Source organism: Ectothiorhodospira shaposhnikovii (genome assembly GCF_016584105.1).
GTDB classification, from domain to species: domain Bacteria; phylum Pseudomonadota; class Gammaproteobacteria; order Ectothiorhodospirales; family Ectothiorhodospiraceae; genus Ectothiorhodospira; species Ectothiorhodospira shaposhnikovii.
Genome location: NZ_NRSM01000005.1, coordinates 1 through 56992, shown reverse-complemented (window position 1 = coordinate 56992; position 56992 = coordinate 1). Strand labels below are relative to the sequence as shown.

Sequence of the window (56992 nt, the reverse complement as noted above, 5' to 3'; positions counted from 1 at the left end):
GCATCACCCAGGGGGCCACGGAGATCACCGGCAATACCGTGACGGTCCACACCCCCGGCAGGATACTTGAGCGCATGACCGCCGAAGGCAGACCATCCACCCTGCTCACCCAGGACCCCCAGGGCCGTGAAGTCCGGGCCGAAGCCGCAGTGATGGAATTCCAGCCCTCGGAGCAAAGGATGGAACTGCGGGGTAACGCCCGGATATGGCAAGGCAGCGATGAGTTCCGGGGCAGCCACATCGTCTACGACATGGCCACCGCCACCCTGGAGGCCCGCACCGGCGATACCGGTCGGGTCGAGGCCATCTTCACCCCCCGGGACCATGCCCCGCCATCCGGCACGGAGGCGGAATGAGCCGTCTCCAGACCCACGACCTGGTGAAACAGTACCGCACCCGCAAACCGGTGGACGGCGTCTCCCTGCACGTGGACAGCGGAGAAGTGGTGGGTCTGCTGGGGCCCAACGGTGCCGGAAAGACCACCTGTTTCTACATGATCGTCGGCCTCATCCCCTGCGATGGCGGCCGCATCGAGCTGGATGGCCGTGATGTCACGCCGCTTCCCATGCACGCCCGGGCCCAGCTCGGCATCGGCTATCTACCCCAGGAGGCCTCGGTCTTCCGGAAACTGTCGGTGGAAGATAACCTCCTGGCCGTGCTGGAAACACGCCGCGACCTCGGCCGCGACCAGCGCCGGGAACACATGGAATCCCTGCTGGAGGAATTTCAGATCACCCATATCCGCGAGAGCCTGGGGATCAGCCTGTCGGGTGGAGAGCGGCGCCGGGTGGAGATTGCCCGCGCCCTGGCCACCGAACCAGCCTTCATCCTGCTGGATGAACCCTTTGCCGGGGTGGACCCCATCTCCGTGATCGAGATCCAGCGGATCATCACCCACCTGGTTTCCCGGAATATCGGGGTGCTGATCACCGATCACAACGTTCGCGAAACCCTGGGCATCTGCAACCGCGCCTACATACTGAGCGATGGGCACCTGATCAGTGAAGGCCCGCCGGAAGTGGTACTGGCCGACCCCCAGGTCAGACGGGTCTACCTGGGCGACCATTTCCGGCTGTAGATCTAAAGTTTTGAGCCATCTCATGATTTCCCGACACTGGGTCACATTTTTCGTGCCAGGCCGTATAATCCGGATGACATACTTGGTTCATGGCCGGGACAACCGCCCGGCATGGCCAGCAACTTTCAATACCTGCCAGATGACCCCGGTGGCTAACCGCATCCTATGTTGAAACCTTCTGTCCAGCTCCGCCTCGGCCAGAGCCTGACAATGACGCCCCAGCTGCAGCAGGCCATCCGGCTGCTGCAGCTGTCCACATTGGAACTGCAGGCCCAGATCCAGGAGACGCTGGAAACCAACCCGATGCTGGAAGCCCTGGAAGGGGCCGACGCCGACCTGGACACGGGAATGGACGATGCCGCCCCGCGGGAAGAAGGCCGGGAAGAAGGCATGGACAGTGGCCCGAACAGCGTTGACAAGGAATCCGCCACTACCCGGGACAACGAGAACACGGTGGACACGGCAGACATGGACGGTCCGGCCGAACCCTCGGAGAACATTCCCGAGGAACTGCCCGTGGACAGCAACTGGGAAGACCTCTACGACATGCCGACTGCCGGCGGCGGCCAGCCGGACAACGACGGTCGCGACCTGTTCGAGAACCAGAGCGCCCCCGGTGAGGACCTGCGTGATCACCTGCTCTGGCAGATCAACCTGTCTCCCCTGAGCGAAAGGGACCAGGTGATCGCCATGACCATCATCGATGCCATCAACGATGATGGCTATCTGGGGGAACCCATCGAGCAGATCCACGCGGGACTGGCCCAGGACCAGGAACTGGAGCTGGAACTGGACGAGGTGGAAGCCGTGCTGCGCATGGTCCAGCACCTGGATCCCGTGGGCGTGGGTGCCCGCGACCTCTCGGAATGCCTGCTGCTGCAACTGGAACAGTTCTCGCCGGACACCCCCTGGCTGGCCGAAGCCAGGACCCTGGTGCGCGATCATCTGGAAGCCCTGGGCACCCGCGACTTCAAGGGTGTGCAGCGCCGACTGGGTCTGGCCGACGGGGAACTTCAGGCGGTGATCACCCTGATACAGACCCTGAATCCCCGCCCAGGCACCCTGATCAGTTCCAGTTCACCGGAATACATCATTCCCGATGTCTTCGTGCGCAAGCGCGAGGGATGCTGGCAGGTCGAGCTGAACCCGGAGGTGGCTCCCCGGCTCAGGGTGAATCCTCTTTATGCCAGTTTCGTGCGACGGGCCGACACCAGCCAGGACAACGTTTACCTGCGCAACAGCCTGCAGGAGGCCCGCTGGTTCATCAAGAGCCTGCAAAGCCGCAACGAGACCCTGCTCAGGGTGGGCACCGCCATCGTGGAACACCAGCGCGCCTTTCTGGAACTCGGTGACGAGGGCATGAAACCCCTGGTGCTGCGAGACATCGCCGAACAACTGGAGATGCATGAATCCACCATCTCCCGCGTCACCACCCAGAAATACATGCACACCCCCCGGGGGATTTTCGAATTCAAATATTTCTTCTCCAGCCATGTGGGAACGGCCGACGGCGGCGAATGCTCCGCCACGGCAATACGCGCCATGATTCGCAAGCTCATCGCCGAAGAACCCCAGGGCAAACCACTGAGTGACAGCAAGATTGCCCAGATCCTGGTGGATCGGGGCATCCAGGTAGCGAGGCGCACCGTTGCCAAGTATCGCGAGGCCATGGCAATCCCGCCATCCAACGAACGCAAGCGCCTCGTCTGACTTCCCAAGGCCTCACATTCACATCCTAACCAAGGAGTTACCTCATGCAGATCAACCTCACCGGTCATCACGTGGACCTGACCGACGCCCTGCGCGACTATGTCAATGACAAGTTCCAGCGCCTGGAGCGCCACTTCGACAACGTCATCGACGTGCATGTGGTCCTGACCGTGGAGAAACTGCAGCAGAAGGCGGAAGCCAACATGCTGGTCAGCGGCAACACCATCTTCGCCGACGCCACCCATGCCGACATGTACGCAGCCATTGACGCCCTGGTGGACAAACTGGACCGTCAGGTGGTCAAGCACAAGGAAAAGCTCAAGGACCATCACCGAGCGGAAGGCTCCCACCGTAACCACATCGAGTGAGACAACCATGAACATCGGTGATCTTCTCGCCCCGGAGCGCGTCAACTGCCTGCCGGACGTCAGCAGCAAGAAACGTGCTCTGGAAATGCTGGGCGAGATGCTCTCGGGCCATCTGCCCAGGCTGACCCAGGGAGAGATCTTCGACAGCCTGCTGGCCCGGGAACGCCTGGGCAGCACCGGTCTGGGGCATGGCGTCGCCATTCCCCATGGCCGGCTGGCTGGGGCGGACCAGGCCTGCGCCGCCCTGCTCAAGCTGGACAGGGGCGTGGACTACGACGCCCCCGACAGCGAACCCGTGGACATTCTCTTCGCCCTCGTGGTCCCGGCAGAATGTACCGACGAACATCTGCAGATCCTGGCACTGCTGGCCCGCATGTTCTCCGACCCGGAGACGCTGGCCCGCCTGCGCGGCGCCCGGGAACCGGAAGACCTGCTGGCGCTGGTACACCACTGGGATACCGAAACCCCCGAACAGCCGTGACCACGGAATCCCTCAGCGTCCGTCATGTCGTCGAGGCCATGGAAGAACGCCTGGCACTGAGCTGGGTGGCCGGTCATCGCGGAGGGGCGCGCCACATCGCGCACCTAGCCACCCCCCATGGCAGTCCATCACTGGTGGGCCACCTGAACATCATCCACCCCAACCAGATCCAGGTATTGGGGCCGGACGAGATGCGCTACCTGTGGAACCTGCGCAAGAACTCACAGCGGGACATCCTGGAACAACTTGTCAGCGGTGACTCCGCCATGCTCGTCGTAACCGATGGCCTGGCGGCACAGCCCGAACTCTGCACCCTCGCGGATGCCCAGGACGTACCCCTGCTGACCACGACGCTCCACAGTCACGAAGTCATCAATATCCTGCGCTACTTCTTCAGCGACAAACTGGCAGAAACCGTGACCCTGCACGGCGTTTTCATGGAGGTGCTGGGAATCGGAGTACTGCTGACGGGAGAGAGCGCGGTGGGCAAGAGCGAGCTGGCGCTGGAACTCATCACCCGGGGACACCGTCTGATTGCAGACGATGCTCCGGAATTTGCACGCATCGCTCCGGACATCCTGCGGGGAACCTGTCCGCAGGTACTGGAAAACTTCCTGGAGGTCAGGGGACTGGGTGTCCTGAACATTCGGGCCATGTACGGTGACAGTGCCATCAAGACCAGCAAATACCTGCGCCTGATCATCGATCTCAAGGATCAGGTGGACGTGACGGCAGCCGACATCGACCGTCTCCACGGCGGACGGTGCACGCGGGTCGTGCTGGGCCTGCAGGTTCCGGTCATCACCCTGCCGGTGGCCTCCGGCCGCAACCTCGCGGTCATGGTGGAGGCAGCGGTACGCAACCACCTGCTGCGCCTGCGCGGCTACTTTGCCGCCGACGACCTTTCCGCCCGCCAGCGGCGTCAGATGCAGATCGACCCATGAAACTCATCATCGTCAGCGGACTCTCCGGCTCGGGCAAGACCGTTGCCCTGCATGCCCTGGAAGACGCGGGATACTACTGCATCGACAACATCCATCTGGAACTGTTGCCGGCGGTGGTCAGCCAGCTGCGCCAGTCCACCCAGACCGGCTACAGCGAGGCCGCGGTGGGCATCGATGCCCGAAGCGGTATCGAAACCCTGGACCAGTTCGGCCGCATCGTCAACGAAATCCGTGCCATGGGCGTGGAACTTCAGATCATCTTCCTGTACGCGGAGCTGGAAACCCTGCTGCGCCGCTTCAGCGAGACTCGTCGCCGCCACCCCCTTGCACGCAAGGGCATCCCGCTGATGGAGGCCATCAACCTGGAGCGTGACCTGCTGGCGGCCATCGCTGACCGGGCCGATCTGTCCATCGACACCACGCGCACCAATGTACATCAGCTCAGCCAGTCGATCCGGGAACGGGTCCAGCAAGCCAGCCTGAAGGGACTTTCACTACTGATACAGTCGTTCGGCTTCAAGTTCGGCTCGCCGGTAGACTCGGATTTCGTATTCGATGTACGCTGTCTGCCAAATCCACACTGGCAACCGGGATTATCGGTCTTCACGGGGAAAGACCCCGCCGTGATCCGATTTCTTGACAATGAACCGATGGTGGCGGAGATGTTCAACTCGCTGCGTGACTTCCTCACCACCTGGATACCCCGGTTTGAAGACGACAATCGCAGCTATCTGACCGTATCCATCGGCTGTACCGGCGGGCGTCACAGATCCGTTTACCTGACGGAAAGACTGGCCCGTCACTTCCGTGAACTCAGAGGCGACGGCGTGACCACCCGTCACCGAGAACTCACCTGAACCAGAACGGTATGCATCCATGTCCGTCGGACTCCTCCTGATCACTCACAATCAAATTGGCGAGGACCTGCTGAGCACGGCAAGATCCATGATGGGCACCATTCCTCTGGAAACCCGCTGTCTGGCGGTGTCCCAGGCGGGAGATCCGGACCTCCTGCTGGACCGGGCGCTGGACCTCTACCAGCGCCTGAACCAGGGGGACGGCGTGCTGGTCCTGACGGACATGTACGGCTCCACCCCCAGCAACATCGCCAACCGCCTGCTCCAGCAGCCCAAGGTCCAGGTCATTGCCGGGGTGAATCTGCCCATGCTGGTCCGTGTCCTCAACTACCCCTCCCTGCGCCTGCACGAACTCGTCAACAAGGCCATCAGCGGTGGCCATGACGGCATCCTCCTTTGCGAGACCCACAGTTAAAATGCCCACCCGCGAACTCACCATCACCAACCGTCTGGGCATGCACGCACGGGCCGCCGCCAAGTTCGTCAATCTGGCCAGCGGCTTCGATGCCAGCCTGGAAGTGGAAAAAGGCAACCGGAAGGTCAACGGCAAGAGCATCATGGGCATCATGATGCTGGCAGCCAGCAAGGGCAGCACGGTACGCCTGATCGCCGAGGGCGACGATGCCGAAGCTGCCCTCAAGGCCCTGGAAGGCCTGATCAATGACAAGTTCGGGGAGGCGGAATAGGGTCTTCACAGGCCCAGCGGCAACAACTCCAGGGACATGCCGTCCGGGGGCGGCAGTCCCGCCATCACCACCCGGTTACGACCACCCTCCTTGGCCAGCAACAGGGCATCGTCAGCCTCCCGAAGCAGATCCCGGGCCGCCGCATCCATCGGCTGCATCGCCAGTCTCTGGGCCGGCCAGTGGGCGGCACCGATGGAAACGGTCACCGGCAGGGCGTATCCGTCCACCTCCACCGCCCCACCGCATACCACCTGCCGGACCCGCTCGGCAACGACACGCACCTCCCTGCGATCCAGGCCCGGCAAAAGCATGACGAATTCCTCGCCGCCATACCGGGCCAACAGATCGGAACCGCGCAGATGCCGTCCCAGACGATCCGCCACCGTCGCGATGACCTGGTCCCCGACCCCGTGACCGTAACGATCGTTCACGGCCTTGAAATGGTCGATATCCACGAACAGACAGGCCAGGCTCTGCCGCTCACGCACCACCCTGATCATCTCCTCGCGAAGACGCAGGTCAAAAAACCGGCGATTGCGAACCCCGGTGAGGGCATCGGTCACACCCAGCTCGCGCAGGCGCCAGGCGGCAAGGGCGTTCTCTATGCAGATGGCCACCATTGCCGCCAGTCGCCGGAGCAGATAGGTATCCATGCCTTCCCGGTAACGCACGGCGCAACGACTGCCCAGAGCCAGCACCCCGAGATACCGTCCCGTCCGCTGAACCGGCAGCACCGCAACACTGCCAAGCGCTTCGCCGCCCTCGAAACACCAGGGTTCGGGGCAGGAGGCGTACTCTCCCAGGTAGAGTTCTTCCAGCCTGTCCAGACCCTCGGCGGCGGATAACAGCTTCAGCGACCAGGTCTCACGGGGGCAGGAAGCGATATCGAGGATGCCGGAGATGAGTCCATCGGGATCGTGGAGCGCCAGGCCCACATGATCCAGCCCATATTCGCGGGGGAAATCTTCCAGTAAAAGGGTCAGGATACCCACCAGGCCATCGGCGGTCAGCAGGCGCATTTCCAGGGCGGTCAGCCGGTCAAGCTTGCGTTCATTATCGCGGGCCGCCTCCAGAAGCGTTTCCAGACGCTCCCTGAGCCAGAGATTTTCCTGCTTCAGCCGCGCCTTTTCCGCCATGACTTGCTGTTCCCCCCGGGCCTTTGACCAGGATTTTCAAGAATAAGTCTGCAGAAAACTCAGATTATGAGATCGGAATCATCAAGCCTGCATCATCTTCAATACCGGGCCATGACTACGGGATTGTATCGTGGAAAACACGATTCCAATCAAGCGGCAAGGCCTCATGAGCCTCCCCTTCCGCCTCGGAACTGGCAAGATGGCGGTCATTCGACTAAACAAAAGACATGAACATCCCAACAAAAGGCATGAGAAATCCTTGCCGGACGGCAGGGCAGATGCAGCAGGCGGCTCATCCAGGACGGCTTGGGAACCATCATACCCACCACCGGGAGCGCACCACAGATGCAGATTGATCCGGCTGACCATGATGACCTGACACTGCAGACCCGGCCTTCGCTGGCCGCGGATCTGCTGGACGGGCTCATCGCCTATCGCCAGGAGCTGGGCAGGCTGGGAGCAGACCTTGAACAGATGCTGAGGGCGGCCGGCATCAGGCCGTCATCGCCCTGGCGCAGGGCCAGGGCCTATCGATACCGACCACCTCCGCGCTAGAAGACGGACACCGGAAACTCAGACCTCCCGATAGACCCGAACGCCACCCTTGACGAACTCCTGGGCCTTCTCCCGCATCCCCTGGTCCAGCCCCTCTTCCGCCGACACGCCCTGCCGGGCGGCGTATTCACGCACATCCTGGGTGATCTTCATGGAACAGAAGTGGGGGCCACACATGGAACAGAAATGGGCCACCTTGTGGGCCTCCTTGGGCAGGGTCTCGTCGTGGAAATCCCGCGCCCGTTCCGGATCCAGGGACAGGTTGAACTGATCCTCCCAGCGGAACTCGAACCGGGCCTTGGACAGGGCATTGTCACGCACCTGGGCACCGGGGAACCCCTTGGCCAGGTCCGCCGCGTGGGCGGCGATACGATAGGTGATGATGCCGTCGCGCACATCCGCCTTGTTGGGCAGCCCCAGATGCTCCTTGGGGGTCACATAACAGAGCATGGCGGTGCCATACCAGCCGATGTTGGCCGCCCCGATGCCGGAGGTGATGTGGTCGTAGGCGGGGGCAATGTCCGTCACCAGTGGCCCCAGGGTATAGAAGGGGGCCTCGAAGCAGTCCACCAGCTCCTTGTCCACGTTCTCCTTCACCTTGTGCAGGGGCACATGGCCGGGGCCTTCGATCATCACCTGCACGTCGTGCTCCCAGGCCACCTTGGTCAGCTCGCCCAGGGTCTCCAGTTCGGCGAACTGGGCGGCGTCGTTGGCATCCGCCAGACTGCCGGGACGCAGACCGTCACCCAGGGAGAAGGCCACGTCATAGGCCTGCATGATCTCGCAGATCTCGCGGAAATGGGTGTAGAGGAAGTTTTCCTGGTGATGGGCCAGACACCACTTGGCCATGATGGAACCGCCCCGGGAGACGATGCCGGTGAGCCGGTCGGCGGTCAGGGGAACGTAGCGCAGCAGCACCCCGGCGTGGATGGTGAAGTAGTCCACCCCCTGCTCCGCCTGCTCGATCAGGGTATCCCGGAACAGTTCCCAGGTCAGTGCCTCCGCCTTGCCATCCACCTTCTCCAGGGCCTGGTAGATGGGTACGGTGCCAATGGGCACCGGGCTGTTGCGCAGCACCCATTCCCGGGTCTCGTGAATGTGCTTGCCGGTGGACAGGTCCATCAGGGTATCGCCGCCCCAGCGGCAGGACCACACCAGCTTCTCCACCTCTTCCTCGATACTGGAGGTGAGGGAGGAATTGCCGATGTTGGTGTTGATCTTCACCCGGAAATTGCGCCCAATGATCATGGGCTCCAGCTCCGGATGGTTGATGTTGGCGGGAATCACCGCCCGGCCGGCGGCCACTTCGTCACGGACGAATTCCGGTGTGATGAGATCCGGGATGTTCGCCCCCATGGGCTGACCGGGATGCTGGCGCAGCAGGGCGGCGTAACGGGGATCCTCGCGCATCTCCTGCAGGCGGCAGTTTTCCCGAATGGCCACGAACTCCATCTCCGGGGTGACGATACCCCGGCGGGCATAGTGCATCTGGGTGATGGTATGGCCGGGCCGGGCACGTCGGGGGGCGCGGATATGCGCAAAGCGCAAATGGGCCAACCCGGGATCCTCGGCGCGGGCCTGGCCATAACGGGAACTGGGGCCGGACAATACCTCGGTATCCCCACGCTCCTCGATCCAGGCCCCGCGCACACTGGGCAGGCCCTGCATCAGGTCGATCTTCACCGCGGGGTCACTGTAGGGGCCGGAGGTATCGTAAACCGTGATGGAGGGATTGTTCTCGACCCCCTCCCCCATCCGGGTGGGAGCCAGGGCGATCTCCCGCATGGGCACCCGGATATCGGGGCGGGAACCGGTGACATGGATCTTGCTGGAGCCGGGGAAGGGACGGGTAATCGCTTCGGAGACCTGGGCGGTCTTGCGGACAAAGTCCTGGGGGATGGCACTCATGCTGTCTACCTCGCGTAAAGGCGGGGGAGACGGAAGGCGAGGACGCCCATCCGAAGCTTCCCTCCGCCGGTATGATCCGGTTCAGGTTCCAAGGGTGTTTCTCAGCCCGACCCCTGTCGGCGGGCACCCCTAGCCTCGTGATCGTCCAAGCTATAGCAGGCGACGGCGGTTTGCAACCAAGGCCGAGTCTTTTGCGTTCCCGGAAGCGACTACACGGGTCCCTGCCGACGCAACGCCTCTTCCAGCCGCCGACACACGGTCTCCAGCACGGCCACCCGTCCGTAGCGCTTGTCATTGGCGGGCACCAGCGTCCAGGGCGCAAACTCCGTGCTGGTACGAATCACCATTTCATTCACCGCCGCCTTGTAGGCCTCCCACTGCTGGCGATTGCGCCAGTCCTCATCGGTGATCTTGTGCTGCTTGTAGGCCACGTCTTCCCGCTCCTTGAAGCGGGCCAGCTGTTCCTTTTCGCTGATGTGCAGCCAGAACTTCAACAGCACGATGCCATGCCCGGCCAGCTGCTCCTCGAAATCATTGATTTCATGATAGGCACGGCGCCAGCAATCCTCGGGGGCAAATCCCTCCACCCGTTCCACCAGCACCCGGCCATACCAGGAACGGTCGAACACCGTCATGCGCCCACGGGGCGGCACATGACGCCAGAAGCGCCACAGATAGTGATGAGCCCGCTCCTCGTCCGTGGGGGCCGCCACCGCCACCACCTGGTAGAGCCGGGCGTCGATGCCGGCGGTCAGCCGCCGGATCGCCCCGCCCTTGCCGGCGGCATCCCAGCCCTCGAACACCAGCACCGTGGCCACCCCCCGGTCCTTGGCACGCCAGGCCAGGTCCCGCAACCGGGCCTGGGCCAGGGACAGCCGCTCCTTGTAAACCGATTTATCCAGCGCCTGGGTCAGGTCGAGATGGTCCAGCACCGTGATGCGGGCACTGTCTTCCGGCGGCAGGCTGGGGGCATGGGAAACGGTGACAGGCAGGCTCGGTGAAGCCGCCAGTTCCAGTCGCTCGCGGATGGCATCCAGCAGGGTGCGCCCCACCGTCAGATCCCGATAGCGCCGATCCGTGGCCTCAATGAGATACCAGGGGGCCAGACCGCTGTCCGTTTCGCGGATCACCCGTTCGCCGGTCTCCACCAGCCGACGATAATGGGTCGCCTGCTCCTTGCCCCTGGGCAGGCGATACCAGCGGCTGGCGGGGTCCTTGAGGCGCTGTTTCAGGCGGGTCTTCTGTTCGTCACGGGTCAGATGGAACCAGAATTTGACGATCAACGCCCCGTCGACCGCCAGCATGTTCTCGAAATCACGGATGCGGCTCAAGGATTCATGCAACCGCGCCTCATCCCATTCATCCCGAATATGCCGGCGGATGGGTTCCGAATACCAGGCACCGAAGAAGATGCCGATGCTCCCCCGCGCCGGCATGGCCTGCCAATAGCGCCACAATCGGGGCCGCGCCTGCTGATCACTGGTGGCTTCCCAGAAGGCGTGGGTTTCCACCCCGCGGGTGTCCAGCCAGACGTTGAGGCGATTGACCACCTCTCCCCGGCCCACCCCGTCCACCCCTTCCACGATCACGATCACGGCGGTGTCGGTATCCCTGAGCCGACGCTGGGCCTCCAGCAACTCCGCGCGCAGCTCAGGCACCGCAGCACGGTAGGCCTCCCTGGACAGACTCCGGCCAAGTTCAGCGGCTTCAAACATGATGTCCTCCTGGGGTGTCGCCACGGATCATTACACTGCAGAATGCCACAAACCCGATGCTGCATTGGACCGGCCAGGACCGGTATCATTGTGCGTTGCTCAAGATCATCAAGGACTTGCCGGAGCATTAGCGAAGACTTAATCTTTTCATCCCGCCGATCCAACGGCAGCCCGCCGCCAGCTTTGCGGCTACTCTACAGAGTCGGATAAAGCACGAGACCGGGCAAACCCGGGACTCCCATAACAATCACAAGACGGCAGATAACCACCATGAACCTGGATCAAGCTCGCTTCAATATGGTTGAACAGCAGGTCCGTCCCTGGGACGTGCTGGACCCCAAGGTACTGGATGTGATGGAGAACGTCCCCCGGGAACTGTTCGTGCCCCGGGCTCACGCCAAACTGGCCTACGCGGACCTGGAAATTCCCCTGGGACAGGGGGAGTCCATGATGCGCCCCACCGTGGAAGGGCGTCTCCTCCAGGCCCTGGACATCCAGCCCCAGGATGTCATCCTGGAGATCGGCACCGGCTCCGGCTACCTGACCGCCTGCCTGGCCCGCCTGGGCGGCCAGGTGGACAGCATCGACATCCACAAGACCTTCACCCGTGCCGCGAAAAAACATCTGGACAAGGCCGGCATCACCAATGCCCACCTGGAAACCGGCAATGCCGCCGAAGGCTGGACCGGGCAACGGGATCGCTACAATGTCATCGCCGTCACCGCTTCCATGGCCCGGTACCGGGACTGCTTCGAACGCCAGCTCAGTCCCGGCGGCCGGCTTTTCGTCGTGGTGGGGGAGGCGCCGGTGATGGAGGCCATGCTGGTCATGCGCCAGGGGGAGAACGAGTTCATCCGCCACACCCTGTTCGAGACCAGCCTCAAGCCCCTGACGGGCTTCGAGCCCAGGCCGCACTTCGTCTTCTGACCAGGACCGGGGCGACCGGGCGGACGCGATCTCGCCCGGTCGTCCCATGGACATCCCCTTTTCCGACGGGCCAGGCATGCAACATCTTTCCGCCCCGCAACTCAAGGCGTACCTGGATCAGGCCGGGGACAATGCCCCGCAACTGATCGATGTGCGCGAATCCTGGGAATACGACATCGCCCACATCCCGGGCTCGCGACGGGTCCCCCTGGGCCGGCTCGGGACCCTGGTCGAAGACATCCCGCCGGACACGGAACTGGTGATGATCTGTCATCACGGCATCCGCAGCCGGCAGGCGGGCATGATTCTGGAGCGACAGGGCTTCACCCGCATCATCAACCTCGATGGCGGAATCGACGCCTGGTCACGCCAGGTGGACCCGACCCTGCCCTGCTACTGATGTCCCGGCGGATCACCCGGGGATGTCCTGAACACGTCATTCCCGCGAAAGCGGGAATCCAGTGTCGCCGCTGAGCCTGGGCTCCCGCTTTCGCGGGAGTGACGGGGGCGATGGGAGTGGCGGAAATGAAACGGGGATTATTCAGCGTTTCCCCTATGCATTTTTTTCCGGTTCCCGGTAGGATAATCAGGATTCACTGATGGAATATTTCCTTCTTGCCCGCGCGGGCCGGAGACACCCAATGAGCCGTTTTCCCAAGACCCTGCTGGCCGCCGCCCTCGTCGGACTCACAGTAGCAACCGCCCCTCTCCAGGCCACCGACCTCGTACAGGTATACCGTACAGCCCTGGAGCGTGACGCGGAACTCCGCGCCGCCGAGGCCAGATACCGGGCGGCCCTGGAACAGCGTCCCCAGGCCAGGTCGGTACTGCTGCCGCAGATCGAAGGTACCGCCGCCTACGCCTATACGGATACCGACCGGGGCGGCAATTCCTTCGATTACCAGACCAGCAGCTTCGAGCTGTCCCTGGACCAGACCCTCTATGACCATCGCAACTACGTGGCCCTGCGGCAGGCCGACCTGGGCATCGCCCAGGCCACCGCGGTACGCGACGCCACCCGGCAGGGCCTGATCCTGCGGGTGGCGGAGGCCTACTTCGACGTGCTGGCAGCCCAGGACAACCTCTCCTTCGCCCGGGCGGAAAAGGAAGCCATCGGCCGCCAGCTTGAGCAGGTGGAACGCCGTTTCGAGGTGGGCCTGATCGCCATCACCGACGTCAAGGAAGCACAGGCCCAGTTCGACCTGGCCGTGGCCGAGGAAATCGCCGCCCTCAACCGCCTGGACCTGGCCGGCGAGGAACTGATGGTGATCACCGGACAGTTCCATGATCAGCTGGCCCTGCTGTCGGAACGCATGCCCCTGGTCTCGCCGGAGCCGGGCAACATGGATCAGTGGGTACAGACGGCCCTGGAGGCCAACCTGGCCCTGATCGCCCGCCGCTTCGGCACCGAAGTGGCCGCCGAGGAAATCAAGCGCCAGCGGGCCGGTCATTACCCCACCGTGGGTCTTTCGGCCAGCTACACCGACCGGGATTTTCACAATGCCCCCGGCGGACAGCTGGCCAGCAACTTCCTCGACACCCGCGACGCCCAGGTGGGCATCCAGCTGAGGGTGCCCATCTACACCGGCGGCCGCACCACCTCCCTCACCCGCGAGGCCCGGGAAAGCTTTGATGCCGCCAGGGAGGAACTGGAGCTGACCGAACGCCAGACCGTACGCCAGGCCCGCAGCGCCTTCCTGTCGGTGAACGCCGGCATCTCAAGGGTCAACGCCCTGGAACAGGCCCTGGAATCCACCCGCGCCTCCTTCGAGGCCGCCGAAGCCGGGTTCGAGGTGGGCACCCGTACCGCCGTAGACGTGCTGCTGGAACTGCGTCAGGTGTTCCGGGCCGAGCGGGATTATGCCGAATCCCGCTATGCCTATCTGCTGGACACCCTGCGCCTGAAGCAGGCCGCGGGCACCCTGAGCGAGGATGACCTGCTCGCCATCAACACCTGGCTGGACCGGTGATGAAACCTGCCCATCCCTCCCCCCTTTGCAGCGCGGGCCACAGCCAGCTCCTGGTGGTGGACATCCAGGCGAGGCTGGCCGTGGCCATGGACGCCGACACCCGCCTTGAGGTCTATCGGCGGGCCGGCAGCCTGGCCCAGGGGGCCGGCGTGCTGGGTATCCCGGTCACGGTGACCGAACAGTACCCACAGGGTATCGGGCATACCGCCGGTGAGATTCAGGGCATGCTGCCGGAAGTGGTCCAGGTGCTGGAGAAGACCACCTTCTCCTGTTGCCGCGACGAGGGCATCATGGGCGCCTTGCAACGTGCCGGGCGACCCCAGGTGGTGATATGCGGCATGGAGTCCCATGTCTGCGTGCTGCAGACCGCCCTGCTGCTGGTGGAGACCGGATTCCAGGTCTTCGTGGTGGAAGATGCCGTCTGCTCCCGGGACCCACGCAACAAGGCCAATGCCCTGGCCCGCATGGCCCGGTCCGGAGTGATCATCACCAATTTCGAGTCGGTGCTGTTCGAATGGCTGGGGGACTCACGCCATCCGAAGTTCAAGGAAATCCTGAACCTGATCCGTTAAGCCGAGCCGGCCTTCAAGAGGCCTGTTCCACCCAGTCCAGCACCCGCTCCACCGCACCCCGGTTTTCATCCAGCACCCGTCGGGCCGCCGTTGTCATGGCACGGCGGGCCGACGGGTCCGCCCACAGGGCCGATACCGCCTCCGCCAGCCCATCGGCATCCACCACCCGGCACATGCCCCCGGCCCGCTCCAGAGCCTGGTAGACCTCGGTGAAATTGAATACCTGCGGACCGGTCACCACCACCACCCCATGGGCGGCCGGCTCCAGTGGATTGTGCCCGCCGGTGGGCACCAGGCTGCCCCCCACGAAGGCCACCGAGGCCACTCCGTAGAGCTGCATCAGCTCTCCCATGGTATCCCCCAGCCACACGGCATCCCCGACCTTGGGCGGCAGGCCGGCACTGCGATGCATCACGGTGAAGCCCTGCGCCCGGCACAGGGCCGTCACGGCATCGAAACGCTCCGGATGGCGGGGCACCAGGATCAGCAGGGCCCCGGGCCACCGGGACAGCAGGTGCCGGTGCGCCGCCAGCACCTGTTCGTCCTCCCCCGCATGGGTACTGGCGGCAATCCACACCGGCCGCTCGCCCACCTGCGCGCGCAACGTCGCCGCGGCCTGGATCAGGTCATCGGACAGGGTCAGGTCATACTTGATGTTGCCGCTCACCCGCACCTGATCGGGCCGGGCACCCAGGGCCAGAAAACGGCGGGCATCCTCCTCCCCCCGGGCCGCGATCCCGGACACCTGAGCCAGGGTCTGCCGGACCAGGGGCCGGATGCGGGCATAGCCACGGGCAGAACGGGCCGACAGGCGGGCATTGACCACCATCACCGGGATGCCCCGGCGGGCACAGGCCCGATACAGGTTGGGCCACAGCTCGGTCTCCATCACCAGCAGCCGCTCGGGACGCGCCCGCGCCAGAAAGCGGGCCACCCCATCGGGCAGGTCATAGGGCAGATAACAGTGTTCCACCGAGTTCCCGAAACGACGGATCACCTCGGCGGAACCGGTGGGGGTGGTGGTGGTGATCAGGATGGCATGCCCGGGGAACCGCCGCCTCAGCCCCGCCACCAGCACTGCGGCGGCCGCCACCTCCCCCACCGAGACCGCGTGCACCCAGAGCCGGGGCCGATCCGGCAGGCGGGGCGCCCAGCCCAGGCGCTCCCCCCAGCGGTGACGATAATCCGGATTGGCGCGGCTGCGCAGGAGCAACCGCGCCAGCACCAGCGGCGTGATGAGATAGAGGATCAGGGAATAGAGTACGCGCATGCCGGTCAGAGGGTCGTCAGGTGCCCCGGATCCGGTCGATGACCCGGGTGGTGGACACCCCATCCAGGAACGGCAGCACTTCCACCCGGCCGCCCAGGGCACGGACATGGTCACCGCCCACGATCTCCTCGGGCCGGTAGTCCCCGCCCTTCACCAGCACGTCCGGCGACACGGCCCGGATCAGTCGCTCCGGCGTATCCTCCCGGAACGGCACCACCCAGTCCACCGAGGCCAGCCCCGCCAGCACCGCCATGCGTCGCTCCAGACCGTTCACCGGCCGCCCATGGCCCTTGAGACGGCGCACAGAGGCGTCATCATTCACCGCCACGATGAGACGATCCCCCAGACGCCGGGCCTGTTCCAGATAGGCCACATGTCCCGCATGGAGGATGTCGAAGCACCCGTTGGTCATCACCACCCGCTCCCCCTGGGCCCGGGCCTCCTGCACCGCCAGCAGCAGGTCCGCCTCCGACAGCAGGCTGCTCCAGCCTCCCTGATGCCCCCTGACCGCCGCCCGCAGCTCCGCCGGGGTCACGCAGCCGGTGCCCAGCTTGCCCACCACGATGCCCGCCGCCAGATTGGCCAGGGCCGCCGCCTGGGCCAGATCCTGTCCGGCCCCCAGGGCCGCCGCGATCACCGCGATCACCGTATCCCCCGCCCCGGTCACGTCATAGACCTCCCGGGCGCGGGTGGGCAGGTGCAAAGGGTCCCGTCCCGCCCGCAGCAGCAGCATGCCCCGCTCGCTCAGGGTGATGAGCAGGGCCTCCAGATCCAGATCCATCCGCAACCGTTCACCCCGACTGACCAGCAGATCGTCACGGGGACAAGATCCCACCACGGCCTCAAACTCGGCCAGGTTGGGGGTGAGCAGGGTGGCGCCCCGGTAGCGCTCGAAATCACGCCCCTTGGGATCCACCAGCACCGGCACCCGGGCCTCACGGGCCGTGCGGATCATGCGCGCCACCTCGGTCAGGGTCCCCTTGCCGTAATCCGACAGCACCACCACCGCCTGCCCGTCCAGATGCCCCGCCAGGCGATCCGGCAGGGACGCGGTATCCGCGGCCTCCAGGGACTGTTCGAAATCCAGGCGCAACAACTGCTGATGGCGGCTCAGGACCCGCAGCTTGGTGATGGTGGTCGCCCGGGACGAGCGGGCGAAATCACAGCTCACCCGGGCCTGGGCCAGGAGCCCTTCCAGGGCATGGCCGGCCTCGTCCTCGCCCACAATGCCCAGCAGCCGGGTCTGCACCCCCAGCCGGGCCAGGTTGACGGCCACGTTGGCCGCCCCGCCGGGACGTTCCTCGACCTCGTTCACGTGAACCACGGGCACCGGGGCCTCGGGGGAGATGCGGGCGGTGGCCCCGGACCAGTAGCGATCCAGCATGAGATCACCCACCACCATGATCCGGGCCTGTTCAAAGGCGGGCATGTGCAGATTCACGGCTTGACTACCTTGCAGAGGAAACCGGGGAGGGATCTTACCATGGGTCGGTCCATCGCCCTGCGGACACGAACCCATTTGCTACAATCCGCAACCCGCCCTCCGCAAACATCCCCATGGCCCGAAAACAGCCCCCCACCCACCCGTACCATCCCGTCCACTGGCCCATGTGGCTGGGCGTGGCCCTGTTCCGCACCCTGGTCCGGGTGCTGCCCTGGCACTGGCAGATCCGGACCGGCGAGACCCTGGGCGCCCTGCTCTACCCGCTGGCCCGGCGTCGGCGGCGGATCGCCGAGGTCAATATCGGGCTATGTTTTCCCGAGCTGGAGCCGGCTGCGCAAAAGGCCCTGGTCAAGGCCCATTTTCGCGCCATGGGCGCGGGCATCTTCGAGACCCCCCTGAGCTGGTGGGGCAGCGACCGGGCGCTTGAGGGACTGGCCCGGATCGAGGGACTGGAACACCTGCAACGGACACTGGAAAAAGGCAAGGGGGCACTGCTGCTGTCGGCCCACTTCACCACCCTGGAGCTGGCGGGACGCCTGCTCTGCGCCCATCAGGACTTTGCCGTGATGTACCGCCCCCACGAAAATCCGGTGATGGAACACTGCTTCCGGCAGAACCGGCAGACCCATTATCTGCGGGCCATCCGCCGCGACCAGGCCCGGGACGCCATCCGCGTCCTGAAGCAGGGCCAGGCCCTGTGGTACGCCCCGGACCAGGCCTTCAAGAACGGCAACGCGGTGATCGTCCCCTTCTTCGGTGTCCCCGCCGCCACCAATCCGGCCACCGCCCGCCTGGCGAAGATCAGCGGCGCCCCGGTCATCCCCTTCTTCGGCTACCGCCTGCCCGGCCGACAGGGCTACCGGCTGGTGATCGGCGAGCCCCTTGAAGACTTCCCCGGAGAGGATCCGGCCCAGGACGCCCGACGCATCAACGCCGTCATCGAGGCGGCCATCCGGGTGGCGCCGGAACAGTATTTCTGGACCCACCGGCGCTTCAAGTACAAGCGCAGCTGGGGATTACCGAAATACTATTGATTCACCCGGCAGTCCCCCTCCAGCGCCCCCGGCAGCACCACCACGCCCATCACCGGGCCTGCCCCCCCACCGGATTCCAGCCACCGGGGCATCAGGTTCCCGGTGGACAGGCCCAGTTCCGCCGTGAGCCAGTCCCCAAGCCGACCGGGGATCTGCCGCTGTCGGTCCGCGTCCCAGGCCACCAGCAGATCATCACCGGGTCTGCACCGCAGTCCGCCGGGATTCACCTCCGGGATCACGGCCTGACTCCGGGGCAGGCGAAAACGCAGATTGCCCGCCACAAAGGCCCGATCCCCCACGATCAGACCCTGGCTGAAGCCCAGATCCCGGATCTCGCTCACCCGCTCGTCAAAGGGGTAGACATGCCGATGCTGGGACTCCAGCACCGGCCAGGTCTGCACCCGCCAGGCCATCACCACCAGCACCAGCACGGGCACCAGCAGACAGACCGACAGATACGCCCGCACCCGGGCACGGCTCAGGGCCGCCGTGCCCATCATGGCGAACACGAACAGGGGAAAGACCAGCAGCAGGGGCAGCATCCAGCGGTCCTTGAAGTGGGACACCCCCAGCAGGGCCATCAGCACCAGCAGAGCCAACAGGATCCAGAGGTAGCGGTGGATGGGAAAGGCCGCCGGACCGCCCCGGCGCTTGAGCAGGGCACGGAAAAAATCCCGCCGGAACACCCCCCCCATGACCAGCAACAGCAATGCCAGGAAGCCCAGTACCGCCAGCACCAGGGAGCCCAGCCCGGACCAGGGCCAGAATCCACCCCCGAAATCCAGCTTGTCCAGGGACTGAGTGCCCAGATCCCGGCTGTGCCAGACCCACAGGGCGTGGGGCAGGATCACCAGCAACGCCACCAGGGCGCTCCACAGGATGCGCGGATGCAGCAGCAGGGACCGTCCCCGGGCACAGCTCAGCAGGGCCAGCCCGGCGGCGGCGGCGAACACCAGAAAGTTGTACTTGGACAACACCCCCAGCCCGAACAGCAGGCCGATCAGCAGGTAATGCCCCACATGGGGCCGGTCCAGCCAACGCAGCATCGCGTAAAAGGATGCGGCCGCCACCGTGGTCACCATCACCGAATGGGTCAGATCCCGCTGGGACTCCCAGGCCACCTGGGGGATCAGGAACAGGGACAGGGTGGCCAGCACCGCCAGCCGGACATCCCCCAACAGACGCCGGGCGGAGAGGAACACGAACAGCCAGGTGAGAAACAGCAGGGTGTTCTTGACCAGGCTCAGGGCCCACAGGTCCATGCCCAGCACCCGGAACGCCGCGGCCTGCAGCCAGGCATAGAGGGGGGGCTGCCCGGAATACCCGGCCAGCCACCACTGGGTCACGATGACCTGCTCGGCCTCGTCCAGCTCCAGCACCGCGGACCCGGTGGCGCGGATGATCACATGGAGGGTGAAATAGACCGCCAACCCCAGCAGCAGCCAGAAGCCCCAGTGTCGGCGTGGTTCTCCCATTGCGCCTTTATCCATGCACCAGTCCCTGATAGACCGCCAGATTTCCGGCCACCATGGCCTCCACGGAGAACCGCGCCGCCACCCGACGGCGACCGGCCTCCCCCAGGCGCCGCAGGGCCGACCGATCCCCCAGCAGATCAATCACCGCCCGTGCCAGGGCCGGGGCATCCCCCGGCGGCACCAGCACACCGGCCTCGTCATCGCCGATGATCTCGGGCACGCCGCCCGCCCGGGTCCCCACCAGGGGCACCCCCGCGGCGGCGGCCTGCAGCAGGGAGACCCCCAGCCCCTCCATGTCCGCCGGATGCACCACCAGATCCAGACAGGGCAGGATGCGTTCCAGGTCATCCCGGAACCCCATCAGACGCACCTGCCCCGTCAGCCCCATGTCCTCGATCCGCGCCCTGAGCTGGGCTTCCAGCGGCCCCTGACCGAATAGCAGCAGCCGCACCTCGGGATGGGCCGCCAGGATCGCCGGCGCCGCCGTCAACAGATGACGATGCCCCTTGCGGGTAATCAACTGGGCAATCACCCCCACCGCCCGCTCACCGGGCGCAAGGCCGCAGGCGGCCTGGAACCCTTCCCGGTCACACGCCCCCTGCCAGGCATTCATATCCACCGCGCTGGGCACGCAGACCACCCGTTCAGGGGACACGCCTTCCGCCAGCAGCACTTGCCGGATCGCTTCCGAGATGGTGATGACCCGGTCGAACAGACGGTACTTCAACCGCGCCCACGGGGCCGGCTCCGGATTATCCACCCGCCGGGACAGCACCACCGGCACCCCGACCCGCCGGGCCGCGATCCCCCCCAGCACATCAGCTCCGCGACGACTGTGCAGATGCACCAGATCCGGCCGGGTCTCCCGGATCACGCGCTTCAAGCGACCCACGAAGCCCAGATCCAGATCCCCTCCCATGGGCACCTCATGGACCGCCTCGCAAAAAGCCGCCGAGGCCCCGGCAATGGCCGCCCCCGAAGGGCACACCAGCACATTGGCGACCCCCCGGGCCGACAGCCCTTCCAGCAGGTAACGGACCTGCAGCGCGCCGCCATAAAGATGGCGGCCGGTCTCCACATGCAGGATACGCATCAGGACGACTCCTTGATCGGCGTTGTCGGCAACAACCGCTCCACCTCTGTCATGACTTCATCCACCGAGATGCCCGTCAGGCAATCAAAACGCCCGTCGCAAGTGGGATTGCGTCGGCAGGGGGCACAGGGCAGGTCGTGGTAGATCACCACTGTGTTGTCCCGCCCGGTGTCCAGGTAGGGACAGGTGGACCCGAACAGGGCCACCGTGGGGACGTCGAAGGCCGGTCCCATGTGGGTCAGCCCCGTGTCCACCCCCACCAGCAGCCCGGCCCGGCGGATCACGGCCGCCGCCTGGGTCAGGGAGGTCTGCCCCACCCGGTTGTCCACCGCCGCACCGGCCAGGGCCTGAATCCGGTCGGCGGCCTCCCTGTCATCGCCCCCCCCCAACAACACCATGGGCTGTCCCAGTGCCTGATGAATGCGCCGGGCCAGTTCCGCCCAGGCGGCCTCCACCCAGTGTTTCTGTGGCCGGGTGGTGAACGGACAGCCCACCACATAGCCCCGAACACCCTGGGCCTCGGCCACCTGGCACCCCACGGCCTCATCCTCCGGGCGCAGCCCCACCTGCATGAAGAAGGCACCCGGCTCAAGCCCCAGCGCCTGGGCCAGATACCGGTATTCCGAACCGATGCGACGGGGGTCGCCACCCCGGGGCACCACCCGGGTCATGAACACCCCGCTGCCCTCCCGGGACCCCAGTCCCACCCGCTCCCGCGCCCCCGACAGGCGGGTGAGCAGACCGCTTTTCAAAAGCCCCTGCAGATCCACCGCCATATCGTAAGGCTCGGCCCGCAGTTCCCGGACAAACCGGACCACCTCCCGCCCCAGACGGATCCACCGCAAGCGGCGGAACAGGGATCGCCACTGAGCCTTGGGCCAGACCACCACCCGGTCCACCTGGGGATGCCGGGACACCAGCCCCGCCACCTGGGGCTCCACCAGCCAGGTGATGCGCACATCGGGCCAGGCGGCGCGGAACACGGCCGGCAGCGGCGAGGCCATCACCACGTCGCCGATGGCGGAGAGACGAATGATCAGCAGGGACTGCATCGAAGATTCCAAAATGGGAGCGACAGCATTTTACCCCAGCCGCGGGGGTGGTGTTTTCCCGGAGCGGCGTGCCGGACAAGGAAGGCCGGAGAGCGGGGCTTCGTCATTCCCGTGCATGCGGGAATCCAGTCACGGAACCTCCCCATGGACTCCCGCTTTCGCGGGAGTGACGGGCTGGGGGGCACTCGCGGGAGTGACGGGGTGGGAGGCGCTTCCGGGCAGCACATCTGCCATACCTCACAAGTGAAAAGACACCGCTTTGCTATAATGCCCCTTTTCCGAAAGGAATCTCTCCCATGCACAGAAAGGGCATCATCCTGGCGGGTGGCTCCGGCACCCGCCTGCATCCCGCCACCCTGGCCGTTTCCAAGCAGCTCCTGCCGGTCTACGACAAACCGATGATCTACTACCCCCTGAGCGTGCTGCTGCTGGCGGGCATCCGGGACATCCTGATCATCTCCACCCCCCAGGACACCCCCCGTTTCACCCAGCTCCTGGGGGACGGCAGTCAATGGGGCATTCACCTGGAATATGCCGTACAGCTCAGCCCCGACGGACTGGCCCAGGCCTTCACCATCGGCGAGGATTTCATCGGCAACAACCACTGCGCACTGGTCCTGGGGGACAACATCTTTCACGGCCACAACCTGCCGCCCATGCTGAAAAGCGCCATGGACAGACAGTCCGGCGCCACCGTCTTTGCGTACCATGTGCAGGACCCCGAACGCTACGGGGTGGTGGCCTTCGACCAGGATCGCAAGGTACTGTCACTGGAAGAAAAACCCGCCCGCCCCAGATCCAGCTACGCCGTCACCGGACTGTACTTCTACGACACCCGGGTGGTGGACATGGCGCGGGAACTTCGCCCCTCTCCCCGGGGAGAACTGGAAATCACCGATCTGAACCGGCTGTACCTGGAACAGAACGACCTGCACGTGGAAATCATGGGACGGGGCTATGCCTGGCTGGATACCGGCACCCATGACAGCCTGCTGGAGGCCGGTCAGTTCATCGCCGCCATCGAACACCGGCAGGGGCTCAAGGTCTGCTGCCCGGAGGAGATCTGCTACCGGGCCGGCTGGATCGATGCCGGGCAACTGGAACAACTGGCGACCCCCCTGGCCAAGACCGGCTACGGCCGCTACCTGCTGAATCTGCTCAAGGAACAGGTGTACTGAATGCACGCACAACCCCTGGCCATACCCGACGTGGTGCTGTTCACCCCCCGTGTCTTCGGAGACGAGCGGGGCTTCTTCTTCGAGAGCTTCAACGCCCGTGCCTTCGAGCAGGCCACGGGAATCCGCCCCGACTTCGTGCAGGACAATCATTCCCGTTCGGCCCGGGGGGTGTTGCGGGGACTGCACTACCAGCTTCCCCCCCATGCCCAGGGCAAGCTGGTGCGGGTGGTGCAGGGAGAAGTCTTCGACGTAGCCGTGGACATCCGCCGCAACTCCCCCACCTTCGGCCAGTGGGTGGGCGCCACCCTGTCGGCGGAAAACAGACAGCAGCTATGGATTCCGGAAGGCTTTGCCCACGGCTTCATCACGCTGAGCGAATCCGCCGAATTCCTGTACAAGACCACGAACTTCTACGCCCCCGGCAGTGAGCGTTGCATTGCCTGGGACGACCCCGTCCTGGGCATCCAGTGGCCCTTCGAAGCCAGCCCCAGCCTCTCCGACAAGGACCGCCAGGGCCTGTCCCTGGACCAGGCGGACCTGTTCGACTAAGCCCGATCCCGGCGGCGGACTTCAGGCCCCCAGATACTCCCGCAGGGTCAGCCGCAGTTGCGGCTCCCAATGGGGCAACGTGATGCCAAGATCCTGTTCCAGCCGTTCCACCGCGAGCCGGGAGTTGCCGGGCCGGCGGGCGGGGGTGGGATACTCACTGCCGGGAATGGCCTGGACCTGCTGGTCCGTCAGCCGCAGCGGCACCTGGGCCCGGGCCGCCTGACGGAATATCTCGCAGGCAAACCCGTGCCAGCTGGTCTCCCCCCGGCAGGCCAGATGGTAAAGACCCTCGATCCCCTGCCCCAGACGCAGCCGGTAGACCGCCAGGGCCGTCACCTGGGCAATCAGACGGGCCGGCGTCGGCGCTCCCACCTGATCGCCGACCACCTTGAGGGCATCCCGCTCCTGACCCAGTTGCAGCATGGTCTTCATGAAATTCCGGCCACGGGCACCATAGACCCAGCAGGTGCGGAAGATCAGGTGCCGGGCACCGCTGCCCATCACCGCCTCGTCCCCGGCCAGCTTGCTTTCCCCATAGACCGACAACGGCCCGGTGGGGCTGTCCTCCCGCCAGGGCGAATCACCATCGCCGGGATAGACATAATCGGTGGAATAATGGATCAGCGGGATCCCGGCCACCGCCGCAAAACGGGCAAGCTGGGCCGGCAGTTCGGCGTTCAGGCGAAAGGCCGATTCCCGATGCGTCTCGGCCGCATCCACCGCCGTCCACGCCGCCCCATTGACGATCAGTTCCGGCCTGACCGCGCGAAACACCCCCGCCAGGGCATCCGGGTCCGCCAGGTCCACCTGCTCCCGGGTGGGGGCGATCAGTTCCCCCAGCGGTGACAATGCCCGCAGCAGCTCAAACCCCACCTGACCGCCGGCGCCCAATACCAGAATATTCATACCCGCGTCCCCAGTCGTTCGCCCTGATAGCTGCCATCCAGCACATGCCGCCACCAGTCCCGGTTATCCAGATACCACCGCACCGTCTTGCGCAGCCCCGTGTCGAAGGTCTCCCGGGGAGTCCAGCCCAGTTCCCGCTGGATCTTGCCCGCATCGATGGCATAGCGCAGATCGTGACCGGGACGGTCCCGCACGAAGGTGATCAGGTCCCGATAGTGGGCAAAATCCCGGCCGGAGGGCGGCACCATTTCCTGCAGCAGGTCACACAGGGCCCTCACCACTTCCAGATTGGTCTTCTCGTTATGGCCGCCGATGTTGTAGGTCTCCCCCACCCGCCCCTGCGTCGCCACCAGGATCAGGGCGCGGGCATGATCCTCCACATAGAGCCAGTCGCGGATCTGGCCGCCATCGCCGTAAACGGGCAGCGGCTTGCCCGCCAGTCCGTTCAGGATCATCAGCGGGATCAGCTTCTCGGGGAAATGACAGGGGCCGTAATTGTTGCTGCAGTTGGTGACCACCACCGGCAGACCGTAGGTCCGGCACCAGGCCCGCACCAGATGGTCGGAAGCGGCCTTGCTGGCCGAATACGGGGAGCTGGGCGCATAGGGCGTGGTCTCGGTGAACAGCCCTTCCGGCCCCTCCAGATCACCGTAAACCTCGTCGGTGGACACATGATGGAACCGGAAACCCTCCGCCCTGGCCGGCTGACGGTCCCGCAGGCCTCTCCAGTAGGCCCTGGCGGCCTCCAGCAGCGCATAGGTGCCCACCACATTGGTCCGGATGAAGTCGTCGGGTCCGTCGATGGACCGGTCCACGTGACTTTCCGCCGCCAGATGCATGACCACATCCGGCTGGAAGGTCTCGAAGACCCTGTCCATGGCCTCCCGGTCACAGATATCCGCCCGGACAAAGTGATAACGGTCACTGCCGGTAACACAGGCCAGCGATTCAAGATTGCCCGCATAGGTCAGCTTGTCCACATTCACCAGACGATGTTCCGTCTGCTGAATCAGTTCACGGACCACGGCGGAGCCGATGAAACCGGCACCGCCGGTGATGAGGAATGTCTTGCTCATGGAAGCCGTCACGAATCGGGTAAAGGTTACGGGTCCGGGTCCGGACATGAATGCACAGGTTACAGACATGGAAAGGATAACGCATCAGGGTTTCCTGCCTTGCCACCTGCCGGCGGACACGGACTATAATGGTCGATTGCTTCGCGCCACCACCCTCCTTGCATGCATCCCCCCGCCCCCACCGTCATCCTGTTCTCCACCGACCTGAACGGCGGCATCGGGCGCAACCTGCTGAATCTGGCCGGCGCCTTCGATGCCATGGGCATCCGCTGCCGGGTCCTGCTGGAAAGGGAGGAAGGCCCCTACCTGGAGCAGATCGGGCAATACGCCGGGATCGACACCCTGCCCACCACCCATGCCCTGCTGGGGGTTCCCGCGCTGGCCCGATACCTCCGACGGCACCGTCCCGACGCCATGCTCACCCCCAATGTCCGGCTCACGGTGCTGAGCCTGCGGGCCAGACGTCTCTCCGGCCACGCCTGCCGGATTGCCGTCAACGTCCACAACACCTATTCCCGCACCTTCAGCCGCCTGCCCGTTCACAAGCGGGAGCGGCGCATCCGGCGCATCGCCACCCACTACGCCCGGACCGATGCCGTCATCGCCGTCTCGCGCGGGGTCGCCGATGACCTTGCCGAACTCACCGGTCTGGCACGATCCGCCATCCAGGTCATCTACAACCCGGTCGTCACCCCGTCCCTGGCAAGCATGGCACGGGCCGCAGCCACGGACGTCTGGCTCGACGACGACGGGCCGCCGGTGATACTCGCGGTGGGGCGACTGGAACCCCAGAAAGGGTTGATGAACCTGATCGAGGCCTTCGAGCAACTCTGCCGGCAACGCCCCTGTCGCCTGCTGATACTGGGCGAGGGCAGCGAACGCGACGCCCTGACCCGACGCATCCAGGCATCCCCCGCGCGGGCCGGCATCAGGCTCCCGGGCAACACTGATAACCCCTATGCCTGCATGGCCAGGGCAAGCCTGCTGGTGCTCAGTTCCACCTGGGAAGGCTTCGGCAACGTGCTGGTGGAAGCCATGGCCTGCGGCACCCCGGTGGTGGCCACCGACTGCCCCCACGGCCCACGGGAAATCCTTGAGGAAGGCCGCCTCGGCTCCCTGGTCCCCATGAACGACCCCGCCGCCCTGGCAACGGCCATGGGCCATGCCCTGGACACCCCCATCGCCCCCGGCGTCCTGCAAGCGGCGGCCCAGGCCTACCGTAGCGACAGGATCGCCCGGGCCTATCTGGAACAATTGCTGCCCCATGAATACCGGGGCACCACCCCATCGACCGGCAAGGAACCGGAATGACGCAGTGGCTCTCCCGACTTCCCGCGGGCCTGCAGGCACGACGCGGCTTCAGGCTGTGGCTTCCACCCCGACGCATCCTCTACCCGAAGACCCGATCGGAGTGGCCGGGATATGTGAAACACTGGCCCCTGCTCGGCTGCCCGGGCCGCTGGGACCGGTTCGATCACCTGCATCCTCCGTTCCGGGAACAGGAACTGCGGGAGATCCTGCTCGAACAGGTGGATTTCAGGGCGACCAGAAGCTACGCAAGACTCAGGCATGAACTGGAGACGATGGGCCGGACACGCTTTCCCCGCTGTGAGTCGCCCCAGGAGATCGAGGCCTATTTCAAGGGCCTCAGACGACTCTACGAAAGCATGCGCGACCATGGCTACCAGCCATCGGAAGTGATGGGGGCCAAGGGAGATATTGATGTCAGGATCAGCCGCAAGGGAGAACTGCTCAAATGCGGCCAGGGAACCCATCGGCTCGCCGTCGCCAGAATCCTGGGCCTTCCCCGCATACTGGTGCGCGTGGACCTGATACACACCGGTTTTCTGAGACGGCTCGGCAACCCGGCGGCAGCCGACCTAAAACCACGCATGATCGACTATTTCAGCGATAGCGGCGCATCTTCACCCGATCTCCCAGAAAATTGACGCCACCCCGCAACAGGGCCCGCAGCCATAGCGTGCGCTCGGGCACTTCCCGCCATTGCGCCGCAAGGCCCTGCCCCGCATGCAGGCCATAGCGTACATACTCGGAATAGTGCCGCACACGCTCCCCGCGGCAGAGATACGCCTGATGGTTCAGGACATCATCCCGCCAATAGGCAAACAGGCCCCGGGTATTCTTCAGACGCCGCCGTGACGCCGATGCGGTCAATCCATCCCTGGCAAAATCCACCACCTGCACGACCTGATTGATGAAACGCATCTTGTGACGATGGGCGATCCGCTTCCAGATAAAGCTGGGGCGCACGTGGGTCTCACCCGCAAAAACGGGATAGGGAAACGCCCTGAGCACATCCACCCGCAGGGCGCTGCGCTTTTCGCCACCCACACCATGGCGCCCCCGCAGTTCCAGGTAATCCCCGTCAAACACATCCCGCGGATAAGGCTGGCCATGCAACACGCCCGCACTGGTGATGCACAGCCCCTCCACGCCCGCGAAGACCGCACGCCGGGACTCCGGCAGATCACGCCAGGCACCGGCCAGTTTTTCCAGGGCATCGGGCAACAGCACGTCATCGGAATCCAGCACCATCAGCAATTCGCCCCGGGCCAGGGATACCGCGTGATTATGGGCCACATGTTTGCCGCCATTGTCCTGGCGCACATACCTCAGGGGCACCGAATGCCGCGACGACCAGTCGGACACCACCTGCGAGGTATCATCGTCCGAACCATCGTCCACCACGATGATTTCCCAGGAGCCGAAGGTCTGAACTGATATACTGTCCAGCGCATTCCCGATCACATGGCCCCGGTTGTGCGCCGGTATGAAAATGGTGAACAGCGGCTCTGCCATGGCGGCAACCTCGATGGGCTCGGCAATCACGCCTGCAACATGAATCAAGACTTGAACCGCCAGACGCGTCCCACACCCCTCCCACTGACCACCCGGTTGCCCGGTGCGTGCTGGGTACGCATGAGAATCGGCTCGGGGAGGCGGCTGGAGTCCCTGCTGGAATATCCAGCCATGACCTGCTACTTCCCGGAAACCACGCTGATCGAGGTAAACCCCGGCATGATCCGTCGGCGCCTGGTCAAGGCTGGCGACCTGCCCAGAAACAGAAGGAAAAAATTCTTTCTGAGGGATGAAGACCACTGGGACGTGGCGGAATTTTCCGAATCATACCAATACCGGCTGATCAAGGAAATCTGGCACCATCGGGACGACCTGGGTGCCGCCCCCCTTTACCAGTCCTTGCTGGAAGACATCCAACGGGGTGACGGCTTCCAGCGCGGGGGCCGCCAGCGCTTTGCCCTGACGGACGAAGCCGCCCTGATCCACTACATGACCACTTACCTGGACATCATGCGCGATATCGCTGAAAACGGCTATCGGGCGGATGCCGGGCCGGACGAGCTTGGCGTTGCCATCGCCGGCGATGGCGAACTGATGAAATACTCCAGCGGCAAACACCGACTGGCCATGGCCCAGGTCCTTGGCATCCCGCGAATCCCGGTACGGATCTGCCGTATCCATCAGGGCTGGTGGCGCACGCACACCCCCGACCCCTCGGAACCGGTGCCGCAGGCCCTGGCGCGCGTCCTGGCCGGACATTCAGGAGACACCACGGATGCTTGACCTGCCCAAGGCCCTGCTTCTCGGGCAGCGCCCCTTCTACCGACGCTTTCCCGCCAACGGCCTGCGTACCCTGCAACAGATCGACCAGCGGATTGCCGTGGACCGCGAGCGGTCCTTCATCTACTTCCGCATCCCCAAGGCCGCAAACTCCAGCATGGTACGCCTGCTCACCGACGATGGCCGGGGCGACTACTGCTCACGCACGGGCAAGCGCTCCTTCCTCCGGGCCAGCGCGCTGACCCGTGAGGAAGTGATGAACCTCAATGATCGCTTCTTCCTGTTCACCGTCACCCGGGAACCCTATTCCCGGCTGCTCTCCGCCTACCTGGACAAGATCGTCAACGGCAAAAGAAGATCCCGGGCCGAGAAGGCCCTGGGCAAGGCCGCGGGGGAAGCCATCGGTTTTACTGAATTCTGTGAATACCTCGCGGCCGGCGGCATCGGTGAAGACCCCCACTGGTATCCCCAGGACTGGTTCATACCCTGCGACCTTTCACTCCTCCATCACGTGGGACGGATGGACACCCTCGCCCAAGACATCGACACCATCATGCGGCACATCGACCCCAGCCGTGACCCGGAGCGCATCGGCGCCCAACGGGATCACCGCACCAATGCCCATGAACACCTCGGGACCCATTACACCCGGGACAGCGCACGGATCGTGGCCCGCCTTTATTCACGGGACTTCCAGCGCTTTGGTTACGACCCGGAGCCCGGCTGGCTCAAGGATATCGACTGAGCCCCGCCAGCTGTTCCCGCCTGGCAGAGGCCAGCACGCCAAGAGAATACGCAGCCCCCAACACCAGCAAGGTGAAATTCCGGTAATCCCAGCGGATGATCCGGATATCGGCCATGCCCCATACCAGGGAAAACAGGAAAACCCCCAGGAAAAAATAATACCAGTCCACCGCAATGGTCCCCTGAACATAGCCACGCCACAGGGCGTGCATCACCAGGGACAGGATGGCCATGATCAGCCCCAGCCCCAGCAGGCCGAAACGCAGCAGGATCTCCAGCACGATATTGTGGTAATGGGGAGCCACATACGCCCCGGTGAACAGCCCCGTCTGCTGAATCAGATAGGCCTGCGATCCCGCGCCCCAGCCAAACCAGGGACTCTCCAGCCACTGATTCACACCATGATGGTAGAGATGAATCCTTGCGCCGACGGAGGTGATGGGCACCTGGGAGATGTCCCCCGTCAGCAGGGCGGCGTAGACCTCCCATTCAGCGGAGAGCCGGGCAAGCAAGGCATCGTGGGCCGGCAGCACGGCAATGGCGGACAAGAGAGATGCCAACACCACGGCCACCAGCAGATACCCCCGGCCCATGGCCCAGCGGGATTGCTGAAGTCGCCGGAAGTACATGAACAGAACAGGGGGAAAGACGACCAGCATGGCCAGCCAGGTACCCCGCGACTGCCCCACCAGAATCCCCACCAGGCATATCAGGGCCACCACCACCAGACCCGCCGCCGTCAATCCGCCCAGGGGATATGAACCGGCGCCACGCACCAGCCGCGGAGAGAACAGGATCACCCCCAACAGGATCACCGCCAGATAGGCACTGAAGGAAATATGCCAAAGGCCGAACCCCCAGGGCGGCATCCCCACGCCAAGCCAGTCACCCAGATCCTGCCAGGGGGTATTGTTCAGCATCCGCCAGATCCCCCCCAGGCAAAAAAGCCCGAAGGCCACCAGAATCCGTCGGCCCGAACCGCCGAGCCACCACGCCACGACCGGCAGCAGCACCAGATATCCCCACTGTTTTGCCTGCCACCACTGATGATCGGCGGTATCAGGGAATATCCTGGCGGCCACCGTCGCGCTGACCAGAAGATAGACGCCGCACAGCAGCACGATCCAGAAAACCGGGTCACGGCGGATGCAGGGCCAGACCGTCCGCAACGATGCCATCCAGGCACACAGCATCAGGAAAAGCCCGAAGGCAGCTCCGCTGACACCGGTGATCGCCATCAGGGAAAAGCAGTAAAGGCCGGAAACCCCTACACGTTCCACGGTACCGGAGAGGGACAGACGCATTCGATCATCCAGAGAATTGATCAGGGCGGTCAGGCGAGCATCAACGGCGCACCCGGAGGGGGCCGCCGCGTCCCATGGCGCCATGCCACAGGCCCAGGCTCATCATGCGGAAATGCGCCAGACGATCACGGGTCAGCAGGCTGTAGAAGACGTATTTGACCAGCAGACGCCAGGCATCCAGCAACTTCCAGTTGAGCGGAATACCGGCCTGCCTGTAGAGCAGCAGCGCATTGCGGCAGAAATAGTAGTGCCGCCGGGGGCTGCGGGCGGCCACGGAACGCCCCATGAAATGGATGGGATCATCCCCCAGCCGGTGGGTCATGCGTGCATCACAGACACCGAAGGACAGCAGACCCGACCCGGCGGCCCGCAATCCCCATTCCACATCGACATAATCGATGAACAGCTCATCACGCATGAGACCGACGGTCTCGATCGCTTCCCGGGGCAGGAGACAGCCCGACGAGATCACGTAGTCCACGGCCACGACCTTCTCCGGACCATCGCAGGCGACCCTCACCAGACGCCGGCCCTCGGAACGAATGAACGGCGTGTTCCGACTCAGCCGCTCGTCCACGTAGCGAGGCCCCAGGGCGGCAACGCCAACACCCCGCTGCAGACAGTCCTGCCAGGCGGCCAGCAGGCGGGACACCATGTCCGGGGCCGGCACACTGTCCTGATCCATCAGCAGCACGGCGTCGGATCCCTGCTGCAGGGCCCAGGTCAGGCCGTGATTCTGCGCCGCCGCCACCCCCTGATTCCAGCCCAGCTCCAGCAGGGTGACATCATCATGGCCCATTTCTGCGAGCATCCCGCCCACATCCGCAGTGGAACCGTTATCCACCACCACGACCCCGGCCACCTGGGGACACAGGCTGTCGAGCAACCGCCCAAGCATCGCCGCGTCCGGCTCATAGGTCACGATGACCGAGACCACCTTCTTCATTCATATCCCCATCTCATGCCATCATGGTCAGGGCCGCCCCCGGACAAGGGGGGCTCTGCCCTGAAAGCATCGGGGCAGTATACGTGAAACCATCCGGACGCGGGCAGCCCCAACGGAAAATGCCATCTCAATCACCTGGGCCGAATGTTCATGGAATGAACCAGCGCGATAGTTCAAACCCAGCCCGCCAAAGGATCCGGCGCCTCATCCATCCCGGAAGCCCGGGTAACCCTGCAAACCCGCGGCAGGTGTATCATGCCCCGCGTGCCGGAACAGACACCGGCCGGTGAACAGGCGAACCCTCTACCGAAGCGCTTAAAAAATCAATGAATCTCTATTGTGAAACAGCGGCATTTGCCCGCTGGCTGTACCGTGCAATGAAGACCTTCCTGCGCATCAGGCCGGCGGTCACCCTGGGCGTGGTGATCTCCGTCACCCTGGGACGCATCACCTCACTGTTCTCCTTTTTCCTGCCACTCAAGGTCATCCTGCTGGCCAGTGTCGAGGGCGTGCCCGGCTACTACCAGAATTTCATGCAGCCCGACACCAAGCTGTACTGGATCATCGGCCTGGCCATTGCTTCCATACTGCTGTACGTGATCACCCTTCTGCTGGATGTCGCCGCCAAGCGTCTCTGCCTGATCGGTAGCCGCGATGTCATGCGCGGCGCCAACAAGATCGCCGTGATCACCAATCAGGACATTGAGGGACAAACCCACTATGAAAGGGCCTGCAAGACTGCGGCAAACGGCCTTTTCATCCTGGGTGGCTTCGGCCTGGGGCTACTCATCAAGGCGGACCTGTTTCTCACCCTGCTGCTGCTGGTCATCGCTCAGTTTGCTTTCACCGCGGTGGCCCTCTCCGGTAACGACACCCCGCCGATACACCGCCTTGGCCGATTCGTCAGGGAAAGCCTGGGCTCCCATCTCAAGCTGATGTCCTCCATCATCTTCATGGTGGCGTTCATATTTCTGCTGCTGCCCTTCATCAGCCCATCCCCCGTGCAGGGGGGACACATCCTCGGTGCCATTCTTTCCATCATCCTCATTCGGCAATGCCTTGGCATCGCCGACATGACCCTGAACGACGCCGTCCGTCTCGCCAACAATCGAGACAAGATCAACGCACTGATCTTCCATGACGCACCCTATGATGCCCCGGAGCACAAGAACCTCAAGACACTCAGGTCCCTGTTCCAGCAACAGGAGCGGGCACGCATGGTACACAGGGAACTGACCCGAAAGGGCATGACCGTGGCCGATCTGAACGTGCACTGGCATGATCAAAGTCCGGGCGGCCTCTCCTGCTTCCATGTCCGGTACCAGGAAACCGCCGACGGCCCCGTCCATCACCACCAGTTGCAGGTATTCCCCCAGGAGCACCGTCGCCAACTGCTGAACGAAGAATTCCTGTTCGCCAACATTCCCAGGGAAAGGCTCAAGGCCCCGGAAGTGATCGCCCTGTTTGAAGAGTCGCCCTTTGAATGCCAGATCTGCCGGGCGGGAACAGGCACCTCACTCACCCAGTCGGAATGGCATGAGAGGCAGGCGGACATCCTTGGCCTTTATTGGTCCATCATGCCGCCGCACCCGCTGGTCAAGGGGTTCAGTGCCTCGCGAAGACTCCCCCACGACCGCCTCGGCAACGGACTCATCGAGCGACTTCGCATTGCCATCGACACCCCCGAGGAGGCCTCGGTGCTTAAAAACTTCGAGGCCAGCCTACCGGAAATCACCGACCGGCTCCGTAACATACCGCTCTACGTGTCCAACCCCGACCTCAGCCCGGGGCATGTCATCAAGACCGAAGATGGGGACATCCTCGTCATGTACTGGGGGCGCTGGAGCCTGGAACCCATGGGGGCTTCTCTGCCCGGGTCCATCAAGGGGGAGCAACTCGACGCAATTCTGGACGAGGTCAGGACGCTACGCCCGGACGTGTCCGAACACTTCAACCGCAAGGATCTGCTGTTCGTGCAACAATGTCTCGCCGTAGAACGGGAAATCAACGCCGCCCGCTACAAGGCGGCACTCCAGCGGATGAAGGACCTCATCGACACCCCTGGTCCATGACACAAAGATCCTGCAGAACAGCCCTTCAAGACAGGCACCGCAACGATGACGGACATGACCACACTTGAACACCTGGCCCACGGTCTGTGTGAAGACGCTCGCATCAGGCACAGTATCCGGCGGCATTGCTCCCCTCTCCCGCCAGAGGCCGAAGCACCCGATCTGGATACCCGTATCCCTCCGGGTTGCCAGATGCTGGGACACTCCCTGCGCCATCATCAGGACCCCAACGCCGCGGTGAGCCAGTATTTCAACGTGGCCCTGCAGCAATATCACGCCGTCCGGCAGATACTGCACCATCTGCACGGGCCCACCCCCCCGATGTTCCTGGACTTTGCCTGCGGTTACGGCAGGCTGCTCCGGTTCCTGCGCCATGCCTTGCCCGCTTCTCACCTGCATGCGGCGGAAATCCAGGAAGCAGCGGTACGTTACGTGACCGACCATTTCGGAATACCGGCGATGCGGTCCACACCGGACCCGAAAGATTTTCACCCACCTCGGCACTTCGACGTCATCTGGGTCGCCTCCCTGTTTTCCCACCTCCCCGAACCCCTGTTCCTGGCATGGCTGGAGCGGTTGTACGGCCTGCTCACCCCGGACGGCATCCTGTGCTTCAGTGTTCACGACCGCAGTCTGCTGCCGCCGGGGCTCGACATGCCCGACTCCGGCATCCTGTTCGGCGAAGGCAGCGAAATACCCGAACTGGGACCGGCGCTTTACGGCACGGCCTATGTCAGTGAATCCTTCGTGGCCCGGGCAATCGAGCGGGTGGCCGGAAGCGGTCATCCCTGGGTAAGGCTGCCCAAGAGTCTGGCCCAGGAACAGGATATCTACGTCCTTTCCCGCAACCCGGAGCGGGCACTGACCGCCCTGCAGGGCTTCCGGCGAGGCCCCTGGGGCTGGGTTGATGAGCGCCGCCGGGACGGGGCGGGCCTCTATCTGAGAGGCTGGGCCGCCTCCCTGGACGACGGCCCGCTGGACCAGGTGGAGATCCGGATCGACGGCACCCTGCACGCTTGCCCGGTAGCAGACATGCGCCAGGACGTGGCAGACCATTTCCAGGACCCGCGCCTGGCTGGATCGGGCTGGTCATTCCACCTGTCCCTGGCGGCGGAAACGCCGCCGCTGCATGTGGAAGTGAGCGCCCGCGACGAGCGGGGGGAAAGGGCCCTGCTCTATACCGGCATCATGGCCTGAGGGACTGCCCCGGAAGAAGGTGACGGGGCATCCGGGCGAGTGCGAAGTCCTCCCGGTCAAGACTGAGATTGGGATTGTAGGCAGGGTCATGCAGTAATCCCTGCCCCCAGCGATCCAGCATCACCCGAACCTCACCGGCAAAACGCCGCTGCTTCTCCGGGGTATCCTCGTAACCCCGCGTGGCGGACTCGTGATGATAGAGCTCCGCATAGGGCGTCCAGAGATTGCGGTACCCGCGGTCACGCACCTTGATGCAGAAATCGATGTCATTGAAGGCCACGGCCAGGTGCTGTTCATCCAGGCCTCCCACCTCCATGAACACCTCCCGACGCACCGCCAGACAGGCGGCCGTCACTGCGGAATAGTTCTGGATCAGGCTGGTGCGCCCGAAATACCCCGTCCTGCCCCGGGGCAGACCCTTGAAGGCATGCCCCGCCACCCCGCCGATGCCCAACACCACGCCACCGTGCTGCAGGGTATCGTCCGGATACCAAAGCCGCGCCCCCACCGCACCGATTTCGGGCCGCATGGCGTGGCCCACCATCTCCCGCAACCAGTCGGGCTGGATGATCTCCACGTCATTATTGAGCAGGACCAGCACCTCGCCATGGGCCTCGGCGGCGGCGCGGTTATTCAGGGCGGAAAAATTGAAGGGCCGGTCATCACGAATCACCTTGATCCGCCCCTGCCGCTCAAGACCCGACAGATACCCCAGCACAGCGGGATCATCACTGCCGTTGTCCACCACCAGAATCTCCATGTCGGGATAATCCGTGCGATGGAGCAGCGTCTCCAGACAACGGGTCAACAACACCAACCCATTGCGGGTGGGCACGATGACGCTCACCTTCGGCACCGGATCAGGCAGGGCGTAACGAATCCGCCACATGCCCGGACATTCCTCGGCCTCCATGACTTCGCCCTGCACGCCACGTCGTGCAAGGTGCTCCGTCAACGCCCTGCGGGCACTATCACGGGCGTAGTCCTTGACCCCGGCTTCAAGCGCCTCGCTCCCCGCCACCGCACGCCAGTGATACAGGATACGCGGGATATGGACCACGGATTCCGCCGACAGATTCTCAATTACCCTGAGCAACAGATCATAGTCCTGACTGCCCTCGAATCCTTCCCGGAAACCACCCACCCGCCGAACCAGGTCGGCGCGATACACGCACAGGTGATTCACATAATTCTGGCTGCCGAGCAGGTCCGGATTCCAATCGGGCTTGAAGTAAGGGTCATAATGGTGGCCACGATCATCCACCTTGTCCTCATCGGAATAGATCAGGCCCACGCCAGGCCTTTCATCGATCGTCCGGGCCACCCAGTAGAGGGCGTCCTCGGTGAGCAGATCATCGTGATCCATCAACACCACATAGTCCCCGCGGGCCAGGGACAGAGCGGAATTGGAGGCGGCGGAAATATGGCCATTACACTCCCGCCAGATCACGCGGACCCTGTCGTCCCGCTGCGAGAACTCCGTCAGCACCTCCCGAGTGCCCTCCCGGGTGGAGGCATCATCGGCCACGCACAACTCCCAATGGGGATAGAGCTGTTCCCGCAAGCTATCCAGGGTCTGCCGCAACAGGGCCGGATCGGTATTGAAAACCGGCATCACCACGGACAGCAGGGGTGGATTTGACATCGCCCCGACCCATTCGACCATCCGGCGACGCTCGGCATCGTCCGGTCTGCCGTGATGCTGCCACCACAGGGCGTACTCCCCGCGGGCCTGCTCAGGCTGAGGCGATGCTGCCGAAGCCGGGGCCTCCAGGAAAATCGAAGCCCCCGGCTGAGCCAGCCTTCGCAGCACCTCCCGCCAGCCTTCCCGGACCAGCAGGGCGCGCAACCGGGCCAGACGCATCCGCACCAGGGCGGGCTCACGCAGAAAGCGCCAGCCCCTGAACACCCCCCCCCTGATCAGGCGCACGGGCAAAGTCATCCTGCGACCGACCCTGAAACTGAGCGAACCCGCCACCGATTCAAAATGGGTGCGCCAGTGCACCATGGCAACCTCGGTTTCATGCAGTCTTGCCTGGGTCAGCCGCAGGCAAGACTGAGTTTCCTCCAGAATTGCCGACTTCTCGGCCAAATTCGCCGCCGTCTCACCTGCAGTGGACTCAAGACGCCGCAGGTCTTCGCGCATGCCGCCAATGGTGACTGCCTGCTCCCGAGCCCTCGCATGATCAGCCACCAATGTACGCCCCCAGTTCCTCAACTGATTGCCGGTCGCATCGCGGGCATCCCGCCCCGTCACCTCGGAAAGCAACTGCAGAAGTTCATGACGCTGCATGAGCAACACACCGCGATCCGGCGGTTCCCGGTAGTAATGCGGCATGCCCAGGTCCGGCAGTTTCGCATCCTTCGAAGCGGCGACGTCAGGCGGTATCAACGCAACGGACAGATACTGCTCACGCCAACGGGCGGTCTGATCAATGGACGTCACGAGGTGGATTCTCCCAACAGGGACAGGATGGCATCGTTCCAGATGCGGGCATCATCATCAGGGTTCAGCAGTACCGCCCGCTCGACGCCTGCCAGACGTTCCAGCATGGCTCCCCGGGCGGATGCCACCAGGGGCAGGCCGCTCTGCAAGCCTTCAGTCAGGGTGTAGGACCAGGTCTCGGGAGCCTGGGAAGGGAACAGCATCACGTCCGCCTGCTCGGCCGTGATCAGGGCGCGAACCTGATCACGGGGATAAGGCCCGGTACAGCTCACCGGCAACTCCTCGCCCCCCAGCATCGGTCGTTCGAACCAGCCCAGCACCCGATATTCCATGGGCAAGGCCCGATTTCTTGCATCCCAGGCGCAGCGTGTCAGGAGATCCAGCCCCTTGGCGGGGTTGATCACTCCGAGCACGAGCACCTTGAAGGGCCTCCCGGACCGGATCGAGGGAGGCGGGTCCACCGCCCGTGACATGGCCTTGTCGGAAGGAGGCAGTTCGGGGGCAGGCTCGACCATGCCCGCCAGCTCGGGATGGGGCGCCAGACAGTAGTTGGCATCCGGAAAATAATATTGCACGCGGGCCAGGGTGATCCGTGAAGGCACGAAGACCCGGTCCGCCCCCACCAGCCAGTGACCGAACAGGCGCCGCCAGCTCTCGATATCCAGCCCCCAGGGCGCCGGTCGCACTGAGAGACAGCGGGCGCAGCCCGCTTCATCCGGCTCTCCACAGAAATGACCATGTTCGTCGGTCAGATTGTACTGAGGACAGACCGGGTAATGGTCATGCACGGTGAAATCCCATGGCACCCCCAGAATCTCCGGCAGATCCAGGATGCAACGAGGGACCTCAAGGATGTGATGCACATGGATGCGTCCCACAGCCAGCCAACGCAGCAAGTTCACCAGAATGTCCTGTTCCTGGGGCATGCGGAACCACAGGGAAAAATCCTCTTCCCCCGGACGCAACCAGCGCAGTCGCATCACGTCATGGCCATCCTGAGCGATGGACAGCAACTCAATGTCACGATCCAGGATCCTGGCCATGTCCATCAGGTGCTGTTCCACCCCACCACCCTGACGATGGGTGATGGCCAGCACCCGGGGTCTCGTGGAAGCCTGCAGACGCGCCAGATCCAGACGGCGGCGCATGACCCGCTGGGGATCTTCGGCCACATGAGCGGCCACCAGCGCATCGTAGTCCGGATGTTTCTCGCGCATGGCCTGAGTGGCCCGGGTCTGCCAGTATCCCGCGCTCTCCCCAAAGGAGCTTCCCCCCGCATGCCACACGAATACGCCACCGCACAGACGGTGCTCATACTCTTGCTGGACCGCGCGTCGGCAAAAATCGTTTTCCTCCCCGTAACCCCGGCCGAAGCTTCGCGCGTCAAAATAACCCGTGGCCTCCAGACAATCCCGGCGAATGTACATGCAGAATCCCACCGCCGTGGGCACCGTCACGCTCATGCCGGCATTGAGGCGGGCACACAGACGATCCATCGCCTCGGCATCAAACCCTTCGGGCAGGGGATTATCAGCCATGAAACGGGGATAACTGGCCAGGGTGGCATTATTGGACAGGGGGGTCACCGTACCGGTGACGGGATGCGCCCAGGCACAGTCCCGAAGCCGATCCAGCCAGTCTCCATAAACCAGGGTATCGCTGTTGAGCAGTACCACATCCCGGTCGGGATGCAGGGACATGCCCCGATTCACGGAGCGGACAAACCCCTGATTGGCCCGATTGCGTACCAGCTCGATACGCCCGGTCCCGGCCAGTTCATCCAGCCACCGACACAAATCCGGCTCCGGCGATGCATCATCCACCACCACCAGCGTCCAGGGATTCCTGCAACGGGATGCCAACACACTCTCGATGCATGCCCTGGTCAGCTGTCCGTTGCGGTAGACAGGCACGATGACATCCACAGGGGATTGCCTGAAGTCCTTTGAAGTGATGGTCTGCATAACGATTCTCGGGTCATCCCGGGAGCCGGCCGGCATCGGAGCTCACGAGAAAAGGACTTGATCTGGATCCAGATTGGGAAGGGTAATCACCTGACGGACTTGCCTGTACGTTCTGTGCCAAGGGATGAGGCCGATGGGCACCCGAAGGCGCCCTATTCCACCGTTTGTGAGCGGTTTCGTCAACAGCAATCCCCGTTCATCGCAACACCAGATTAAAAATTAGGCTAGAATAGTCCGCTTTTGGAGATCAGCGACTCAAGCCATGCCCAGGAGCAATGATCTATTCTTCATCCACATCCCGAAAACGGCGGGAACCAGTCTGCGGCATGGCCTGGCCACCCTGCCCGAATTGAAACTCATCTGCGATTACGGGCATGGAAATCCGCTAACCGCGAAAATGCTGAAACGCTTCGCCCAGGATGGGTGCACAACACGGCTGCTTTCGGAGTTGCCGGCAGACAAGTCGGTCATCTTCTGCGGGCATGTCCATTACAGCAAATACGCCCACCTCGTACCTTCGGAGCGCACCCTGGCCCTGGTACGAAATCCCATCGAACGCCTGGTGTCCGAATACCAGCACCTCGCGCGCAGACAATCCACGGCCTCCCGGGAATTCGGCATTTTCATCCGTGAGAAGCAGCATCAGAACCTGCAATACAGAGTGTTAAAGGGCCTGAATATCCATCACGCCCTGATCGGTCTCAGTACGCATTACGAGGATTATGCAGGGATGGTGCGGCATCGCATCGGCATCAATATCCCTTGCCTGGCAAAGAACAGGACACCCCGGCGGGATGTTCAGCAACGTCATTATCTTCGACAGGAAGACATCAACACCGCATTCGAACTCAACACCACAGAGCTGGGGTTGTTTTTCGATATTGCCGAAACCTTCCAGAAAAAACTTCAGCAAATGGGCAAACGCATCTGCACATCAACAGCATGGCATGGTGATCTTACCCTGAGCCTTGAGAATGACCAGATGCTCACTGGCTCGCTTCCCGCCCTGGATAATGACAGCCTGTTCCCGGTACTGGATATCAACGGTCAGCCGCGGGCAATCGCCGCGGCGAAGAAAACCAAAGGGAAACTCACGGATGTGGCCACATTCAACTTCCAGTATCCGATCTCGTTGCTGGGCGCGGCCCCTGGTGACACCATTGGCGTTTCCCTGCTTGGCATCCCTGACTCAAGGCGTGCTCTCGTCGTACCGAAACCGTCGATACCTCAACCCAGAACACCCCAGCGCCTTGTCCAATGGCTGATCAATACATGACGGATCTGCATCCATCAGTGATGAAGAACCATACGTGCTGATGTAGTTTCGCGGCACCGCCCAGGCTTGTCCAACCCTATCAAGCACTCAGGATCTTGACGTCATGCAGCCCCGCATCGCCGTCGCGGCGATCTTCAAGAACGAACTGCCCTATGTACTCGAATGGGTGGCCTACTATCGCTGTCTGGGAGTAGACCGCATCATTATCGGCGACAACGTCAGCGACGACGGCACCAGCGAACTGCTTGAAGCCCTGGATCTCGCAGGCATCATTGATCGCCTGCACGCTCCGCGTATCGGGGACACGGCGCCACAGGCGCCCTGCTATCGGAAGATCATCGAAAAATACAGGGACGAGATGGATCTCATCCTGTTTGTCGACGCAGACGAATTTCTGGTTGCCACCAACACCGACAACCCGATCGACCAGCTCCGCCGACTGTATTCATCCACGCCGGACCTGGGGGCCGTGGCCATCAACTGGCGGGTATTCGGCTCCAGCGGGCAGCATTTTCAAGCACCGGGCCTGGTACTTGAACGCTTTTACCGTTGCTCGGAGCCAGGGCACGAAAAGAATTGTCATATCAAGACCGCCGTCAATCCCCGCAAGGCCGGCAGAATGAACATTCATGAATGTGAACTCAGCAAGGGGCGTTACTATACCCCGTCCGGGAGAGTGGCAAGATTTTCCAACGGAGCCAGCTTCTCGCCCTTTACTCATGATGTTGACGATTCAAGCATGGTCATCAACCACTATGTCATCAAGTCGTGGCAGGAAAACATGACCAGAAAGTGCAACAAGGGCTCGGCGGCTGGATCCGCCAAGCGCCAAAAGGGTGAAGCCTACTTCAGGTCACATGACCTGAATTCCTGCCAATGGCACGCCCCGCAGGCACTCCTGAAAACCGTCAAGCAGCAGATGGAAGACATCACCACGCAACTCGGGCGCAACACCCCCTATTACCACTACGGTTACGGCGCCGCGAATATCGACGGGGATCATGTCAGCGGCTGGGCGGTATCGGATTATACGGGCCCCATCCAGGTCAAGATTCTCATTGACGGCTCCCACGAAAGAATCACCCATGTCCAGTTGCCTCGCCCCGATGTCGTCAGACATGGTCTGTCCAAACAGCTCGAATGCGGATTTCGCACCACCCTGCCCTCAAGACACAGCCCGGAAAAGGAGACCATCGCACGAATTTACGGCTCCAGCGTCTTCCTGAACATCAGTCAGAACCGTTGACCTTCCCCCGGCAGGAGGTTGTCAGGGAATTATTCCGTCCCTCGCACGAAAACGAGAGTCCGGAATGCCCGGTCCATGACTGGATTGCCGCCTGTGCGGGAAGGGCTGGCTCGGAACCTCATGAGCCAGAACCCTGGTGCATAACCCAAGGCGGCGGCCAAGCCTACACCATTGTCGGCAGAGCGGTTACCATACCCTCCCGTTCAGATATTGCCGGCCTGGACCACATGCCCCCGCGTTTGCTTCAGGCCATCAGGAGGCCATGACTTGAATCCCCAGGAAAAAACCGTCACCGACGCATTTCATCGTCTCTACTACGATGGCCCCGAGGGGGAAGGTCAGCGCTTTCTGCAGACCCGCTGGATGGGAGTACCCACGCTGAAGTGTCCACTGGACCTGTGGATCTATCAGGAACTGCTGCACGACATCCGCCCCGACCTCGTCATTGAGACGGGCACCCATAGCGGCGGCAGCGCCCTGTTCCTGGCCCACCTCATGGATATTCTGGGCCGGGGAGAGGTCTGGACCATCGACCTGCACGTCTACCCCGATCGGCCCAACCACCCCCGCATCCGCTACTTCCAGGGTTCAAGCACCGACCCCAAGCTCCTGCCAGCGGCATTGAAAACACGCCCGGCGGACGAAACCCGGATGGTCATCCTGGACTCGGATCACAGTCAGGCCCATGTGACCCGGGAACTGGCACTATATGCCCCTCATGTAAGCCCCGGCAGCTACCTGATCGTGGAAGACACCAACGTCAACGGCCATCCGGTCTACCCGGAATTCGGCCCAGGACCCGCCGAGGCGGTACAGACATTTCTGGCAACTCATCCCGATTTCAGTGTGGATACCCAGTGCGAAAAACTGCTGCTGAGCTTCAACCCGGGAGGCTACCTGCGACGTCAGCCCGCCTGAAACGCGTCTCCTGCAGCACGACGACGTTCACCCACCGGCCGCGGACCCCCCATGCCAGTCAACAGCATCTACACCTTTCATTTCGATATCGTCCACGGCTGCCAGCTCCGCTGCCTGGGCTGCCCCAACGCCACGCTGGCACCCAAGGTGGAACGCATCAGCGAGGCGGATTTCCGCCGCTGCCTGGGCAACGTCGACGTGCGCCGCATTCACACCCTGCGCCTGTTCAACTTCGGCGAACCCCTGTTGCACAAGGAGCTCTCCCTGCTGGTGGCGGCCATTCCCGAACAGAAATGGAAGGTTTCCATCGTGGAACTCTCCACCAATGCCCAGCATGTCTACTGGGACGATTTTGAAGCCATGATGAAACTGGAGGTGGTGAACCGTATCGCGGTGAGCTGCGACGGTGACGGCACCCCGGAGGAATATGAACGTCTGCGCCCTCCCTCCCGCTGGGAGCGGTTGCTGGAGTTTCTTGAACGCACCCGCGCCCTGCGGGATCGCTGGTCACCTGCCACCCAGCTCATCACGCGCACCATCATACGTACCCGGGAAGACCGGCAACGCTGGGAGCGAGTACTGCTGCCCCGGGGATGGACCCCCGAGTTCAGACACTGGATGAATCTGCCCCAGTCCTCCCAGAACCTCACCGGGCGTCCGCCGCAGATCCCCGAAGGCGTCTGCTTTTTCCTGGCCGAACCGGAAGCCTTCTCATCCCACCCGTGGGGCGGCGAGATACGATTCCTGCACGTGGACCACGACGGCACCGTCGTCCCCTGCTGCGCCCATCCCAGGGCAGGTGTGCTGGGCAATCTCAAGCATGAGCCCTACAGCCGGATCGTCACCGGCAAGGCCCGTGGCGAGCTCGTGGCACTGATGGCCAGGGACCGTAAACGAATGCCTGTCTGCGGACAATGCGAGATGGGGCCAGTGGGACAGGAAGGCCCTTCCTTCAGCTCCGGGCAGGGAAACTAAATCCCGTTCGCCGAGCCAGATCACACCAACACGCGAATACGGACATGTTAGAAGGCAACAAGATCGTCGTGGTGCTGCCGGCCTACAACGCCGCCCGCACCCTGGAAAAAACCTGGCGGGAGCTGCCCCGCCCCCTGATCGATGACGTGGTACTGGTAGACGATGCCAGTGACGACGAGACGCTGGCCCTGGCCCATGACCTGGGTATTCCCCATATCGTGCGACACCCGGTCAACCGGGGTTACGGCGCCAACCAGAAGACGTGTTACCGTTACGCCATGGACCTGGGGGCCGACATTGTCATCATGCTCCACCCCGACTACCAGTACACCCCCAAGCTCATCCCTGCCATGGCATCCATCATCGCCAGCGGCCTGTATCCGGTGGTACTGGGCTCGCGCATTCTGGGCAATGGCGCACTCCCGGGCGGCATGCCTCGCTACAAATATGTGGCCAACCGGGCGCTGACCGCCTTCCAGAACCTGTGCACCGGCGCCAAGCTCTCCGAATACCATACCGGCTACCGGGCCTTTTCCGCACGGGTACTCCGAGAAATTCCCTTCGAACACAATGCAGATGGCTTCATCTTCGACAACCAGATGCTGTGCCAGATCATTCAGGCGGGCCATGGAATCGCCGAGGTCACCTGTCCCACCCGGTATTTTCCCGAGGCCTCCTCCATCAGGCTGATCCCCAGCACGATCTACGGCCTGGGCGTGGTGGACATGTCGGTCCGTCACCTGCTGCACCGCACCGGACTCCTGGCATGCCCCTTGTACCGGGGACTGAACGATGCCCGTGAATGACCTTCGGCAAGCAGCCACCCGCTGGCTGCCCTGGATCGCCATCCTGGGGATAGCTCTGGCCCTCAGAACCTGGCAGCTGCGCACCCAGTTGCTGGCAGATGACGAATGGCATGCCCTGCACCAGATCATGGCTGCGGGACCGGCCCACATCTTCACCCATTTCGGTCACGCCGATCACAGCATACCGCTGACCCTTCTGTATCAATGGCTTGCCCAGGGGCCGGGACTGACCGAGTGGACGCTCAGATTGCCGCTGCTGATCGCCGGTCTGGTTTCCGTGATGTTGATCCCGTGGCTGCTGCGGGGGCTGGCCCGAACCGACGAGAAACTGATACTGGCCGGCTTGCTGGCCATCTCTCCCCTGCTGGTCTACTACAGCCGTACCGCCCGCCCCTATGCCCTGTCGGTACTACTGGCCGTTGCGGCCATCCTGGCGTTTCGCTGGTGGTGGCTGCAGGGAGATCGACGCTGGGCCCTGGCCTATTCGGCCTGCACGGCCCTGGCCGCCTGGCTTCACCCGATCACGCTGGCGGCCACCGCCGCTCCCTTTGCCTACCAGGGCCTGCCAGCCCTGATCCGCTGGTTCACCCGACAGGACGCCGGTGATCTGCTGCGCCTCATCTACCTGGGTCTGGCCACCCTGGCACTTCTGCTGATACTGCTGGGGCCTCCCCTGTACATGGACTTCCAGAGCCTGAGCGGGAAAAGCGGCGTGCATCAGGTGACATGGAGTTCATTCGGGCAGACTCTGTCACTGTTTGCAGGCTCCGCCCATCTGCCCCTGCTGTGGGGGTGGCTGGGGCTGGCGGCCCTGGGACTGGGGATCCTGGCCCGCAGGGACCCGGATGCCGCCGCCTATCTCGGGTTCATCCTCGTCATCGCCACTGCCCTGGTGATCCATACCGACGGTGCCTGGATTCATCACCCGCTGGTACTGGCCCGCTACCTGCTGCCGCTGCTGCCACTGCTACTGATCCCGGTGGCCATCGCCCTTGCCGGGCTGACCCGGCCACTGCCGGTGGCCCTCCGGGCGGGGCTGCTTGCCGGAATACTGGCTCTGTTCTATCTGGGTGGACCGCTGCCCGCCCAGTACCATCAGGGCATCAACCAGTTCACCGGTCACATGGCCTACCAGTTCGACTACGACTGGGAACGCAACCTCTACAATCGTCAATTGGCCCGCGAAACCCTGCCGGATTTTCATCATCGACTGGCCGAAATACCCCCGGGTCAAGTCACCCTGATCCAGGCACCCTGGTATATCGAGTGGCACTGGAACAACTGGTACCTGCAGCAACGCGTTCACCAGCAGCACATCCGTGCCGGGATGGTCAGCGGGCTTTGCGCGGAGCAGGCCTTCGGGGAATACTCCCCGGATCAGCACGGGATTCGTCTGCGCCACATGGTGCACCTTGGCGACCTGGCCCCCGGCAGCGGTCACGGCGACTATCTGGTCATCGACCACAGACCGCCACGGGAAGGCGCGCGCCCCATCCCCGGTTTCGGACACTGCGTAGAAATACTGCGTCAGCGGCTGGGCGACCCGATCTACCGGGACGAGGAACTGGAAGTGTTCGACCTCTCGGGGTCGGACTGAGCCGACACCACGGGCCGACGCCGGCGCAAGGCCCCCGCCAGCAGAACCATGGCCGCCAGTGCCAGCGAGGGCCAGAGAATGACCGGCTCCAGCAACACCCCGGGACCAGGCAACACCCCTTGATCCAGATGCCGACCCAGCCCGCTGCCAATCAAGGTCAGAGCCAGCGTGGAAGGCAGCAGCCCCACCACCGTGGTCCAAAGAAACACCCGGCCACGCACCCCCAGCAGGGCAACCGCCACATTGACGGCTGAAAAAGGAAAAATCGGGATCAGACGCAACAGCAGCAGATAACGCACGCCGTCACCCCCGAAGGCCCGGCACACCCGTCGATAACGGCCGCCCCCCCGATTCAACAGCCAGGCACCCAGGGAGGAGCGCACCGCCAGGAAAGTCACCACACCACCCAGCGTCGCCCCGACCATGGAAAGCAAGGACCCTGTCAGCACGCCAAACAGATAGCCACCAGCCATGGACAACACCATTCCACCCGGCAACGCCAGGGCAATGGCCAAGGCGTAGACCGACACGAACAGCAACCCGGCCAGCAACGGGCTCCTCCCCGCCTGCACCCGCAACCACTCATGGTATTCAAGCAGCAGTTCAGCCGGACCCAGCCCCTGGACCCAGGCCAACGCAGCCACCGACAGTGCCAGGGCCACCAGCACGACCAAAGGCCACCATCGGCGCGGACTCATGGACGTAACAACCGGTCATAACAGGCCGTCACCGGCGGCATCACCGGGGTCGCCGACAAACCGGCAGCCGCCCGTGCGGCGGCCCGATGCCAGGCCTCGCGCCCGGCCTCCGTCAGCAACATCATTGCCTGTGACAGCCAGGCCTCATCCTCGTTTCCGTCAGACAACACCCACCCCGCTCCCGAGGCACATACCCGCTCAGCCAGCGCCCCCATGGCCGGAACCAGAGCCGGTAAACCGCAAGCCCAGGCCTCGTCCAGCGTCAGCGACCAGGTTTCCGGCCCCACCCCGGGGAACGCGGCCACCGACACCCCGTAGGTATCCAGGATCTCGGGCAGCCGAGGCAACGAGTAGCTGCCATGAACCATGAGATACCCGTCCATCAGTGCCTGGGGCCCCCCGTGGCGCAGGGTGTCGCCAATAACCACCCACCGCAGGGGCAGGCTCCGCTGCCGGCTCAGCTCGGCAAGACGTTCCACCCTGAGGCCCCCCTTTTCCACTCCCAAGGCCCCGATCACTGCGATTGACAGGGGGGCCGCCGGAGATCGGGCCACCTCCGGGCGATGAAAGGGCGGACGATAGGCATGCTCCGCCACATCCAGCGACAGAGAGGGAAAGTGCCGGGCCATGACATCCCGCACGTAAGCGGTGGGACAGGCCACAAAACGGGCACGGGACAGCCAGGTGGCATGCCGGTAACGGCGCCAGAACAGGTGGCCGCGGATGGCCGGTTCCCGGCGCAGACAGGCCTTGCACAAGCCTGAATCCGTGGGCGCATCACAATAGCGATGCTCCGGCGTCACCAGATGGATGCGCGGACATACCCAGTAGAAATCATGCACCGTCACACCAAATGGCAGGCCGCTGCCCAACAACGCCTGGCGCAGGCGCCCGGGGTCGCCCACCGGATGATGCAGGTGGCAGGCATCAATGCCCAGCTCACCGGACAGACGGGTGAGCGGATTGCCCCACCCCTGCCTCACGGACCTGCCCTCATCGCCTGGGTCACGGGGGTCCAGCAACCGCCATTCCTCCTTCCCGGCCTTCAGCAGCCAGTGGCGGAACCCTTCCACCCGGGTCAACTCACGGACATGGCTTTCCACGCCGCCGCCACGGTCATGGAGAATGTGCAGCAAGACCGGCAACATCATCCTTCCTCCGGCTTTCGCAACACCAGACAGGCATTATCCTCCCATGCCCAGGTACGATTTACCGCCCAGAGACTGTCCAGTCCCTGCCGCAAGGCTTGCTGGGCCTCCAGCTGCCGTTCCAGGCAGCGCTCCAATCGACGTGCATGGGCCTCGGCCCGCTCCAGCCGCTCAACCACATCCCGTCCCGGACAGATCCCCAGTCGGCGCAACCCCCAACGCCACAGGCGGCGAATCCGGCCATCCGGGCGGATCATCCCGGCTGGCTCAACGGAAGGAGCCGGCATGGACGGGAACCCGGGTGGTTCAGGATCGAACCGGGGCACCGCCCTGCCCTGACCGCCCGACAACACCTCCAGACCCGCACCTCGCGCCATCAGTGCCACCAACTCCGGGTGATAGAAACGCACATGCTCCGGATCGCGCCAGAACCCCAGCAACTGGCTGCGAATGGACTCCGGATCCGGAAAGGTCAGCACCAGCATGCCCCCGGGGCTGAGTACCCGGGCCGCTCCCTGAATCAGCCGCTCCGCCGCGGACACCGGCAGGTGTTCAATGAAATGGGAGCAGTACAGGCCGTCATAGCGCTCGGTCGTTTGTTCCAGAAACTCGACGGCATCCGCCTGATGCACGGTCAGGCCCAACCCCCGGGCGTACCGAACCGCCGCCTCGTTGCGCTCCACCCCTTCACCAGTGATCCCCTTGCCCGCCAGCAACTGCAGGAAGATCCCCGGTCCGCAGGCCACGTCCAGCACCCGCCTGCATTGCTTGAAATGAGCGACATGGGGCATCTGGATATGCTCCAGCATGCCCTGGTCACGCAATCCGAACTCGTAGGCGGCATAATCCTGACCTCGACCTTCCGGAACCTGCTCCATGGCCCGTTCACAGGCCGCCTGAAAAGACAGGGCCGGGGGAAGCAGACGCGGCCCCAGATCGGGAATGACCCGGGCAATCCCGTCGACCACCGCATCATCCGCGGGACGCAGGGCATGGACATAACCCAAGGCATCAGTCAACAGGGAAGCCTGGGGTCCTTCCAGCAAACGTACCAGGGAGGCAGTCAGATCCACCAACACCGGATACCCCAACAACGCCGCCACACGGATCAGGTCCAGATTCCACGGTGCCGGCATGGGGACGTACACCAGATCCACCCGCCGATCCAGCAACAGCGAGGTGAACGACGGTCGCCACTGGGGCTGATGCCAGTGGGAAAGCGCCGTCAGTGTAGGCGTGGCGGGCTTGAGCCTTTGAAACAAGGACTGGGACACGCCGGACGGCGCGTCCCCATCAATACAGACATGGATACACTGAAGGCCGGGCGATTCAATCTCGCCCAACCTCCCAGAATCACCCAGACACGCTATACGCATTGCCACAGGCGGCGCAGACACTCGTCAACGGACTCAGCCAGCTTGGCCGCATCCGTCAACCGGGAGCGGGCCACCAGATCCGGCAACCGGGTCCGCCAGTCAGACAGGGCCTGCCGGTCCCTCGCCAGGGATTCAGCCAGATGCACGAACTGCACTTCATCCACGGCCACCCATTGGCCACAACCGGCGGCCCGCAGGCACGCAGCCCCCAGGCGTGCAATCTGCAACTCCCCGACCAGGGAGACCGCGGGCACGCCGGCCAGCAATGCCCCGGCCAGCACATAGCCGGCAGAAACCCCTGGGGCATCCAGCATTACATCCATGCTGGCAAGGGCTGCATCGGAGGCATCACCCCGCAGCTCCACCCGCCGGGAATCAATCCCCGCCGCGGTCAGTCGTACCCGCAGGGCCTCGGCCACCTGATCCACCGACCAGAGCGGGTGCGCCAGCCGCAGGCTTGCCTCGGGCACGGACTCCAGCACCCGACCCCACAGCCGCAGACAGTCATCGGACAGGGCCTCGGGGCCTTGAAGACTGCCGAAGACCGGGTTGCCACCCCCCTCCCTCGGAATAGCCCTGGCCGGTGCGCACCACAACACACCGGCCTCGGGCAGACGAACCACAGTTTCGGCATAATCCGCCTCAGCCCCCTCGGGCACCAGCGTGGCGTCTGCCAGCAAGGCGTCGTAGAGTTCCGGGATGGCCAGACCGGGATAACCCCAGGACAGCATCAGGGGCGTCGGGCGCCTGAGCAGCGCGGGAACCAAACCGGCACCATGACGGACACTGAAATGTCCCAGCACATCCAGCACCACGTCGACCTCGTCTTCAGCCAGACGATGGGCCAGCGCCTCCTCGTCGAGACCAGCGACGGCATGCCACTGCAGCGCCTCCGTACCGTCGTTCTCCGGGGCCTCGGCGGCCCCATAGACATGCACGGCACCGAAGGTGGACAGGGCACGCAACAACGGCAGCACACGGAAGCGGGCATCGGGGGTCCGGGGGTCCGGCAGCAGACAGGCCAGCTTCAGGGGGCGGTCAGGATCACGGTCAGCCACCTCCGGACGGGCGGGCGGCGTGCTGCCCCGGCCCTGCAACTGATACCAGCGGGCATGAACATCCCGCCAACCCCGTGCATCAAGGCCGGGGGCGGCGTGCAGACCCACAACCGCCTCCGCGGCGCGGGCCGGGTCATCCGGCCCCATATCCAGGAACCGGCGATAATGATCGGCCGCCTCGCCATGGCGTCCAAGCTGCATCAGGATCACCGCCATCTGCAGGTGAGCCTCACCGTAGCGGGGGTTGCGGACCAGGACGGTCGTGAAGGCCTCCAGGGCCTGCGACAGCCGCCCCCGCAAGGCCATGAGGCTGCCCAGGGTCAACTGGGGCGCGCCGCTGTCCGGCACCAGCCGGTCGGCCTCCCGCGCATGGTCTTCCGCCTCATCAAGGCGATCAAGCCGCATCAGTGCCACCGCCAGATTGTTGTGGGCGGGGCCATGGTCGGGCCGGACGGAGAGCACCCGCTCGAAGGCTTCCACCGCCGCCTCGTGTTTCCCAAGGGCCAGCAACTGGTTACCGGCACCGTAATGCAGTTCATGGGCATCGGGCTGCAACTTGAGAGCCGTGTCGTAGGCCATGAGCGCGTCGCCCGGCAACCCCTGATCCGCCAGCACACCGGCCAGGTTTGCGTGCAGATTGACATTACGCGGTTCCTGACCCAGTGCCTTGAGCAGGAATCCAGCCGCCCGGTCCAGATGGCCCGCCCGCCAGCTCACCAGCCCCATCACATGGTTGGCCTGGGCATGATCCGGCCGGGCGGCAAGAATCTGGGCACAAAGATGGGCCGCATGATCCAGGCGCCCCGCTTGCAAGTGATCCGCGGCCACCCTCATCACGGCCCGGTCATCCACCTCCGGAGCCTGACGCAGCTGGAGATCCCGGGTGACCTGCTCGCGGAGCATGCAGCAGTGCTTGTACTTGCGCCCACTCCCGCAGGGACAGGGGTCATTTCTGTTCGAGGACATGGAAACACTACCTTTGCGATGAATGACGCAGGGATTCCACCAGTTGCTCCACTGCGTCCCAGTGTACCGTGGCGGTGGGGCGTTCACGGATCGCCTGGGCATGGTCGGCACGCAGGGTCTGGACACGCTCGCGCAGGGCGGCCTCCACCAGGCGGCCCTCCACCTCATCGAAGGCAAGCTGACGCTCGGGCTGGTGTTCTTCCACCAGAATCAGGTGATAGCCAAAACGGGTCTCGACAGGCTCCCCCACCACACCGGGGGTCTGGGAAAAGGCAGCCTCCTCGAAGGCGGGCACCATGCGCCCTCGACCAAAAACCCCAAGATCACCGCCGCGTGCGGCACTACCGGGGTCTTCTGAATGAGTCTCGGCCAGCTCGGCAAACTGCTCCGGCGCATCCTTCAGGCGCTCATGGAGGGCCTGTGCCTGCGCCAGAGCCTCTTCATCGGTGCGATCCTGGAGGCGGATCAGGATATGCCGGGCCCTGACCTGCTCGGGTACACGAAACTGGCCGCGATCGGCCGTGTAGCGTTCCAGGGCAAGCTGCCTGACACCATCCATGTCCACCTCGGCATCCAGTTCGCGCAGACGTGCCCGAGCCAGGACAATTTCCCGCCGCTGCCGCAGCCGGGCCTCGGACACCGGGTCCGAGTCGGCAGTCTCGGCTGCCGGCAGGCTGGCCAGGATCTCGGTGGCTTGCTCCGGCGACAGTTCATCGGCAATCATCCGGTTCAAGAACAGGCTGTCCAGGATCTGGTGAACTGTCATCTCGCTCACCTGGGAGCGATCACGTCCCGGTGGCATGGCTGCCAACACGGCCTCGACATCCGCCACGGTCACCGTCACATCCCCGTCCTGGATCAGCACGGTATCCAGAGGCATGTGATCGGAAGCCGACGCGGCATTGAGCAGGAAGAAGGGCACCGCCAGAAGCAGGGCATACGCAAGACGCAAGGCAGGTGAAGCCATGACGGAAAGATACCTCCTGATGCTGCGAAAAACGGAAGGAAAAAGGGATTTCAGGGGTCTGGAGGGTAGCAGGATCGCCGGGAGGCGCTCAAGAGAGAGGCAGGATCGGGCGGCATCCTGCCGCCCTGTAACTTGGAGAAGTGCCTGCTGATGCGCCACCACCCAGGGTACGTGCCGGGCGCTTGTCAAGCGGGGTGGGGCTCCCCAAGTCCGGCGGCCGCATCATGCAGCACGCAGGACTTACCGGAGTATAACTGAAATCATGCCCTGGAACACCCGATTGCCACGGGATGCCCTCATCTTTTATTCATCAATTCTGCAACATCCCAACCTGATTCGTATGCGATAATCAAAGTCATTTGCGCCCAACGATCATGCCCATGCTCAAACGCAATCTCCCCGTCCCCTCCAGACACGATCCGAAACTGGATTTCCTGAGCATCACCGAGGTGAGCAACGGTGGCTTCTTTGCCGGTGAACTTTTCCAACGCAAATTCGGCCACGCCCCACCCGATTATCCCAGACACCTGGTCGCCTTCTATCGGAACGGCAACGGAGAGCATCTGGCACTGGGTTACCTGCACCTGCTCGCCATGGGAAACGTCGTCCTGGTGGGAGGCGCCTGCACCGACGACCGTGTCCTGCGCCGGATGAGCCGGGACGAGCGGCAGCAACTGAAAATGGCCGGCGGCGTCATGTTCAACCTGCTGCGTCATGCCTTTACCCATTATCCGGAATATATCGCCTTCTTTGGCAATGTGGGCAATCCGCAGGCCGAGGCCGTGGATCTCCGGGCCGGGTTCGTTCACACCCACATCCCCCGGCTTCTGGTGTACTTCCCCCGCCCTCTCTCACGCTGGCGCCGGCAGCGTCTGATCAACCAGGTGGCCAGGATGGGGACCTTCTGACATGGGCGTAACCGTCCCGGTACTCACCTATCATTCGATGCGCGCCGGTCATGATGCCTATGCAGAAAACGACCACACGGCACTGACCGAAGACCTGGAACTGATCCATCGCCTGGGCCTGCGTATCCTGCCCCTGGAAACCCTGGTGGAACATCTGCTGCTGGGCCGGCTGCACGAGTGCACCGGCAGCGTATGCCTCAGCTTCGATGACGGCCCGGACCTGGACTGGCGCGATATTCCACACCCCCAGTTCGGCCTGCAAAAAGGGATGGCCCGTATCCTGAGGGAATTTGCATCACGCACGAAGCGGGCGGATGTCCACGCCACCGCCTTCGTCATCGCCGGCCCCGAAGCCCGGCGCACCCTTGACCGCACCTGCATGCTGGGCCTGGGCTGGTGGGAAGACAACTGGTGGCCCCAGGCGCGGCAACAGGGAATGAGCATCGGCAACCATAGCTGGGACCATAACCACGCCACCCTGACCCACTTCACGCCAGGTTGCGGAGAACCGGGGTCATTCAACGGGATCGACAGCTACAGTGCCTGCGACCTGCAGATCCGGCAGGCCGCAGATTACATCGACACCCGCCTGGGCCATCGGCAGTGTCGCCTTCTGGCCTACCCCTTCGGAGAGTACAGCGAATACCTGATCCACGAATACCTGCCGCACCATCAACACGAACACCGGCAGATCGCGGGATTCACCACTGCCGGTGAACCGGTACACGCGCACGCCAACCGGTGGTGCCTGCCCAGATTCGTCTGTGGAGACCACTGGCGGTCCCCGGAAGAACTCGCCAGCATTCTCCTGGGCCGCGCATAGTCATCATGCCGGGATACATCGACGACATACTCCGGATGGAGCATCACATCAGGCTCACGGGCTGGGCCATCTGCGCCGACGGCGCCCCCGTGAGTACCCTTTCCGTCCAGGCGGACGGCCGGGACATCAGCGGCATTGAATGCCAACGGTTCCCAAGGCCCGATGTTCGCCAGGTATTCCCCCATGCCAGCCAGCCCTGCGGCTTCAGCATCCTGATTCCACTCACGCCCCTGGTGGCAACGTGCGGGCAGCTATGTGTCAGGGGCTGGGATGAAGCCGAAGGCAGGGCATTCTTTCTGCAGACCGAAGCGGCCCCGGCCCAGGTTTCGCGGGAGAGGCATCATATCAGCCGGATCCAGGTCCGCAGACGATTGCGCCGCCGGGGCTATTACGGCTTTTCAACGCTAAAGGAGGACAGGGCTCATCTTTGCCGGCAGGCGCGCCGACCAGGCAAACGGTACACCATCAAACCCGATTACAATGGGGATCTGCCGGCAACCTATCGGAGGCTCCATGAAACCTACCTCGGGCATCCCGACATTCATGGCACACTCTATCTGCCCGGATTCAGGGAAAGGCGTCATGGCCTGAATATCCTCGAATATGTCGAAGGGGAAATCCTGCCCTGGTCCGAGGACCCTGCCTCTCCAGCGTATGGCGGACGCCTGATCCCACCGGACACCTGCGAGACCGTCATCCACTTATCAGAAGCGCTGAACCTGCTTGAGGTCCACACCGATTTCTACTGGAAGAACTTCGTTTTCCGGCCCGATGGCAGCGTGGCCATCATAGACTGGGAAGCGATGGAACCCTGTACCGATTCCAACGAACGACTGGCCTACCTTTACTGTCTGATGTTCAACCACCCGGAATGGCAAAACACCCTGCTCGGAATGGCCAGATCCCGTGGCATCATCCAGGAAGAGAACTTCCGAATCCAGCTCCGGCAAAAATCCCAACGTTTTCTTGACCAATGGGCAGATCATCCGACCCTGGCGGAGACACAGGCCGGAATCCATCGACAGGCATCCGACCATCGGGAATTCCAGCGCCTTTGGAAAAAGGGATGCTGACTTGGGGGCCTGCCCCCTATCTCCTGCTATCTCCTCCTCACCGGCACGCCCATCCCCTTCAGTGGGACCGGTCCGACCTCAGCACTTTCACCTCGGCCAGAGACAGGCCCGTGGCCTGGGCGATCTGCTCGTCTGTGAGCAGATCCAGCTGTACAACACCACCGGGAAGATCGGCGGCATTCCCTTGCGGGCCGTCGTCACTTTGGTCTTGATCAGGTGATCGTAGAAGCAGGCCACGTAATGCAACATCCGGATCGGCGGGCGATGATCCACCGTGGACTGGAACTCCAGCAGCAGGTAGACGAAATGATGCCTGAACGGTAATCCCGGGGTCGTTCACGGGAAGCGTTCATGCGAGGCATGTGGCAGGCCTCTATCGGTTACCCTACCCCCTTCCCCAAAATACCGCAAAAACCATGGGCAACACCCTCCCCAATCCCCACGACACCCTGTTCAAGGCCCTGCTCGAAGACCCCGAACGGGCCGGTGCCCTGCTGCGCGAGAGCCTTCCCAAGGCCCTCACCGACAAGATGGCCGGTGATCCCCAACCCGTGGATGGTTCCTTCATCGACGAGAACCTGCGCGGCACCCACAGTGACCGGCTGTTCCAGGTGCCCCTAAGGGATGGCCGCAGCGCCTTCATCTACACCCTCATCGAGCACAAGTCCTGGCCTGACATGGGGGCGCCCCTGCAACTGATGGGCTACCGCCACCGCATCTGGACCCGCTACGCCCAGGACAAACCGGAACGACTGCGCAAGCTGCCGCCCATCATCACTCTGCTGGTCTACCATGGCCGGACCCCATGGAACGTGCCCACCCGGCTGATCGACTGCATCGATGCCGACGAGGATCTGCTGGCACTGCAACGGGATGGCGGCTATGCGGTCAAAGACCTCA

Annotated in this window: 54 protein-coding genes and 1 riboswitch (1 of these 55 cut by a window edge); of the genes, 33 read left to right on the top strand and 21 right to left on the bottom strand. The window is 63.7% G+C overall.

The genetic code is table 11. The features are described from left to right. The 9 genes from lptA to CKO35_RS04155 all read left to right on the top strand — a co-directional run. A protein-coding gene (gene lptA, locus CKO35_RS04195) for a lipopolysaccharide transport periplasmic protein LptA (RefSeq protein ID WP_242467010.1) crosses the window boundary here: on the top strand, positions 1-356 show its 3' portion. 163 nt of this gene lie to the left of the window's left edge; only the last 356 of its 519 coding nucleotides appear in the window; the start codon falls outside the window, past its left edge; it ends in the stop codon at positions 354-356. Next, positions 353-1078 (top strand): LPS export ABC transporter ATP-binding protein, encoded by a 726-nt coding sequence (gene lptB, locus CKO35_RS04190; RefSeq protein ID WP_200172965.1) that lies wholly within the window; start codon positions 353-355, stop codon positions 1076-1078. Before lptA ends, lptB begins: the two co-directional genes overlap by 4 nt. Before the next feature lie 165 nt (positions 1079-1243). Next, complete coding sequence (locus CKO35_RS04185; protein WP_242467009.1) at positions 1244-2788, top strand: RNA polymerase factor sigma-54; 1545 nt, start codon at positions 1244-1246, stop codon at positions 2786-2788. Positions 2789-2832: 44 nt separating this feature from the next. Beyond that, entirely contained in the window at positions 2833-3156 is a 324-nt protein-coding gene (gene hpf / locus CKO35_RS04180) for a ribosome hibernation-promoting factor, HPF/YfiA family (protein WP_200172963.1), read from the top strand. A gap of 7 nt (positions 3157-3163) precedes the next feature. Further along, positions 3164-3637, top strand: a complete 474-nt coding sequence (locus tag CKO35_RS04175; RefSeq protein ID WP_200172961.1) for a PTS sugar transporter subunit IIA — start codon at positions 3164-3166, stop codon at positions 3635-3637. Continuing rightward, positions 3634-4581 carry an HPr(Ser) kinase/phosphatase gene (gene hprK / locus CKO35_RS04170; protein WP_200172959.1) on the top strand — a complete coding sequence of 316 codons (948 nt, stop codon included), beginning with the start codon at positions 3634-3636 and terminating at the stop codon, positions 4579-4581. Before CKO35_RS04175 ends, hprK begins: the two co-directional genes overlap by 4 nt. Continuing rightward, positions 4578-5438 (top strand): RNase adapter RapZ, encoded by an 861-nt coding sequence (gene rapZ / locus CKO35_RS04165; protein ID WP_200172957.1) that lies wholly within the window; start codon positions 4578-4580, stop codon positions 5436-5438. The genes hprK and rapZ overlap by 4 nt, the downstream gene beginning before the upstream one ends. Positions 5439-5457: 19 nt before the next feature. Beyond that, positions 5458-5853 carry a PTS sugar transporter subunit IIA gene (locus CKO35_RS04160; protein WP_200172955.1) on the top strand — a complete coding sequence of 132 codons (396 nt, stop codon included), beginning with the start codon at positions 5458-5460 and terminating at the stop codon, positions 5851-5853. Position 5854: 1 nt separating this feature from the next. After that, the gene (locus CKO35_RS04155; protein WP_200172953.1) at positions 5855-6124 is read left to right on the top strand and encodes an HPr family phosphocarrier protein; all 270 of its coding nucleotides are present in this window, start codon (positions 5855-5857) and stop codon (positions 6122-6124) included. A gap of 5 nt (positions 6125-6129) precedes the next feature. On the opposite strand, the gene CKO35_RS04150 is transcribed toward CKO35_RS04155, so the two are convergent. Then, a complete protein-coding gene (locus CKO35_RS04150; RefSeq protein ID WP_200172951.1) occupies positions 6130-7260 on the bottom strand; it encodes a GGDEF domain-containing protein in 1131 nt (376 codons plus the stop codon). A gap of 345 nt (positions 7261-7605) precedes the next feature. On the opposite strand from CKO35_RS04150, the gene CKO35_RS04145 reads away from it, so the two are divergent. Then, positions 7606-7815, top strand: a complete 210-nt coding sequence (locus CKO35_RS04145; protein WP_200172950.1) for a hypothetical protein — start codon at positions 7606-7608, stop codon at positions 7813-7815. 18 nt (positions 7816-7833) lie between these two features. Here CKO35_RS04145 and thiC read toward each other — a convergent pair whose 3' ends face one another. Together thiC and pap are read right to left on the bottom strand one after the other, a co-directional pair. Continuing rightward, positions 7834-9723: a phosphomethylpyrimidine synthase ThiC gene (gene thiC, locus CKO35_RS04140; RefSeq protein ID WP_200172948.1), complete on the bottom strand. Its 1890-nt coding sequence runs from the start codon at positions 9721-9723 to the stop codon at positions 7834-7836. 41 nt (positions 9724-9764) lie between these two features. Next, positions 9765-9864: riboswitch (TPP riboswitch) on the bottom strand. A 68-nt stretch (positions 9865-9932) separates the two neighbouring features. Next, positions 9933-11438: a polyphosphate:AMP phosphotransferase gene (gene pap / locus CKO35_RS04135; RefSeq protein ID WP_200172946.1), complete on the bottom strand. Its 1506-nt coding sequence runs from the start codon at positions 11436-11438 to the stop codon at positions 9933-9935. A gap of 270 nt (positions 11439-11708) precedes the next feature. On the opposite strand from pap, the gene CKO35_RS04130 reads away from it, so the two are divergent. The 4 genes from CKO35_RS04130 (at position 11709) to CKO35_RS04115 (ending at position 14907) form a co-directional block, all read left to right on the top strand. After that, positions 11709-12365, top strand: coding sequence for a protein-L-isoaspartate O-methyltransferase family protein (locus tag CKO35_RS04130; protein ID WP_200172944.1), 657 nt, complete (start codon positions 11709-11711; stop codon positions 12363-12365). A gap of 76 nt (positions 12366-12441) precedes the next feature. Further along, on the top strand, positions 12442-12765 hold the full coding sequence (locus tag CKO35_RS04125) for a rhodanese-like domain-containing protein (RefSeq protein WP_200172942.1): 324 nt from the start codon (positions 12442-12444) through the stop codon (positions 12763-12765). A gap of 241 nt (positions 12766-13006) precedes the next feature. Next, the gene (locus CKO35_RS04120) at positions 13007-14335 is read left to right on the top strand and encodes a TolC family outer membrane protein (protein WP_200172941.1); all 1329 of its coding nucleotides are present in this window, start codon (positions 13007-13009) and stop codon (positions 14333-14335) included. After that, a complete protein-coding gene (locus tag CKO35_RS04115; protein ID WP_200172939.1) occupies positions 14335-14907 on the top strand; it encodes a hydrolase in 573 nt (190 codons plus the stop codon). Before CKO35_RS04120 ends, CKO35_RS04115 begins: the two co-directional genes overlap by 1 nt. Before the next feature lie 13 nt (positions 14908-14920). Here CKO35_RS04115 and waaA read toward each other — a convergent pair whose 3' ends face one another. Continuing rightward, entirely contained in the window at positions 14921-16177 is a 1257-nt protein-coding gene (gene waaA / locus CKO35_RS04110) for a lipid IV(A) 3-deoxy-D-manno-octulosonic acid transferase (RefSeq protein ID WP_200172937.1), read from the bottom strand. A gap of 16 nt (positions 16178-16193) precedes the next feature. Beyond that, entirely contained in the window at positions 16194-17618 is a 1425-nt protein-coding gene (gene hldE, locus CKO35_RS04105; RefSeq protein ID WP_200172935.1) for a bifunctional D-glycero-beta-D-manno-heptose-7-phosphate kinase/D-glycero-beta-D-manno-heptose 1-phosphate adenylyltransferase HldE, read from the bottom strand. A 116-nt stretch (positions 17619-17734) separates the two neighbouring features. On the opposite strand from hldE, the gene lpxL reads away from it, so the two are divergent. After that, a complete protein-coding gene (gene lpxL, locus CKO35_RS04100) occupies positions 17735-18655 on the top strand; it encodes an LpxL/LpxP family Kdo(2)-lipid IV(A) lauroyl/palmitoleoyl acyltransferase (protein ID WP_200172933.1) in 921 nt (306 codons plus the stop codon). Here the strand turns inward: lpxL and CKO35_RS04095 are convergent. From CKO35_RS04095 to CKO35_RS04085, 3 genes are read right to left on the bottom strand one after another with little or no spacing between them, the layout of a single operon-like run. After that, complete coding sequence (locus CKO35_RS04095) at positions 18649-20145, bottom strand: ArnT family glycosyltransferase (protein ID WP_242467008.1); 1497 nt, start codon at positions 20143-20145, stop codon at positions 18649-18651. The genes lpxL and CKO35_RS04095 overlap by 7 nt on opposite strands. Continuing rightward, complete coding sequence (locus CKO35_RS04090) at positions 20138-21223, bottom strand: glycosyltransferase family 4 protein (RefSeq protein WP_200172932.1); 1086 nt, start codon at positions 21221-21223, stop codon at positions 20138-20140. Before CKO35_RS04090 ends, CKO35_RS04095 begins: the two co-directional genes overlap by 8 nt. Continuing rightward, on the bottom strand, positions 21223-22275 hold the full coding sequence (locus CKO35_RS04085) for a glycosyltransferase family 9 protein (RefSeq protein WP_200172930.1): 1053 nt from the start codon (positions 22273-22275) through the stop codon (positions 21223-21225). The genes CKO35_RS04090 and CKO35_RS04085 overlap by 1 nt, the downstream gene beginning before the upstream one ends. 296 nt (positions 22276-22571) lie before the next feature. Here CKO35_RS04085 and rfbA point away from each other — a divergent pair, with 296 nt between their 5' ends. Continuing rightward, positions 22572-23453: a glucose-1-phosphate thymidylyltransferase RfbA gene (rfbA, locus tag CKO35_RS04080; RefSeq protein ID WP_200172928.1), complete on the top strand. Its 882-nt coding sequence runs from the start codon at positions 22572-22574 to the stop codon at positions 23451-23453. Further along, positions 23454-24002: a dTDP-4-dehydrorhamnose 3,5-epimerase gene (rfbC, locus tag CKO35_RS04075; RefSeq protein ID WP_200172926.1), complete on the top strand. Its 549-nt coding sequence runs from the start codon at positions 23454-23456 to the stop codon at positions 24000-24002. It begins immediately after the preceding gene. A 21-nt stretch (positions 24003-24023) separates the two neighbouring features. On the opposite strand, the gene rfbD is transcribed toward rfbC, so the two are convergent. Both rfbD and rfbB read right to left on the bottom strand, forming a co-directional pair. Beyond that, entirely contained in the window at positions 24024-24908 is an 885-nt protein-coding gene (gene rfbD / locus CKO35_RS04070; RefSeq protein ID WP_200172924.1) for a dTDP-4-dehydrorhamnose reductase, read from the bottom strand. Further along, a complete protein-coding gene (rfbB, locus tag CKO35_RS04065) occupies positions 24905-25984 on the bottom strand; it encodes a dTDP-glucose 4,6-dehydratase (RefSeq protein ID WP_200172922.1) in 1080 nt (359 codons plus the stop codon). The genes rfbD and rfbB overlap by 4 nt, the downstream gene beginning before the upstream one ends. Before the next feature lie 162 nt (positions 25985-26146). Here rfbB and CKO35_RS04060 point away from each other — a divergent pair, with 162 nt between their 5' ends. After that, entirely contained in the window at positions 26147-27295 is a 1149-nt protein-coding gene (locus CKO35_RS04060) for a glycosyltransferase (protein WP_200172920.1), read from the top strand. Next, on the top strand, positions 27292-27933 hold the full coding sequence (locus CKO35_RS04055) for a hypothetical protein (RefSeq protein WP_200172919.1): 642 nt from the start codon (positions 27292-27294) through the stop codon (positions 27931-27933). Before CKO35_RS04060 ends, CKO35_RS04055 begins: the two co-directional genes overlap by 4 nt. Here the strand turns inward: CKO35_RS04055 and CKO35_RS04050 are convergent. Then, positions 27890-28852, bottom strand: coding sequence for a glycosyltransferase family A protein (locus tag CKO35_RS04050; RefSeq protein WP_242467007.1), 963 nt, complete (start codon positions 28850-28852; stop codon positions 27890-27892). The two genes, CKO35_RS04055 and CKO35_RS04050, sit on opposite strands and share 44 nt — an antisense overlap. A gap of 3 nt (positions 28853-28855) precedes the next feature. Here CKO35_RS04050 and CKO35_RS04045 point away from each other — a divergent pair, with 3 nt between their 5' ends. Together CKO35_RS04045 and CKO35_RS04040 are read left to right on the top strand one after the other, a co-directional pair. Next, positions 28856-29587: a hypothetical protein gene (locus CKO35_RS04045; RefSeq protein ID WP_200172917.1), complete on the top strand. Its 732-nt coding sequence runs from the start codon at positions 28856-28858 to the stop codon at positions 29585-29587. Next, a complete protein-coding gene (locus tag CKO35_RS04040; protein WP_200172915.1) occupies positions 29580-30329 on the top strand; it encodes a sulfotransferase family protein in 750 nt (249 codons plus the stop codon). Before CKO35_RS04045 ends, CKO35_RS04040 begins: the two co-directional genes overlap by 8 nt. Here the strand turns inward: CKO35_RS04040 and CKO35_RS04035 are convergent. Together CKO35_RS04035 and CKO35_RS04030 are read right to left on the bottom strand one after the other, a co-directional pair. Next, positions 30313-31716 (bottom strand): O-antigen ligase family protein, encoded by a 1404-nt coding sequence (locus CKO35_RS04035; protein WP_200172913.1) that lies wholly within the window; start codon positions 31714-31716, stop codon positions 30313-30315. The two genes, CKO35_RS04040 and CKO35_RS04035, sit on opposite strands and share 17 nt — an antisense overlap. After that, positions 31673-32578, bottom strand: coding sequence for a glycosyltransferase family 2 protein (locus CKO35_RS04030; RefSeq protein ID WP_200172911.1), 906 nt, complete (start codon positions 32576-32578; stop codon positions 31673-31675). The genes CKO35_RS04035 and CKO35_RS04030 overlap by 44 nt, the downstream gene beginning before the upstream one ends. A 377-nt stretch (positions 32579-32955) precedes the next feature. On the opposite strand from CKO35_RS04030, the gene CKO35_RS04025 reads away from it, so the two are divergent. Further along, positions 32956-34650: a hypothetical protein gene (locus tag CKO35_RS04025; protein ID WP_200172909.1), complete on the top strand. Its 1695-nt coding sequence runs from the start codon at positions 32956-32958 to the stop codon at positions 34648-34650. A 54-nt stretch (positions 34651-34704) separates the two neighbouring features. Beyond that, positions 34705-35847: a class I SAM-dependent methyltransferase gene (locus tag CKO35_RS04020; RefSeq protein WP_242467006.1), complete on the top strand. Its 1143-nt coding sequence runs from the start codon at positions 34705-34707 to the stop codon at positions 35845-35847. On the opposite strand, the gene CKO35_RS04015 is transcribed toward CKO35_RS04020, so the two are convergent. Both CKO35_RS04015 and CKO35_RS04010 read right to left on the bottom strand, forming a co-directional pair. Further along, the gene (locus tag CKO35_RS04015; protein ID WP_338031745.1) at positions 35837-38293 is read right to left on the bottom strand and encodes a glycosyltransferase family 2 protein; all 2457 of its coding nucleotides are present in this window, start codon (positions 38291-38293) and stop codon (positions 35837-35839) included. The two genes, CKO35_RS04020 and CKO35_RS04015, sit on opposite strands and share 11 nt — an antisense overlap. Beyond that, positions 38290-40257: a glycosyltransferase gene (locus tag CKO35_RS04010; protein ID WP_200172905.1), complete on the bottom strand. Its 1968-nt coding sequence runs from the start codon at positions 40255-40257 to the stop codon at positions 38290-38292. The genes CKO35_RS04015 and CKO35_RS04010 overlap by 4 nt, the downstream gene beginning before the upstream one ends. A 262-nt stretch (positions 40258-40519) precedes the next feature. Between CKO35_RS04010 and CKO35_RS04005 the strand changes: the two genes are divergently transcribed. The 6 genes from CKO35_RS04005 (at position 40520) to CKO35_RS03980 (ending at position 47075) form a co-directional block, all read left to right on the top strand. Continuing rightward, positions 40520-41533 (top strand): sulfotransferase family 2 domain-containing protein, encoded by a 1014-nt coding sequence (locus tag CKO35_RS04005; protein ID WP_200172903.1) that lies wholly within the window; start codon positions 40520-40522, stop codon positions 41531-41533. 103 nt (positions 41534-41636) lie between these two features. Beyond that, the gene (locus tag CKO35_RS04000; RefSeq protein WP_200172901.1) at positions 41637-42779 is read left to right on the top strand and encodes a glycosyltransferase family 2 protein; all 1143 of its coding nucleotides are present in this window, start codon (positions 41637-41639) and stop codon (positions 42777-42779) included. A gap of 267 nt (positions 42780-43046) precedes the next feature. Next, positions 43047-43697 carry a CmcI family methyltransferase gene (locus tag CKO35_RS03995; protein WP_200172900.1) on the top strand — a complete coding sequence of 217 codons (651 nt, stop codon included), beginning with the start codon at positions 43047-43049 and terminating at the stop codon, positions 43695-43697. A 51-nt stretch (positions 43698-43748) separates the two neighbouring features. Next, positions 43749-44672, top strand: coding sequence for a radical SAM/SPASM domain-containing protein (locus tag CKO35_RS03990; RefSeq protein WP_200172898.1), 924 nt, complete (start codon positions 43749-43751; stop codon positions 44670-44672). Between the two features lie 44 nt (positions 44673-44716). Next, the gene (locus CKO35_RS03985) at positions 44717-45478 is read left to right on the top strand and encodes a glycosyltransferase family 2 protein (RefSeq protein WP_200172896.1); all 762 of its coding nucleotides are present in this window, start codon (positions 44717-44719) and stop codon (positions 45476-45478) included. Next, positions 45465-47075, top strand: a complete 1611-nt coding sequence (locus tag CKO35_RS03980) for a hypothetical protein (RefSeq protein WP_200172894.1) — start codon at positions 45465-45467, stop codon at positions 47073-47075. Before CKO35_RS03985 ends, CKO35_RS03980 begins: the two co-directional genes overlap by 14 nt. On the opposite strand, the gene CKO35_RS03975 is transcribed toward CKO35_RS03980, so the two are convergent. The 5 genes from CKO35_RS03975 to CKO35_RS03955 all read right to left on the bottom strand — a co-directional run bounded on the left by CKO35_RS03975 (position 47027) and on the right by CKO35_RS03955 (position 53288). Further along, entirely contained in the window at positions 47027-47773 is a 747-nt protein-coding gene (locus CKO35_RS03975; protein ID WP_200172893.1) for a TVP38/TMEM64 family protein, read from the bottom strand. The genes CKO35_RS03980 and CKO35_RS03975 overlap by 49 nt on opposite strands. Then, positions 47770-48924 (bottom strand): glycosyltransferase family protein, encoded by a 1155-nt coding sequence (locus CKO35_RS03970; protein WP_200172891.1) that lies wholly within the window; start codon positions 48922-48924, stop codon positions 47770-47772. Before CKO35_RS03970 ends, CKO35_RS03975 begins: the two co-directional genes overlap by 4 nt. Beyond that, positions 48921-50195, bottom strand: a complete 1275-nt coding sequence (locus tag CKO35_RS18310) for a methyltransferase domain-containing protein (protein ID WP_200172889.1) — start codon at positions 50193-50195, stop codon at positions 48921-48923. Before CKO35_RS18310 ends, CKO35_RS03970 begins: the two co-directional genes overlap by 4 nt. 92 nt (positions 50196-50287) lie before the next feature. Beyond that, a complete protein-coding gene (locus tag CKO35_RS03960) occupies positions 50288-52321 on the bottom strand; it encodes a tetratricopeptide repeat protein (RefSeq protein ID WP_200172887.1) in 2034 nt (677 codons plus the stop codon). 7 nt (positions 52322-52328) lie between these two features. After that, positions 52329-53288, bottom strand: coding sequence for a peptidylprolyl isomerase (locus CKO35_RS03955; RefSeq protein ID WP_242467005.1), 960 nt, complete (start codon positions 53286-53288; stop codon positions 52329-52331). 380 nt (positions 53289-53668) lie between these two features. Between CKO35_RS03955 and CKO35_RS03950 the strand changes: the two genes are divergently transcribed. Genes CKO35_RS03950 through CKO35_RS03940 form a run of 3 tightly spaced genes read left to right on the top strand, consistent with a single transcriptional unit; the run spans position 53669 to position 56092 of the window. After that, positions 53669-54196, top strand: coding sequence for a hypothetical protein (locus CKO35_RS03950; RefSeq protein ID WP_200172885.1), 528 nt, complete (start codon positions 53669-53671; stop codon positions 54194-54196). Position 54197: 1 nt separating this feature from the next. After that, positions 54198-55019 carry a polysaccharide deacetylase family protein gene (locus CKO35_RS03945; protein ID WP_200172883.1) on the top strand — a complete coding sequence of 274 codons (822 nt, stop codon included), beginning with the start codon at positions 54198-54200 and terminating at the stop codon, positions 55017-55019. A gap of 5 nt (positions 55020-55024) precedes the next feature. Continuing rightward, entirely contained in the window at positions 55025-56092 is a 1068-nt protein-coding gene (locus CKO35_RS03940; RefSeq protein WP_200172882.1) for a hypothetical protein, read from the top strand. Positions 56093-56179: 87 nt separating this feature from the next. Here CKO35_RS03940 and CKO35_RS03935 read toward each other — a convergent pair whose 3' ends face one another. Continuing rightward, the gene (locus tag CKO35_RS03935) at positions 56180-56389 is read right to left on the bottom strand and encodes an Rpn family recombination-promoting nuclease/putative transposase (protein ID WP_274600789.1); all 210 of its coding nucleotides are present in this window, start codon (positions 56387-56389) and stop codon (positions 56180-56182) included. A 119-nt stretch (positions 56390-56508) separates the two neighbouring features. Here CKO35_RS03935 and CKO35_RS03930 point away from each other — a divergent pair. Beyond that, positions 56509-56992: Rpn family recombination-promoting nuclease/putative transposase (locus CKO35_RS03930; protein WP_200172878.1), on the top strand; the 484-nt coding region annotated here is incomplete at its 3' end.

What these genes read in the sequence shown, in the direction of transcription:
- CKO35_RS03985 (WP_200172896.1), top strand. Translation starts at nt 44,717, where the DNA reads ATGTTAGAAGGCAACAAGATCGTCGTGGTGCTGCCGGCCTACAACGCC.
- CKO35_RS04085 (WP_200172930.1), bottom strand. Translation starts at nt 22,275, where the DNA reads ATGCAGTCCCTGCTGATCATTCGTCTCTCCGCCATCGGCGACGTGGTG.
- lpxL (WP_200172933.1), top strand. Translation starts at nt 17,735, where the DNA reads ATGGCCCGAAAACAGCCCCCCACCCACCCGTACCATCCCGTCCACTGG.
- CKO35_RS04055 (WP_200172919.1), top strand. Translation starts at nt 27,292, where the DNA reads ATGACGCAGTGGCTCTCCCGACTTCCCGCGGGCCTGCAGGCACGACGC.
- CKO35_RS03990 (WP_200172898.1), top strand. Translation starts at nt 43,749, where the DNA reads ATGCCAGTCAACAGCATCTACACCTTTCATTTCGATATCGTCCACGGC.
- CKO35_RS04115 (WP_200172939.1), top strand. Translation starts at nt 14,335, where the DNA reads ATGAAACCTGCCCATCCCTCCCCCCTTTGCAGCGCGGGCCACAGCCAG.
- CKO35_RS03980 (WP_200172894.1), top strand. Translation starts at nt 45,465, where the DNA reads ATGCCCGTGAATGACCTTCGGCAAGCAGCCACCCGCTGGCTGCCCTGG.
- CKO35_RS04125 (WP_200172942.1), top strand. Translation starts at nt 12,442, where the DNA reads ATGCAACATCTTTCCGCCCCGCAACTCAAGGCGTACCTGGATCAGGCC.
- thiC (WP_200172948.1), bottom strand. Translation starts at nt 9,723, where the DNA reads ATGAGTGCCATCCCCCAGGACTTTGTCCGCAAGACCGCCCAGGTCTCC.
- CKO35_RS04030 (WP_200172911.1), bottom strand. Translation starts at nt 32,578, where the DNA reads ATGAAGAAGGTGGTCTCGGTCATCGTGACCTATGAGCCGGACGCGGCG.
- CKO35_RS04000 (WP_200172901.1), top strand. Translation starts at nt 41,637, where the DNA reads ATGCAGCCCCGCATCGCCGTCGCGGCGATCTTCAAGAACGAACTGCCC.
- CKO35_RS04060 (WP_200172920.1), top strand. Translation starts at nt 26,147, where the DNA reads ATGCATCCCCCCGCCCCCACCGTCATCCTGTTCTCCACCGACCTGAAC.
- CKO35_RS04035 (WP_200172913.1), bottom strand. Translation starts at nt 31,716, where the DNA reads ATGGCGCCATGGGACGCGGCGGCCCCCTCCGGGTGCGCCGTTGATGCT.
- CKO35_RS03945 (WP_200172883.1), top strand. Translation starts at nt 54,198, where the DNA reads ATGGGCGTAACCGTCCCGGTACTCACCTATCATTCGATGCGCGCCGGT.
- hpf (WP_200172963.1), top strand. Translation starts at nt 2,833, where the DNA reads ATGCAGATCAACCTCACCGGTCATCACGTGGACCTGACCGACGCCCTG.
- CKO35_RS04120 (WP_200172941.1), top strand. Translation starts at nt 13,007, where the DNA reads ATGAGCCGTTTTCCCAAGACCCTGCTGGCCGCCGCCCTCGTCGGACTC.
- CKO35_RS03975 (WP_200172893.1), bottom strand. Translation starts at nt 47,773, where the DNA reads ATGAGTCCGCGCCGATGGTGGCCTTTGGTCGTGCTGGTGGCCCTGGCA.
- rfbD (WP_200172924.1), bottom strand. Translation starts at nt 24,908, where the DNA reads ATGAATATTCTGGTATTGGGCGCCGGCGGTCAGGTGGGGTTTGAGCTG.
- CKO35_RS03940 (WP_200172882.1), top strand. Translation starts at nt 55,025, where the DNA reads ATGCCGGGATACATCGACGACATACTCCGGATGGAGCATCACATCAGG.
- CKO35_RS04010 (WP_200172905.1), bottom strand. Translation starts at nt 40,257, where the DNA reads ATGCAGACCATCACTTCAAAGGACTTCAGGCAATCCCCTGTGGATGTC.
- CKO35_RS03955 (WP_242467005.1), bottom strand. Translation starts at nt 53,288, where the DNA reads ATGGCTTCACCTGCCTTGCGTCTTGCGTATGCCCTGCTTCTGGCGGTG.
- rfbA (WP_200172928.1), top strand. Translation starts at nt 22,572, where the DNA reads ATGCACAGAAAGGGCATCATCCTGGCGGGTGGCTCCGGCACCCGCCTG.
- CKO35_RS03960 (WP_200172887.1), bottom strand. Translation starts at nt 52,321, where the DNA reads ATGTCCTCGAACAGAAATGACCCCTGTCCCTGCGGGAGTGGGCGCAAG.
- lptB (WP_200172965.1), top strand. Translation starts at nt 353, where the DNA reads ATGAGCCGTCTCCAGACCCACGACCTGGTGAAACAGTACCGCACCCGC.
- rapZ (WP_200172957.1), top strand. Translation starts at nt 4,578, where the DNA reads ATGAAACTCATCATCGTCAGCGGACTCTCCGGCTCGGGCAAGACCGTT.
- CKO35_RS03950 (WP_200172885.1), top strand. Translation starts at nt 53,669, where the DNA reads ATGCTCAAACGCAATCTCCCCGTCCCCTCCAGACACGATCCGAAACTG.
- rfbC (WP_200172926.1), top strand. Translation starts at nt 23,454, where the DNA reads ATGCACGCACAACCCCTGGCCATACCCGACGTGGTGCTGTTCACCCCC.
- waaA (WP_200172937.1), bottom strand. Translation starts at nt 16,177, where the DNA reads ATGCGCGTACTCTATTCCCTGATCCTCTATCTCATCACGCCGCTGGTG.
- CKO35_RS04095 (WP_242467008.1), bottom strand. Translation starts at nt 20,145, where the DNA reads ATGGATAAAGGCGCAATGGGAGAACCACGCCGACACTGGGGCTTCTGG.
- CKO35_RS04150 (WP_200172951.1), bottom strand. Translation starts at nt 7,260, where the DNA reads ATGGCGGAAAAGGCGCGGCTGAAGCAGGAAAATCTCTGGCTCAGGGAG.
- CKO35_RS04040 (WP_200172915.1), top strand. Translation starts at nt 29,580, where the DNA reads ATGCTTGACCTGCCCAAGGCCCTGCTTCTCGGGCAGCGCCCCTTCTAC.
- CKO35_RS04005 (WP_200172903.1), top strand. Translation starts at nt 40,520, where the DNA reads ATGCCCAGGAGCAATGATCTATTCTTCATCCACATCCCGAAAACGGCG.
- CKO35_RS04185 (WP_242467009.1), top strand. Translation starts at nt 1,244, where the DNA reads ATGTTGAAACCTTCTGTCCAGCTCCGCCTCGGCCAGAGCCTGACAATG.
- CKO35_RS04160 (WP_200172955.1), top strand. Translation starts at nt 5,458, where the DNA reads ATGTCCGTCGGACTCCTCCTGATCACTCACAATCAAATTGGCGAGGAC.
- CKO35_RS04175 (WP_200172961.1), top strand. Translation starts at nt 3,164, where the DNA reads ATGAACATCGGTGATCTTCTCGCCCCGGAGCGCGTCAACTGCCTGCCG.
- CKO35_RS04130 (WP_200172944.1), top strand. Translation starts at nt 11,709, where the DNA reads ATGAACCTGGATCAAGCTCGCTTCAATATGGTTGAACAGCAGGTCCGT.
- CKO35_RS04020 (WP_242467006.1), top strand. Translation starts at nt 34,705, where the DNA reads ATGACCACACTTGAACACCTGGCCCACGGTCTGTGTGAAGACGCTCGC.
- CKO35_RS04025 (WP_200172909.1), top strand. Translation starts at nt 32,956, where the DNA reads ATGAAGACCTTCCTGCGCATCAGGCCGGCGGTCACCCTGGGCGTGGTG.
- pap (WP_200172946.1), bottom strand. Translation starts at nt 11,438, where the DNA reads ATGTTTGAAGCCGCTGAACTTGGCCGGAGTCTGTCCAGGGAGGCCTAC.
- CKO35_RS04145 (WP_200172950.1), top strand. Translation starts at nt 7,606, where the DNA reads ATGCAGATTGATCCGGCTGACCATGATGACCTGACACTGCAGACCCGG.
- CKO35_RS04090 (WP_200172932.1), bottom strand. Translation starts at nt 21,223, where the DNA reads ATGCGTATCCTGCATGTGGAGACCGGCCGCCATCTTTATGGCGGCGCG.
- rfbB (WP_200172922.1), bottom strand. Translation starts at nt 25,984, where the DNA reads ATGAGCAAGACATTCCTCATCACCGGCGGTGCCGGTTTCATCGGCTCC.
- CKO35_RS04155 (WP_200172953.1), top strand. Translation starts at nt 5,855, where the DNA reads ATGCCCACCCGCGAACTCACCATCACCAACCGTCTGGGCATGCACGCA.
- CKO35_RS03970 (WP_200172891.1), bottom strand. Translation starts at nt 48,924, where the DNA reads ATGATGTTGCCGGTCTTGCTGCACATTCTCCATGACCGTGGCGGCGGC.